This window comes from Thermoplasmata archaeon (assembly GCA_035532555.1).
In the GTDB taxonomy this organism is placed as follows: domain Archaea; phylum Thermoplasmatota; class Thermoplasmata; order Lutacidiplasmatales; family UBA184; genus Lutacidiplasma.
In genome coordinates, this window is record DATKQS010000023.1 from 1 (window position 1) to 56484 (window position 56484).

The 56484-nt window shown below is 67.7% G+C and carries 57 protein-coding genes and 1 tRNA gene; 28 read left to right on the top strand and 30 right to left on the bottom strand.

The features are described from left to right. Positions 1–225: helix-turn-helix domain-containing protein (locus tag VMV28_06320; GenBank protein HUZ80211.1), on the bottom strand; the 225-nt coding region annotated here is incomplete at its 3' end. Between the two features lie 168 nt (positions 226–393). On the opposite strand from VMV28_06320, the gene VMV28_06325 reads away from it, so the two are divergent. Together VMV28_06325 and VMV28_06330 are read left to right on the top strand one after the other, a co-directional pair. Next, entirely contained in the window at positions 394–600 is a 207-nt protein-coding gene (locus VMV28_06325; protein ID HUZ80212.1) for an antitoxin VapB family protein, read from the top strand. After that, positions 597–992 carry a PIN domain-containing protein gene (locus VMV28_06330; GenBank protein ID HUZ80213.1) on the top strand — a complete coding sequence of 132 codons (396 nt, stop codon included), beginning with the start codon at positions 597–599 and terminating at the stop codon, positions 990–992. The genes VMV28_06325 and VMV28_06330 overlap by 4 nt, the downstream gene beginning before the upstream one ends. Before the next feature lie 956 nt (positions 993–1948). Here the strand turns inward: VMV28_06330 and VMV28_06335 are convergent. Continuing rightward, positions 1949–3166, bottom strand: coding sequence for an MFS transporter (locus VMV28_06335; GenBank protein HUZ80214.1), 1218 nt, complete (start codon positions 3164–3166; stop codon positions 1949–1951). Positions 3167–3419: 253 nt separating this feature from the next. On the opposite strand from VMV28_06335, the gene VMV28_06340 reads away from it, so the two are divergent. From VMV28_06340 to VMV28_06355, 4 genes are all read left to right on the top strand, one after another. Continuing rightward, on the top strand, positions 3420–4040 hold the full coding sequence (locus tag VMV28_06340; protein HUZ80215.1) for an IS607 family transposase: 621 nt from the start codon (positions 3420–3422) through the stop codon (positions 4038–4040). After that, on the top strand, positions 4040–5224 hold the full coding sequence (locus VMV28_06345; GenBank protein HUZ80216.1) for an RNA-guided endonuclease TnpB family protein: 1185 nt from the start codon (positions 4040–4042) through the stop codon (positions 5222–5224). Before VMV28_06340 ends, VMV28_06345 begins: the two co-directional genes overlap by 1 nt. A gap of 74 nt (positions 5225–5298) precedes the next feature. After that, a complete protein-coding gene (locus tag VMV28_06350; GenBank protein HUZ80217.1) occupies positions 5299–6249 on the top strand; it encodes a branched-chain amino acid transaminase in 951 nt (316 codons plus the stop codon). 15 nt (positions 6250–6264) lie between these two features. Continuing rightward, complete coding sequence (locus VMV28_06355) at positions 6265–6609, top strand: cupin domain-containing protein (GenBank protein ID HUZ80218.1); 345 nt, start codon at positions 6265–6267, stop codon at positions 6607–6609. 9 nt (positions 6610–6618) lie between these two features. On the opposite strand, the gene VMV28_06360 is transcribed toward VMV28_06355, so the two are convergent. The 4 genes from VMV28_06360 to VMV28_06375 all read right to left on the bottom strand — a co-directional run bounded on the left by VMV28_06360 (position 6619) and on the right by VMV28_06375 (position 13328). Further along, entirely contained in the window at positions 6619–7035 is a 417-nt protein-coding gene (locus VMV28_06360) for a VOC family protein (protein ID HUZ80219.1), read from the bottom strand. Positions 7036–7136: 101 nt separating this feature from the next. Then, positions 7137–10814: a S53 family peptidase gene (locus VMV28_06365; GenBank protein ID HUZ80220.1), complete on the bottom strand. Its 3678-nt coding sequence runs from the start codon at positions 10812–10814 to the stop codon at positions 7137–7139. Between the two features lie 55 nt (positions 10815–10869). Further along, on the bottom strand, positions 10870–12018 hold the full coding sequence (locus VMV28_06370) for an acyl-CoA dehydrogenase family protein (protein ID HUZ80221.1): 1149 nt from the start codon (positions 12016–12018) through the stop codon (positions 10870–10872). After that, positions 12015–13328: a CoA transferase gene (locus tag VMV28_06375; GenBank protein HUZ80222.1), complete on the bottom strand. Its 1314-nt coding sequence runs from the start codon at positions 13326–13328 to the stop codon at positions 12015–12017. The genes VMV28_06370 and VMV28_06375 overlap by 4 nt, the downstream gene beginning before the upstream one ends. A gap of 88 nt (positions 13329–13416) precedes the next feature. Here VMV28_06375 and VMV28_06380 point away from each other — a divergent pair, with 88 nt between their 5' ends. Together VMV28_06380 and VMV28_06385 are read left to right on the top strand one after the other, a co-directional pair. Further along, positions 13417–14157, top strand: a complete 741-nt coding sequence (locus VMV28_06380) for an iron-containing redox enzyme family protein (GenBank protein HUZ80223.1) — start codon at positions 13417–13419, stop codon at positions 14155–14157. A gap of 33 nt (positions 14158–14190) precedes the next feature. Next, positions 14191–14994: a hypothetical protein gene (locus VMV28_06385; GenBank protein ID HUZ80224.1), complete on the top strand. Its 804-nt coding sequence runs from the start codon at positions 14191–14193 to the stop codon at positions 14992–14994. A gap of 22 nt (positions 14995–15016) precedes the next feature. On the opposite strand, the gene endA is transcribed toward VMV28_06385, so the two are convergent. The 7 genes from endA to VMV28_06420 are packed head-to-tail and all read right to left on the bottom strand — an operon-like array spanning position 15017 to position 22297. Further along, positions 15017–16081: a tRNA-intron lyase gene (endA, locus tag VMV28_06390; GenBank protein ID HUZ80225.1), complete on the bottom strand. Its 1065-nt coding sequence runs from the start codon at positions 16079–16081 to the stop codon at positions 15017–15019. Further along, positions 16078–16626: an orotate phosphoribosyltransferase gene (pyrE, locus tag VMV28_06395; GenBank protein ID HUZ80226.1), complete on the bottom strand. Its 549-nt coding sequence runs from the start codon at positions 16624–16626 to the stop codon at positions 16078–16080. Before pyrE ends, endA begins: the two co-directional genes overlap by 4 nt. Further along, positions 16623–17213 (bottom strand): CDP-2,3-bis-(O-geranylgeranyl)-sn-glycerol synthase, encoded by a 591-nt coding sequence (locus VMV28_06400; protein ID HUZ80227.1) that lies wholly within the window; start codon positions 17211–17213, stop codon positions 16623–16625. The genes pyrE and VMV28_06400 overlap by 4 nt, the downstream gene beginning before the upstream one ends. A 13-nt stretch (positions 17214–17226) precedes the next feature. Beyond that, positions 17227–18855, bottom strand: a complete 1629-nt coding sequence (locus tag VMV28_06405; protein HUZ80228.1) for a M20/M25/M40 family metallo-hydrolase — start codon at positions 18853–18855, stop codon at positions 17227–17229. Between the two features lie 13 nt (positions 18856–18868). Next, positions 18869–20695 (bottom strand): DUF2070 family protein, encoded by a 1827-nt coding sequence (locus tag VMV28_06410; protein HUZ80229.1) that lies wholly within the window; start codon positions 20693–20695, stop codon positions 18869–18871. Then, the gene (locus VMV28_06415) at positions 20685–21452 is read right to left on the bottom strand and encodes a geranylgeranylglyceryl/heptaprenylglyceryl phosphate synthase (GenBank protein ID HUZ80230.1); all 768 of its coding nucleotides are present in this window, start codon (positions 21450–21452) and stop codon (positions 20685–20687) included. The genes VMV28_06410 and VMV28_06415 overlap by 11 nt, the downstream gene beginning before the upstream one ends. Further along, positions 21449–22297: a geranylgeranylglycerol-phosphate geranylgeranyltransferase gene (locus VMV28_06420; protein HUZ80231.1), complete on the bottom strand. Its 849-nt coding sequence runs from the start codon at positions 22295–22297 to the stop codon at positions 21449–21451. Before VMV28_06420 ends, VMV28_06415 begins: the two co-directional genes overlap by 4 nt. Positions 22298–22593: 296 nt before the next feature. Between VMV28_06420 and VMV28_06425 the strand changes: the two genes are divergently transcribed. Together VMV28_06425 and VMV28_06430 are read left to right on the top strand one after the other, a co-directional pair. Beyond that, positions 22594–23910 (top strand): pitrilysin family protein, encoded by a 1317-nt coding sequence (locus VMV28_06425; GenBank protein ID HUZ80232.1) that lies wholly within the window; start codon positions 22594–22596, stop codon positions 23908–23910. Continuing rightward, positions 23903–25168 (top strand): pitrilysin family protein, encoded by a 1266-nt coding sequence (locus VMV28_06430; GenBank protein ID HUZ80233.1) that lies wholly within the window; start codon positions 23903–23905, stop codon positions 25166–25168. The genes VMV28_06425 and VMV28_06430 overlap by 8 nt, the downstream gene beginning before the upstream one ends. Before the next feature lie 20 nt (positions 25169–25188). On the opposite strand, the gene VMV28_06435 is transcribed toward VMV28_06430, so the two are convergent. After that, positions 25189–26094, bottom strand: coding sequence for a D-aminoacyl-tRNA deacylase (locus tag VMV28_06435; GenBank protein ID HUZ80234.1), 906 nt, complete (start codon positions 26092–26094; stop codon positions 25189–25191). Between the two features lie 161 nt (positions 26095–26255). Between VMV28_06435 and VMV28_06440 the strand changes: the two genes are divergently transcribed. Then, positions 26256–26723 (top strand): universal stress protein, encoded by a 468-nt coding sequence (locus tag VMV28_06440; protein HUZ80235.1) that lies wholly within the window; start codon positions 26256–26258, stop codon positions 26721–26723. A 210-nt stretch (positions 26724–26933) separates the two neighbouring features. On the opposite strand, the gene VMV28_06445 is transcribed toward VMV28_06440, so the two are convergent. Continuing rightward, positions 26934–28853: a heavy metal translocating P-type ATPase gene (locus VMV28_06445; GenBank protein ID HUZ80236.1), complete on the bottom strand. Its 1920-nt coding sequence runs from the start codon at positions 28851–28853 to the stop codon at positions 26934–26936. A gap of 334 nt (positions 28854–29187) precedes the next feature. Here VMV28_06445 and VMV28_06450 point away from each other — a divergent pair, with 334 nt between their 5' ends. Together VMV28_06450 and VMV28_06455 are read left to right on the top strand one after the other, a co-directional pair. Then, the gene (locus tag VMV28_06450; GenBank protein ID HUZ80237.1) at positions 29188–31254 is read left to right on the top strand and encodes an MFS transporter; all 2067 of its coding nucleotides are present in this window, start codon (positions 29188–29190) and stop codon (positions 31252–31254) included. A 249-nt stretch (positions 31255–31503) separates the two neighbouring features. After that, entirely contained in the window at positions 31504–31917 is a 414-nt protein-coding gene (locus VMV28_06455; protein ID HUZ80238.1) for a hypothetical protein, read from the top strand. A 70-nt stretch (positions 31918–31987) separates the two neighbouring features. On the opposite strand, the gene VMV28_06460 is transcribed toward VMV28_06455, so the two are convergent. The 4 genes from VMV28_06460 to VMV28_06475 all read right to left on the bottom strand — a co-directional run bounded on the left by VMV28_06460 (position 31988) and on the right by VMV28_06475 (position 36908). Then, positions 31988–33430: a tryptophanase gene (locus VMV28_06460; GenBank protein HUZ80239.1), complete on the bottom strand. Its 1443-nt coding sequence runs from the start codon at positions 33428–33430 to the stop codon at positions 31988–31990. Positions 33431–35313: 1883 nt separating this feature from the next. Further along, a tRNA-Glu gene (locus VMV28_06465) sits at positions 35314–35419 on the bottom strand. A gap of 74 nt (positions 35420–35493) precedes the next feature. Then, complete coding sequence (locus tag VMV28_06470) at positions 35494–35655, bottom strand: hypothetical protein (GenBank protein HUZ80240.1); 162 nt, start codon at positions 35653–35655, stop codon at positions 35494–35496. Next, positions 35652–36908 carry a transposase gene (locus VMV28_06475; protein ID HUZ80241.1) on the bottom strand — a complete coding sequence of 419 codons (1257 nt, stop codon included), beginning with the start codon at positions 36906–36908 and terminating at the stop codon, positions 35652–35654. The genes VMV28_06470 and VMV28_06475 overlap by 4 nt, the downstream gene beginning before the upstream one ends. A gap of 194 nt (positions 36909–37102) precedes the next feature. Here VMV28_06475 and VMV28_06480 point away from each other — a divergent pair, with 194 nt between their 5' ends. Beyond that, entirely contained in the window at positions 37103–37606 is a 504-nt protein-coding gene (locus VMV28_06480; GenBank protein HUZ80242.1) for a hypothetical protein, read from the top strand. Positions 37607–37635: 29 nt separating this feature from the next. Here the strand turns inward: VMV28_06480 and VMV28_06485 are convergent, their stop codons facing one another. Further along, a complete protein-coding gene (locus tag VMV28_06485; GenBank protein ID HUZ80243.1) occupies positions 37636–37812 on the bottom strand; it encodes a hypothetical protein in 177 nt (58 codons plus the stop codon). A 102-nt stretch (positions 37813–37914) separates the two neighbouring features. Here VMV28_06485 and VMV28_06490 point away from each other — a divergent pair, with 102 nt between their 5' ends. Further along, entirely contained in the window at positions 37915–38364 is a 450-nt protein-coding gene (locus tag VMV28_06490) for a hypothetical protein (protein HUZ80244.1), read from the top strand. Positions 38365–38371: 7 nt separating this feature from the next. Here VMV28_06490 and VMV28_06495 read toward each other — a convergent pair whose 3' ends face one another. Then, positions 38372–38758, bottom strand: coding sequence for a translation initiation factor IF-5A (locus VMV28_06495; GenBank protein HUZ80245.1), 387 nt, complete (start codon positions 38756–38758; stop codon positions 38372–38374). Between the two features lie 198 nt (positions 38759–38956). On the opposite strand from VMV28_06495, the gene VMV28_06500 reads away from it, so the two are divergent. The 6 genes from VMV28_06500 (at position 38957) to VMV28_06525 (ending at position 42974) form a co-directional block, all read left to right on the top strand. Next, positions 38957–39385 carry a nucleotidyltransferase domain-containing protein gene (locus VMV28_06500; GenBank protein ID HUZ80246.1) on the top strand — a complete coding sequence of 143 codons (429 nt, stop codon included), beginning with the start codon at positions 38957–38959 and terminating at the stop codon, positions 39383–39385. After that, a complete protein-coding gene (locus VMV28_06505; GenBank protein HUZ80247.1) occupies positions 39382–39738 on the top strand; it encodes a HepT-like ribonuclease domain-containing protein in 357 nt (118 codons plus the stop codon). The genes VMV28_06500 and VMV28_06505 overlap by 4 nt, the downstream gene beginning before the upstream one ends. Positions 39739–39854: 116 nt before the next feature. Next, a complete protein-coding gene (locus tag VMV28_06510; GenBank protein HUZ80248.1) occupies positions 39855–40004 on the top strand; it encodes a hypothetical protein in 150 nt (49 codons plus the stop codon). 615 nt (positions 40005–40619) lie between these two features. Further along, the gene (locus tag VMV28_06515; protein ID HUZ80249.1) at positions 40620–41015 is read left to right on the top strand and encodes a hypothetical protein; all 396 of its coding nucleotides are present in this window, start codon (positions 40620–40622) and stop codon (positions 41013–41015) included. A gap of 165 nt (positions 41016–41180) precedes the next feature. After that, positions 41181–41756: a cob(I)yrinic acid a,c-diamide adenosyltransferase gene (locus VMV28_06520; protein HUZ80250.1), complete on the top strand. Its 576-nt coding sequence runs from the start codon at positions 41181–41183 to the stop codon at positions 41754–41756. A gap of 21 nt (positions 41757–41777) precedes the next feature. Then, positions 41778–42974 (top strand): redox-regulated ATPase YchF, encoded by a 1197-nt coding sequence (locus VMV28_06525; protein HUZ80251.1) that lies wholly within the window; start codon positions 41778–41780, stop codon positions 42972–42974. Between the two features lie 16 nt (positions 42975–42990). Here the strand turns inward: VMV28_06525 and VMV28_06530 are convergent, their stop codons facing one another. The 7 genes from VMV28_06530 to VMV28_06560 form a co-directional block, all read right to left on the bottom strand. Next, positions 42991–43986, bottom strand: coding sequence for a hypothetical protein (locus VMV28_06530; protein HUZ80252.1), 996 nt, complete (start codon positions 43984–43986; stop codon positions 42991–42993). After that, positions 43983–44408, bottom strand: a complete 426-nt coding sequence (locus VMV28_06535) for a tRNA (cytidine(56)-2'-O)-methyltransferase (GenBank protein ID HUZ80253.1) — start codon at positions 44406–44408, stop codon at positions 43983–43985. Before VMV28_06535 ends, VMV28_06530 begins: the two co-directional genes overlap by 4 nt. 106 nt (positions 44409–44514) lie before the next feature. Beyond that, on the bottom strand, positions 44515–45039 hold the full coding sequence (locus tag VMV28_06540; protein ID HUZ80254.1) for an ArsR family transcriptional regulator: 525 nt from the start codon (positions 45037–45039) through the stop codon (positions 44515–44517). 9 nt (positions 45040–45048) lie between these two features. Further along, entirely contained in the window at positions 45049–45231 is a 183-nt protein-coding gene (locus VMV28_06545) for an RNA-protein complex protein Nop10 (protein HUZ80255.1), read from the bottom strand. Next, positions 45228–46004, bottom strand: a complete 777-nt coding sequence (locus tag VMV28_06550; GenBank protein ID HUZ80256.1) for a translation initiation factor IF-2 subunit alpha — start codon at positions 46002–46004, stop codon at positions 45228–45230. Before VMV28_06550 ends, VMV28_06545 begins: the two co-directional genes overlap by 4 nt. 11 nt (positions 46005–46015) lie before the next feature. Next, entirely contained in the window at positions 46016–46204 is a 189-nt protein-coding gene (locus tag VMV28_06555; protein HUZ80257.1) for a 30S ribosomal protein S27e, read from the bottom strand. A 2-nt stretch (positions 46205–46206) separates the two neighbouring features. After that, entirely contained in the window at positions 46207–46491 is a 285-nt protein-coding gene (locus VMV28_06560; protein ID HUZ80258.1) for a 50S ribosomal protein L44e, read from the bottom strand. A gap of 401 nt (positions 46492–46892) precedes the next feature. Between VMV28_06560 and VMV28_06565 the strand changes: the two genes are divergently transcribed. From VMV28_06565 to VMV28_06590, 6 genes are all read left to right on the top strand, one after another. Next, a complete protein-coding gene (locus VMV28_06565; GenBank protein HUZ80259.1) occupies positions 46893–47531 on the top strand; it encodes a 50S ribosomal protein L1 in 639 nt (212 codons plus the stop codon). A gap of 8 nt (positions 47532–47539) precedes the next feature. Beyond that, entirely contained in the window at positions 47540–48400 is an 861-nt protein-coding gene (rplJ, locus tag VMV28_06570; GenBank protein ID HUZ80260.1) for a 50S ribosomal protein L10, read from the top strand. Positions 48401–48436: 36 nt separating this feature from the next. Further along, a complete protein-coding gene (gene rpl12p, locus VMV28_06575; GenBank protein ID HUZ80261.1) occupies positions 48437–48751 on the top strand; it encodes a 50S ribosomal protein P1 in 315 nt (104 codons plus the stop codon). 87 nt (positions 48752–48838) lie between these two features. Continuing rightward, positions 48839–50245 carry an amidophosphoribosyltransferase gene (gene purF / locus VMV28_06580; protein ID HUZ80262.1) on the top strand — a complete coding sequence of 469 codons (1407 nt, stop codon included), beginning with the start codon at positions 48839–48841 and terminating at the stop codon, positions 50243–50245. Positions 50246–50248: 3 nt separating this feature from the next. After that, positions 50249–51163 (top strand): hypothetical protein, encoded by a 915-nt coding sequence (locus tag VMV28_06585; protein ID HUZ80263.1) that lies wholly within the window; start codon positions 50249–50251, stop codon positions 51161–51163. Further along, positions 51160–51909 (top strand): fibrillarin-like rRNA/tRNA 2'-O-methyltransferase, encoded by a 750-nt coding sequence (locus VMV28_06590; protein HUZ80264.1) that lies wholly within the window; start codon positions 51160–51162, stop codon positions 51907–51909. Before VMV28_06585 ends, VMV28_06590 begins: the two co-directional genes overlap by 4 nt. Here VMV28_06590 and VMV28_06595 read toward each other — a convergent pair. After that, entirely contained in the window at positions 51878–52996 is a 1119-nt protein-coding gene (locus tag VMV28_06595) for a GTP-binding protein (protein HUZ80265.1), read from the bottom strand. The genes VMV28_06590 and VMV28_06595 overlap by 32 nt on opposite strands. Before the next feature lie 230 nt (positions 52997–53226). Next, the gene (locus tag VMV28_06600; protein ID HUZ80266.1) at positions 53227–53682 is read right to left on the bottom strand and encodes a hypothetical protein; all 456 of its coding nucleotides are present in this window, start codon (positions 53680–53682) and stop codon (positions 53227–53229) included. Positions 53683–54336: 654 nt separating this feature from the next. Here VMV28_06600 and VMV28_06605 point away from each other — a divergent pair. Next, positions 54337–56226 (top strand): DUF87 domain-containing protein, encoded by a 1890-nt coding sequence (locus tag VMV28_06605; GenBank protein ID HUZ80267.1) that lies wholly within the window; start codon positions 54337–54339, stop codon positions 56224–56226. The last annotated feature ends 258 nt before the right edge of the window (positions 56227–56484 follow it).

Genomic DNA, 56484 nt, shown 5'->3' on the forward strand with positions numbered 1-56484 from the left:
GGGTTTGAGCATCTTGAAGCCGTGCAGGTTGAACGCGTGGATCAGCTGACGGACGTAGTCGTCGCTCATCAGGGCAATCACGGAGATCTTGGGTGGCGTGAATCCCTGAGCGGAGGCCATGATCACTTGGGCCCGTTTCACTTCGATGGCATTCTGCCCGTGCCGAACGATTCGACGCAGCTTGTTCCCCTCTTCGTCAGATATCTCTCGAACTCGGACGACCATGCCCAGGGCATGGAGCTCGACCGGAAAGTACTATCGCCTCAGATTCCGAACAACCCCGCCGGCCGCTCCACTAGGTACCCGCTCACTCCTTATCTAGGATTGCGAAGGCGCGAAGCAGCGTGCGCAGCGAACCACAACCCCTAATAATACATATGAACATGTATATTCATGCCTTCGCAAAATATCGCCGTGCAGAAGGGCGTCTACGATGCCCTGCGTAAGGAGAAACGAGGGGACGAGAGCTTCACCGGCCTGTTCCGGCGCCTGCTCTACGAGCGCGGTACCCTCGACGAGATCCTGGGCAGCTGGGGAAAGACCGCGGCGGCCTCCGATCGGGCCTCCCTCCATCGCCTGAGGGAAGGGGGCCGGCCGTGAAGGCCCTCGACACACCCGTCCTCCTCTCGATCCTCCACGGGGCTCCCGCCGCCAAGTCGCTCCTCAAGTCGCTCTCGGGGGAGGAGCTGGCCACAACGGAGGCCAATCTCCTCGAGCTCTCGGCGCTGGCCGCCCGGGCGCCGGGTGGCTCTCGAGCCCAGCGGATCCGTGGACTGGAGCGACTGAGGCGCCGCCTGACGGTGCTCCCGATCGATTCGCAGGCCCACGTCGAGGCCACCGCACGGCTGACGTCCGACCGGCCCGGCGGTTTGTTCCTCTGGGCGATGTACGGCGCGCTCCAGGCGCACGGGTGCGCTGAACTGATCACCGACACCAAAGGCAACCTGCCCGGCGGCCACTGGCGATTCAAGGTCCGACGAATTCGGTTATAGATTACTCAGAATATGTGAATACGTATCTATAGATTCTAAGCAACGCATACAGCACGATCTGCTCCCCGTGGCCCTGACGGAGATCGCATTAGAAGGCCGCAAACGGGTTTTCGGGCCCGGAGTAGGGTCAGAGGACGCCCGGAGCGCCCGGACCCTAAGTCCTAATAATTGGATGCTAAGTAATGTATGAAACGTAATCATCATGTCTAACACTGCGATATACAGGTATGACACGGTCAGAGCGCGGCCGACCGCCACCGATTCTCTGACGGAGCGGCGTATAACAGGAGTTATACGAACCCCGGGAGGGGGCCGTTCCCCCTCGAGCGGGACCCCAGTGGCGGCGAGGACCAACCCGGCCCCTAGTTCCTGTGCGGAACCTCGAACGCGCGGAGTGCGTCCGTCGAGCGCCCTGGAGAGTGCCTTGGATCTACTCCGCGCCCCTGCGACGGCCCAGGGCGGACATAGACGAAGCAGCGTCACGGAGTGTCGAGCGCTTTCCCGGGCCGAAGTGGGCCGCCTCGAGCGGCCGGCCCGTTCTGGCAGAGATCGCGAAGTGCGCTATTGAAGAACGCCACAAACGTTACCGTCGTTCTGTAATCCAGAGATACCATTACGACTTGGACCGCCCCCTCCAGCGATCGCCGGTCCGATCGAGATCGGCCGACGAACCGATTGGGGGTGGAAACGGGGGCGATCTCCGCCGAAGTCCGAAGAGGGAGATTCATATGTATATACATATGTATGGTATGCCCTGGATACCGCTCTGCGAAAGCAAGAACGTGCGCGGTTCGGTCGACGCGAGCTGGCGTGACTCGCCTCGAAGGTGCGCCCACGGAGGAGCCCAGCGCATGAGAGCCCTGGTCGTGGGTCCCCCGAATTTCGCGGAGACCCGGGAGTCGGGTGCGCGCTCCAGCGGGACCCTCTACCGCTGCGGTCGACCTCTCTCGGCGAACCTAGGTTCGATCGGGGGTGCTGCGCGGTCGCCCACCTCCCCCCACGGGAGTCGGAGTCCGGTAGGTCCCTAGGTACAGCAGGGCGACCGCGACTGCGAGGATGCCGCCGAAGAGGATACCGGCGTGGGTTAGGCCGATCGCTTCGGAGGCTTCGGCAACTCCGATGGTGGGGATCGAGAGGGCAAGGTAGGCAGCGCAGTAGAAGCCGGCCAGGATCTCGCCCCGCCGCTCCTCGGGGGTGACCCGGTCGATCAGCGTGACGCTGCCCATGAAGGTGAGGCCCACCGAGACCCCTAGCCCGGCGCTCACGAGAGCCATAAGCGTCCAGAGGGTGAGCGGGAGGATCAGAACGAGGGCGACGAGAGCTCCGAGCAGCACGGGAAACCCGACCAACAGCGCACGGCGATCATGGATCTGGGCGGTGGCCAGCTGTGTAGCCGCTGCCATCCCGAACATGAGAGCAACGAACGCTCCGGCCGCCAAGGGACTGGAAATGCCGAGATCGCTACGCAGGTACGATGGCATGAGCGCGGCAAAGAGACCGTAGATGGAGTAGCAGGCCGCGACACCGCCGGCCGCGACCCAGAACCATCGTCGAAGCGTCGGCGGTACGGAGATGCGTTGGATCTGGATCCGAAGGTTCGAGCCGAGGGCCGCGGCGGTCTCGGGGGTGACGTAGACGGCGAAGAGCCCGATCAAGCTCGCGAGGACCGGCAGGAGGTAGACGAGTTCCATGGGGTAGGGGGCGTACTCGACCAGGAAGCCGCTGAGGACGACACCGATCGCGAATCCACCGAAGTTGGCCGCCACCGCCACGCGCGCGACGTGGTGCTGATCCCGGTAGGGCTCAAGATCGCTCATCGCCGCGGTCGCTACGGAGGTCGTGACTCCCACCCCCATCCCCGAGATGACCCGAGCGAGTCCGAGCCACACCACCCCCGGGGCGAACGCGAAGCCCGCGGCGCCGACGGCGGTGAGAATCATTCCGAGGTAGAGCATTCTCCTTCGACCTACCCGCTCGGCCTGAGGGGCCACGAAGAACAGCGTCAGGAGCACCCCAGCCGTGTACGCGCCGAATACGAGTCCGAGGATCCCTGAGGAGAATCCGAATTGCTGCTCATAGATGGGGTAGAGCGGGGTCGGTACCGCGGCCGCGAACGCGGTGACCGCGAGGACGTAGGCGGTCCAACGGAACGCTCCACGGGGTCCGCGGATCATGACCGAACCTAGCCCCTCGGATCTCACGGGGGCGCTCTGTACGTCCACGACCTGACTCCGACGCCGGAAGCACAGCGCCAACGGCCATATGCGCTAAACGGCCCCGCAGCGACGGTCCGATCTCAGCGTGTACGGGCAGGACCGCAATCCAGGTAGGGCTCGGGCCGTGCCGAGTCGCCATGTGTCGCCGAATCGCGCTCGGCGCCGGGGCGGAGCGAGGGCTTTAACGGCTAACGGGGTCAAGTAGGAATATGTGCAATCTCATGCCGTTCTCGTGGACATTCTGCTTCGGCCCCGTGACGCCGCCCGCCGACTCGGGCTCACGGTACGCACGATCCAACGGATGGACCGGGACGGCCGGCTCCGTGTCATACGGACCGCGGGCGGAAGACGACGGATCCCAGAATCGGAGGTCTTCCGTCTCTCCGGCGAGCGCGAGATTCGTGCGCCTATCCTGTACGCCCGCGTCTCGTCGCGCGGCCAGAAGGAGGACCTCGAACGACAGAAGGAGCGGCTTCAACGGGCCTTCCCAGGGGCCGAGATGCACATGGACATCCGCTCCGGGCTCAAGTTTGACCGCCCTGGGTTTCTCGCGGTTCTCCAGGCCGTCCAGGAGCGTCGGGTATCTCGCGTCGTGGTCGCCTACGAGGATCGCCTCGCCCGGTTCGGCGTGGATCTGCTCCGCCATGTCTTCGCCGCCTACGGGACGACTCTTGAGGTGCTGGACCCGAAGCCCAAGGACATACCGGAGACCGAACTGGCCAACGACCTCATCGCCATCATCACCTCCTTCTCGGCTCGGCTCTACGGGCTTCGCAGCCACAAGACCAAACGCCTCCTGTCCGAGGCCCGCAAGGTGGTGAAGGACCTGTGATGGTCACCCAAGCCTACCGTTACGAGATCGACCCGAACCGACACGAAGAAGAATGCCTGCGGCGCCATGCCGGCGCCGCACGGTTCGCGTACAACTGGGCGGTAGAGCGGTTGCGGAAAGCATCGGCGGAGAACCGATCTATTCCATCGGCAATCGGTCTTCATCGTGAGTGGAACGTATGGAAACGGACGAACGCTCCCTGGTGGGAGGAGGTCTCGAAGTGCGCTCCCCAGGAGGCGTTCCGGAACGCCGCCACTGCGTATCGACGACATCGAACCGGTCTCGCACGCGAGCCGCGTTTCCATCGGCGGGGCATGCGAGACTCGTTCCGTCTGACCGGAGCGGTTCGCGTCCTTGACGGCCGCCTCCAGCTCCCGCGCATCGGGGAGGTCCGGGCGAAAGAATCGACGGCGAAGTTCCACGGCCGTATTCTTTCCGCGACGGTCCGCCGGGAAGCGAATCGGTGGTTCGTGAGCCTCGCTGTCGAGAGGGAACGCCCCGACCCCGGGACGGTTGTTGGCCCAGCGGTCGGTGTCGATCTCGGTCTCAGCTCTTTCGCAGTTATTTCCGACGGGAACCGCCTGCAATCTCCGAAGCCGCTGGCCTCCGGCCTCCGGAGGCTCCGGCATCGGAGCCGCCTTCACAGCCGGAAACAGAAGGGGTCGCGGGGCCGGGCCAAGAGCGCCCGGGCGCTCGGCCGCCTCCATTACCGCATTCGCTGTCGCCGCCGTGATTTCCTCCACAAGGCGACCACCGAGCTGACGAGAACCAAGTCGGTCGTGGTCGTCGAGGACCTCTCGGTGAAGAACCTGGTCCGGAATCGACATCTGTCCCGGGCCATCAGCGACGCCGGGTGGTCGGAGTTCCGACGGATGTTGGAATACAAGACCGTCTGGAATGGGTCCCGGGTCGTCGTGGCGCCACGGAACTATCCGTCGAGCAGGCGATGCTCCGGGTGCGGACTTGTCAAGGACGAGCTCGCGCTATCGGAGCGGATCTACTCGTGCGGGCGGTGCGGTCTCGTGATGGACCGGGATCTGAATGCGGCACGGAATCTCGTGTCGCTCGTCGCCGGGAGTTCCCCGGAGACGGTAAACGCCGGTGGAGCGGTCGTAAGACCCGTCCGCGAGGACGGGCAAGCCGCCGGGAACCCGGAATCCGTACTTGTTTCCAGGTACGGATGAACGGTGACGGCTATATTCGCGCACCGGCATCGGATGGTTGGAGTTGCCGGGCCCAGGTCCGGAGGACCCGTAGGATGAAGACCGAAGCGAAGAAAGTCTGGATGGACGGCAAGCTCGTCGACTTCGCGGACGCCAAGTCCCACGTGCTCGGCCACTCGCTCCACTACGGGGTCGCCGTGTTCGAGGGGATCCGGGCCTACGAGACGGCCCGGGGCGTGGCGATCTTCCGGCTGAAGGAGCACGTAGAGCGATTCCTAGCCTCCGCTCGCTTCTACTTCCTTCCGGTCCCGTACAGCGCCGCGGAGATCGAACGGGCGATCATCGAGACGACGGCGGCGAACGACATCGTCCCGGCGTACATCCGCCCCCTCATCTACCGCGGCGAGCCCGGCCTCGGCGTGAAGAACCTGACCGGCAAGGTCTCGCTCACGATCGGGGTGGTCCCGGCGAGCAAGTACCTCGGCGCCACCTCCGACGAGGGCGTCAAGACGAAGATCTCCCCGTTCCGCAAGCCCCGATCGGATGCCATCCCGTCGTGGGCTAAGGCGGCGGGCAACTACATCAACAGCTATCTCGCCGGCATCGACGCTCTGAAGGAGGGATACGAGGAGGCGATCCTCCTCGACGCGCTCGGCCACCTCGCCGAGGGTACGGGAGAAAACATCTTCCTGGTCCGGAACCGGAAGCTCTACACCCCCGGGCCGGAGTCGGACATCCTCATGGGTATCACGCGCGACTCCATCATCCGGATCGCCGGGGACCTCGGCTACGAGGTCGTCGAGAAGCCCCTGTCGGTCAACGAACTGTACTCGGCGGAGGAGGCGTTCTTCTCCGGCACGTACGCCGAGATCGCCCCGATCCGCTCGGTCGGGCAGTACATCATCGGCAACGGCAAGGTCGGTCCCGTGACCCGGGACGTCTCCGCGGTGTACTACCGGACCGTGAAGGGCGAGGAGAAGAAGTACGCCGACTGGCTCACGCTCGTCCCGAAGCTCTCGACACCGACCGTGCGACCTCGGGCGTAGCCCGAGAGGAGCCCGATGCCGTTCCCGCCGTCCGTGCGCTCACTGCCGAAGACCCAGCTCGCCGGCATCGACGTCTACGTCCATGATGACGGGCGTACCCAGATCCTGTTCATGGAGCTCGGGAAGGACCGGGCCGAGGTCGTCGTGCCCACCCACACCCACGACGTCGAGTGGGGGATCGTGGTCGAGGGCCGGATCGATATGACGATCGATGGTCGGACCGAGTCCCACCTCGCCGGGGCGACGCATCTCATCCCCGCCCACGTGCCCCACAGCTTCCGGTTCACGCCCGGCACCTCCAGCGTCCACTATTTTATCGAGAAGCGCGTCGCGCTGCCAGCATCGGCGCCGCGTCCCTGACGGGACGATCTACGACTTGGGAATCCCCGCGCAGTGGCCGAGGTGGACCGAGGGGTCCGGCCTCCAGACGAGCTCGATGCGAATGCCGTCCGGCCCACGCAGGTAGAGCGAGCGAGAGTCCTCGCGCTCCTTCTCGCCGATGATCACGACCCGGGATCGCTGCACCCGGCTCTTGAGGCCCGTCCATTCGCTCACGCGCAGCGCGAGGTGGTCGACGCCCCCGACGGCCTCCTTGTCCTTGGCGTCGTGCAGGCCGAGCACCTGGTCCCCGAACATGAGGTAGGTGTGGCCGTCCCCGTCGCCGAGGACATCCATGCCCATCTGCTCGACAAAAAAGCGCCGGGCCTTCTCCCGATTCTTGACCCGGATATCGATATGGTCGAAGCCCATCAACCCGAATTCGCGTAGATGGGTCTTCGGTGGCATCGATATCTCCGTCCCGGCCGAGGACGGGGTGGTATTTGGGGCCTCTGTCGGTGCCGGAGAAGCTCCGAGAACAGCCCGCCGGCTCGGATCGCGGGGCCGCCTCAGCTCGGGGGCCGCCGGCGCCGCCGTGTGAGCAGGATTGCGGCGATGATTGCGATCGCGATCACGGCCCCGACGAGCACCAGGACCTCGATGATCCACCCGGGGAAGGAGGTCGTCCCCGAACCCGGGGCCGAGAACTGGATCGGTTGACTGACGTTCGATCCCGCGACCGTCACCGATCCCGACGGCGGAGCGACGTGGTAGGTGGCGTTCGTCCCGGCGGTGAATAGGTACGTTCCGTTCGTTGCGAGGAAGCTGATGGTCGAAGTGATGGACGTGTAGTTCGCCCCGCCGGTGAAGTTCACGAACCAGCCGGTGCCGACCGCGAGTCCCGCGGCTTCGAACGATACGGTGTACCTCTCGAGGGAGAAGGTGATGTTGACCGCGACGGAATCACCGGCCACGGTGACCGATCCCGCGCCCGGGCGGGGGGCCCACTCGCTGAGCGCGGCGCGCACGCGGAACGAGTACGTCCCGTTGATGACGTGGAGCGTGATCTCGGGCTGGCCCGTGGTGACGTTCTGCCCGCTCCCGAGGACGACCGTCCACCCGATCCCAGAGGGTAAGCCGGTCTCGGAGAACACGATCGATCCCGGCAGCGCCTGGAAGGGCACGCCGATGACCTGAGGGGCCCCGTCCATGGTGACGGTCCCGCTCGCCCGTACCGGTTCCCAGTGCGGATCCCCCGAGGAGATGTTGTACTCGAACGTGCCCGACGGCAGCGGGACGCTGATGGTCGGCGTGGTGGAGGAGTAGCTTCCTCCGTGGCTGATGTTCACGAACCACAACGTACCGGAGGGCAATCCACCCGCCGTGAAGTTCGCGAGATATTGTGCCGACGGCTCGTACGACAGGACGCCTTGGATCGAGCTTCCCGCCGAGATCCCCAGGGTCCAGCCGCCCGAGGACCCGCTCGTCCACGCGAGATTCTCCGCGTTCTCTCCGGTCTGGTCGATCGACTCGTAGAACGAGCGGGTGCTGGCGGTCTCGAACGTCGAGCTGCCGTACGGAAGGATCTTGGCCACCATCGAGCCGGCCGTCGGGGCCGTGAACTGCCCGAGGCCCCCGGTCGGCCCTCCGACGAGGCCGAACTGCGGTGATAGGCCGCCGGGGATGGGGTTGCCCGGGAACGGCCCGTTCTCATGCTCGGTGCCCTGCCAGGAGTAGTTGTACCAGAGGCTCCCGATGATGTACGACGCCCCCGGCACCGGCAAGGAGAGCTCGTGCGAGCCCACGAAGTACTCGATGCTCTGGTTGTTGAAGCCAACGCCGGGATTGAGCAGCGTACGAAGATCGAACGTGGCCGGTAACGGCATCACCTGACCGACGAGCGGGAAGTTGTACTCGTAGATCACTAGCGAATAGTACAGGCCGTAGAACGGATACGCGATCCAGCCCGAGTAGTTCATCGCCCAGCCGCTGGCCGTCCAGTTGATGTAGATCACGTTCTGGATCCAGTAGATTGGCGCGCCGAGACTGTTCGCGATGAACAGGTTCTGCTGGATCGAGGCGTTGAAGACCGACTGGGTCCCGTGCGAGGTGACCGCAAGACCGTGGAGCGTGAAGTTGTTCTCGACTCCCGAGAGTCGCCCGTTCACGCCGGCGGATGCGACCGCGAGGAAGTACATCGTGTAGTTGTACGCGTCGAGGGATCCCCAGCCGGTGACGAGGTCGTAGCCCGGCCCCGCGGCATAGTAGTGGTTGGAGCCATTGACCGTGTCCGAGAGCGGTAGCGTGGGAAGCGGCGAGGTGTAGCGCGACCCGTTCAAGTATCCGGTCGTCGGAGTATGGACGAGCGGCGCGTACTCCTCGTCCGCGAGCTGGTAGAGCTTCGGCTGCAGGAAGCCGAGCCAGGACTCGTGCTGTGCGCCGAGCACATGATCGATCTCCGCGATCACCCCAGCTTCGACCGGGCAGGCGACGCTCGTCCCGGTCCCCTCGCCATAGGACATGCCGGTCAACGAGGCGTTCGTTGCGTTGTACCGGTAGCCGATGTAGGTGATCGTCAACAGCACCCTCGCCGCGATCGCAGCGATATCCGGCACCCCGCGGCCAAGGTCGTGGATCAGCGCGTTCGCCGAGCTCGACAACTGCCAGGAGGGCTCGGCGTAGAATGGGCTGATCCCGCTTGTCGTTCCCATCTGCTCGGAGGGGACGTTCCACACCACGCTCGAGTTGATCTGGAGCGTCAGCGGATTCAGGGTGATCGCCGTACCTCCGACGGCCAGTACCCCGTAGGTATCCGTCGCGAGGGAGGACGGGAAGGTGGTGTTCACGCTCGGGGGGTTGCCCACCTGCCATGGGCTGTTCGGGTAGTCGCCGGAGTCCCCCGCGGAGGCGAGGACCGTGATGCCGCGCGCCGTGGCCTCCTCCACGTACTGGTTCCACTCGGAGTGGACGGCATCGAGATCGCCCCAGGAGTTCGAGATCACCGAGACCCGCGCGAGCGCCGGGTAGCTCGCATTCGGGTTGAGGATGAGCGCGAAGGCGGCGTCGAGCTCGGGATACGTCGGGGTCGTTCCGTACACGTCGAAGACGGTGGCTCCCGGAGCGAGCGAGCCGGCCATCTCCATGTCGAGAGTGTTCTCGATGTTCGCTCCCGTCGTGTCGTAGGACGCGAGCGGCCCCGACGGCGTCGCTCCTCCCACGGGCACACCGATGGCGACCGCGTGGGGCTGACCCGGCGGTGAGGTCTGGTTGAAGTAGGCCTGGACGTCCGACGGGACGAACGCGCCCACCGGCTGGCCCGGGCTCAGCTCCCCGTACGGGGTCGAGATGGGCGTCGAGCCGTTGTAGTATCCTTGCCACAGGATCGTTGCGATCACGGCATTGGTCGGATAGCCAGCCTCGAGGAAGAGAGACTGCTCGTCGTACGCGACCTGGAGGTCGGGACCGTACTGGTACTGCAAGCCGTGGATCTCAGCCGGGGGAAGGTAGCCGGAGGGGTTGGCCGAGCGGATCGCCGGGACCGCGGGGGGAGAGTGGGTCATCGGAACCGCTCCGGGGCCAGCAGAGGTGGATGCCCTCGCGAAGGAGCTGAGACCCACGACCGCCGATACGGCCGGGGCGAGCTCCGAGGGAAGCTCGACCGCGGTGGCCGGGGCGTAGTAGGCCCGTCCGGTGAGGCTCCACTCCTTGACCGTCGTGTGGAACATCCGGTCCACCGAGGACGGGGATGCCTCGAAGGAGATCGTGACCCGGTCGCTGAAGGTGTGCATACCGCGAGCTCCGAGCGCTTCGAAGTACGCTACCGCGGCCGCGTACGTGCCCGGCGAAGGAGCGAACGCCTCGTCGAACTGGCTTGCCGTGAGGTAATGCTGGAACTCCGGAGCAGAGGGATCGCTCAGAGCCCGAAGCAGGCGGGTGAGTTCGCTCGTGTTGGAGAATCCGAGGGTGACCACGACGGGCAACTCGGCGGGGAGCGCACGACCGGTCGCCACCGCGCCCGCGAGCCGGTATCCCGCTTCGGAGTAACTGGTCGGGATGTACGTCTCGTTGACCAGGGCAGAGGGCAGCGGCACGGCCCCACCCGGTCCGCCCGCTATCACCGAGGGCCCGCGTTCCCCGACGAGCCCGGCGGCGAGCGGGCTCGCAAGGAGCACCGCGATCGCGAGCGCGGGCCCGATCCGGCGGAACGCGCGCGCCTCTCTCGAGCTCCGCGCGACGGTCCGGTGCATCGGGAGATGTACTAGCGCGCACCCTGCTTAAGGCATGCCGAAAAGGGGGTCGGGCTCAGGTCCGCTCGCGAGGGGCCCTCCAGATCCGCCGCGCCGCGACCAGGTGGAGGACCTCCGATGGACCGTGGGCGATCGGTCCGCTGCGTACATCGCGCCAGCGCTGGCCGTGGGCAAGGGTCTCGGAGTATCCCCTCCCTCCGTGGAACTGGATCGCGTGGTCGATCGTACGCAGGGCGATCTCCGTGCTCATCCACTTGGCGAGCGCCGCCTCGGCCTCCACCCGTTCACCGGCTTCGAAGCGCTCCAGGGTCCGCAGGGCGTAGAGATAGGCCGCCTCGGCTCCTGCCCAGTCCTCGACCAGCGGGAAGGAGACGGCCTCGTTGCGAGCGAGCGGGCCACCGAAGACGCTCCGCTCGTCCGCGTAGCGCGCCGTCTCCTCCCAGGAGGCCCGCGCGACCCCGAGGTAGATCGCGGCGAGGAGCGCCCGTTCGCGTGTGAGCTCCGGGCGGACGTAGTCGAAGGCTCGACCTTCCTCCCCGATCCGCATCGACACGGGCACTCGGGTCGCTTCGTAGGTGACCGTGCCGCGCCGCATCCAGCGTTCTCCGAGATCGGGGATCACGGTCCGACGGACCCCCGGGAGGTCCTGGGGGACTACGATCGCGGTGAGGCCCGGACGATCGCCCACCCTCCCGTAAACGATCGCGGCATCGGCATCCTGCGCGAAGGCCGCTTCGCTCTTCGTCCCGTGGAGAACGTACTCCTCTCCGCTTCGCTCGAGACGCAGCGCGATGGCGCCGGCGTCGGCGCCGGCGCCGGGTTCGGTCAGCTGGTTGGCGACCAGAATCTCGCCCCGCACCAGAGGGCGGAAGTACCGGTCGACCAGCTCCGGCGAACCGTGCTCGGCGATGATGCTCGAGAACTCCGGCTGCAGGGAGAGCTTGGCGAAGGCGGTCCCTCCGCGGTATGCAAGATGGAACAACGCCGCCGCGACACGGGGCAGCGGGAGGCCCCGCCCCCCGAGCGCCGGCTCGACATGGAGACCGAGGAGCCGCGCTTCTCCCAGCGCGCGGAACTCCGCCCGGGGGAACTCCGGGACCCGGTCGAGCTCGCGATATCGCTCGGCGAGGCGAAGCCGTCGGGCGACCTCGGCGATCTCGTCGGCCAAGGGCTCGGTCGGCAGCGCGGGAAGCTCGACCGTCATCGAGGCGATCTCCTCGACGCGCGCGGGAGCGACCGGGGGCGACGGGGTGGCTCGGCGCCCACGATTCCCCCTCGCACGAGTCGCTCGACACGGGACTTGGGGTAGCCGAGGCCGCGGGTCAGGATCCGGTCGTTGTCCTGGCCCAGCCACGGCGCTCCGCGCCACACCGCTCCGGGAGTGTCGCTGAACTTGGGCGCGATCCCGGATCCGCGAACAGGGCCCGCGACGGGGTCCTCCCAGTCGAGCAACATCCCCCGAGCCCGGAAGTGCGGGTCCTGCGCGATGTCGGCGATGTCGTACACTCGGGTCAGCGCGATGTCGTATCGCCGGCCGAGCGCCTCTAGCTGGGCGCGCGTCCTCGTTCGGCAGAATCTCGCGATCGCCCGGTCGACCGGTCCCCGATGCGCGGTGCGGTAGCCCGTGTCATCGTAGCGGGGGTCGGTAAACCCGATCATCCGCTTGAGGCGGAGGTAGGCGTCGGTGTTCGGAGCCGCGATGACGACCCACCCGTCCCTCGCTCGATGGACATCGTACGGATGCAGGCGCGCATGGGCCGATCCGTGCCGGCCCCGGACCACTCCGCGGGCGAAGTAATCGAGCGCGAGGTTCTCCAGGAGGGTGAAGGCGATCTCGTACTGCGCCACGTCGATCGACTGGCCCCGTCCCGTCCTCTGAGCTTGGATGTACCCCATGAGCGCGGCGCCCGCCGCAGCGAGGCCCGTCAACGTGTCGTTCAGCGCAGTTCCCGCCCGCATCGGTGGGGCGGGATCGGGCTCGCCCTGGAGCGAGAGGTAACCGCTGAAGGCTTGGGCCGTAAGATCGTACGACGGGGCGGCGATCCGCTCCGGGTCGCCGGTCCGGCCGAATCCGGAGACGTGGACGATGGTCAGACGTGGATTGACCCGGCGGACCGTGCGATCGGACAGTCCGAGCTTCTCGTAGGTGCCGGGCCGGGAGGACTCGATCCAGATGTTCGCCCGGCGGAGGAGATCGAGGAAGACCCGTCGGCCTGCCGGTCGGCGCAGATCGAGGCCGAGGGAGAGCTTGTTGCGCGAGTACTGCACCCACGACTCGGAGACCTGTTCCTCCCGGGGCCGGCCGGGAGGGAGCATGGGGACGAGCGTTCGCGTGGGGTCGGAGTACGGAGCGTGGAACGGGGGACCTTCTACGTGGACCACCTCGGCGCCGAACTCCCCCAGATGCGTCGATGCCCACGGTCCGGCGACGAACCGGGCGGAGTCCAGGACTCGAATCCCCGCCAACGGGCCGTACGCCGGGACGAGCGGACGCGACGGAGCGGTGCGGCCCATGGCTCCGGTGTCGGTACCGGTTCCATAAGAGGCGAGGTTCACCACGGAACCTTGCCGACCAAATACCCGAGGCCGACTGCCCGCGCCGATGAGCGAGGCGCCGTGGGACCGATTCGCGGGGGAGCGATTCCGAGACGAGCTCACCAAGTTCAAGATGAAGAACCACCCCTTCGCGACTCACCCGTTCTTCGCGGCGATCGAGAAAGGCGAGGCGCCGAAGCCCCTCGTCCAAGCGTGGGCGCAGCAGTTCTATCCCTGGCTCGCCAGCGTTCCGATCGCGATGGCGGAGCGATTCGCCCGGGTCGGCTGGGAGCCCAAGAACGACCGGTTCCGGCGGATGGTGCTCGACCAGCTCGTCGAAGAGGCGGGCGACCCGAAGGGCAAGGAGCCCGGCCACCCGGAGCTTTGGCTGAGGTTCTGCGAGGGCCTGGGGGTGCCCCGCGCTCAGGTCCAGGCGGCTCCGCTCCTTCCGAGCACGATGGTAGCGATCGACGACTTCCTCTACACGAATCGGGAGAACCCGTTCTACATCTCCGCCGCCGGATCGTCCGAGCCCCCCAACGTCGATCTGTGTGCGCGGCTGCTCCCGGCGTTCCGCTCGCACTACGGCGTGAAGGAAGAACACCTCGAGTACTATCGACTCCACGTCACGGCCGACGTGGAGCACAGCCAATGGGTAGGCGAGATCGTGGCCGCCTTTGCGAACACGCCGGAGGTTCGACGCCAGATGTGGGACCAGATGCTCCGCGGATTCTCCCTCCACGCCCTCCTCGTGAACGGCGTCGTCTCCGAGGCCGCCGCGAGCGGCACGGTCCGACCCGCTGCGTAGGACCGCTCCGGCGTCGAACGAGGGGGGTGGAGAGTGCCCTCCTCCGGAGCCTCTCCGGCCCTCTGGGTGCAACTGACCCAAGCGCTCGTGGCCCGGGAGCTCGTCGACACCTTCGGGCTTCCGGCTCGGCGGGCCGCCGAGCTCCTCGGGCTCGCTCCTTCCGCGATCTCCCAGTACCTATCCGGCAAGCGCCTCCGGGGCCCGCTCGCGCACGCGAGCACGCACGAAGAGGTCCGCCGCGTCGCGCGTGTCGTGGCCCAGCGGCTGGTCTCGGCGGAACACCCCAGCGACATCGCTCCCGTGCTGCTCCTCGAAGCCGCTCGCGATCTTTCCTCGGCGGGGCGGCCGCCCCTCCCGATCCCGCCGGCGATGACCGGCGGAGAGCTCCCCGCGCAGCCGGTGAACCCAGAGTTCGCACGGTTCCTGCGAGCGCGCATCACGCTCGAGCAGACCGCGGTAGCCGACTGCATGCGCCTCGCGCAGAAGTCGCGGGACGAACTGACCCGCGCGATCTTCCGGCAGATCGCCTCCGACAGCCTGCGCCACGCCGAGATCGTCGCGTCGATCGCGTCGTATCTCGACCGCGGCCTGCATCGCACCGTGGCGACCGGCATCACCCGGGCGGACATCGATCGGCTCATCGCGAAGGAACACGAGGCCGAATCGAGAACGGCTCCGGGCGTGGCGACCGAGCTCGGCGGAGTCCTCGCGATCCTGTGGGAGAGCATGGAGTCCGACGAGCGCAAGCACGAGGTGCTCCTGGCGCGTCTGCTCGAGACCGGGCTGCCTCCCCCGGGACGGCCGATCCCGACGAAGCGTGCGCATCGACGCGGGTGAGGCCTCGTCGAAGCGGAGCGCCCTACGGCCGAATGCGCTCGAGCGACAGGAAGCGGACCTCGTCGTTCGGCCGCACGGCTGCGAGCAGGTACTCCTTGCGGACCCCCTGCGCCACGCGGATCCCGCCGGAGACCTCGGGCCAGGAACTGATGTGCTTGTCCCGCACCGCGCGCAGGAGGTAGCGCGCGTGCGAATGCTCCGGGCTGCGCGGATAGGCGCGGAAGTGGGCTCCATACTTGAATCCGGTCTTGACCACGAGCCCGCGTCCCCGCAAGGCGGTGTACGCGGCAAGCCGCTCGTCGAAATGCGGATCGAGGCGCCGGGCGTGCCGGTGGAGGCGCTCTCGGGAGACCGCACGGCGGCTGGCCCCGTCGCGCAGCAGGATCTGCCCGCTGTCGGCGAGGTAGGCCCCCTCGATCAGGCTGAGCTCGAGCCGATCGCCCAGCTTGCTTCCGTAGGCGAGGGAGCGCCCCAGCTCGTCCACGGCCCGCTCGTCGTACACCACCAGGCGATCGTGGGAGAGCCACGCCTCCGCCGGCGTGCCGAGACGGCGAGCGGGAAGGGCTCCGCGAGGCGACGGCCGTCGTACGCGATAGTACGTCAGGTCCGACTCCTCGTCGACGACCCCGAGGAGAAGGGTCTTCTTCGCGCTCTGAGCGCGCTCCGCGAGCTCGAAGAGGTGCGCCAGATCGAACGGGGCGCGCTCGCTGATCGCCTCGACCCAGAACCGGGAGGGCGTCTTGTTCAAGACTCCGCCGCGCGGAAGGACGGTGAAGGCGACCGGAGGAGGGCTCGCCCGAACGACGTAGCCCCGCTGGCGGAGGTCCCGGTAGACCAGGTAGCGAACCCCGAAGACCGGATCGTGGCGCGCGGAACGACGGAACACCTCGGGCCACGGAACGGGCCGGGCGCGGGCGTCGACCCCCACGAGCCGGCCCATCTCGGCGAGGTAGACGCTGTCGTAGCGGTCGAGCCCGAGGCCCCCGTTCGAGTCCGGCGTTCCGAAGTACCCGCGTCCGTAAGTGGCGCTCGCTTCGGCCGGGTCCGCGATCCGGATCGTCCCGTCCGCCGCGACCCGGCCCGTCACGCCGGGGCTCCCCGCAGCTCCGAGAGGGTCGTCAGCGCTTCGAGGTGCACCCCAAGCTCGGCGAGGCGCTCCCGGGCTCCCTCCTCCCGGTCGACGACCACGAGCGCCCGGTCCACGAGCGCGCCGGCCGCGCGGAGGATCTCGATCGATTGAACGAGGCTCCCTCCGGTCGTCGCGGTATCCTCGATTAGGAGGACCCGCGCGCCGGGGGGAATCTCCCCTTCGAAGCGTTGGCGGGTCCCGTGCTCCTTCGCCGCCTTGCGGATGACGATCATCGGCAGGCCGACCCGCAGGGACGTTGCGACGACGAGCGGCACGGCCCCGAGTTCCATCCCGGCGAGCCCTTGCTCGCCCGGAGCGACCCGGGCCGCGAGCGCGCGGGCGATCAGGTCGAGGCGCGCGGGCTCGGTCCAGGCCTTCTTCACGTCGATGTATACGTCGGACTTGCGGCCCGAGGTGAGGGTGAATTCTCCGAAGCGGACGGCGCCGGCTTCGACCAGGACGCGCCGCACCTCTTCGGCCGGCGGGGCTTGATTCTTCGTCACCAGGGCACCTTCTTCAGACCGGCATGGTAACCGATCCAGTTGAACAGCGCATGCAGGCCGAGTGTTAGGATCACGAGCCATAAGACCGCTTCCCAGTTCGCGAACACGGCCGCGAACAGCGCTGGGGAGAACGCGAACCCGAAGGCGATCGGAACGAGCACGAACGGGAACTGGTCCAGGAAGAGCGTGCGCGCGCCGCTCGGTCGATCCATCCGCCGCTTGATGAACGAGCCGATCGCGTCGCCGGTCATCGCGCCGTAGGCGATCAGTATCGCGAGCGGGAGCGCCGCGAGCACGCTCGGGGCCAGCACGGGCACGACCGCCCAGTTCGGGGGCGCGAGCAGGATCAGCCACGCTTCGAGCACTCCGACGATGGCGCCGATCGCTCCGCCGACCAGGAATCCCGACCAGGTCTTCGACGGTCCAAAGACGCGGCGGCCGTCCCCCGGCCAGAGTCGGCCGAAGTCCATGGCGGGCCCGGCGCCCCGTGGCAGCGTCGCGGTCGCGTTCGCAACGAACGCCGGCAGGAGCACCCAGATGACGGCCCCCCCGTCGCCGAGGAAGTCGTTGAGGATGGTAGAGTCCACGGTTCCCGCCTCGCTAGCGGGCCCGCACGTAGCGGTAGATCACTTCGGAGATCGCGCCAATGAGGCGGGGCTCCGCGCTCTCCTCGGCCTCGTGGATGTGGGCCTCGCGGTCCATGCTTCCGAAGACGAGCGCCGGCATCGGTTCGCCCCCGGAGGTCCGTAGATCGCGGAAGGCGCTCGCGTCCGTGCCCCCGTACTCGCCGAAGACCCCCTCGACGCCCAGAACCTCCTTCAGCATCCGTTCCAGTCGGACCGCGGCCGGGTGCGTCGGGGCGAGGGAGTACCCCGAGCGGCAGCGGCCCGGGGGCGCGACGATCTGGGCCGTGGGGGCATGCTCCGCGGCCCACGCGCGGACCTGGCCCAGCGCGGCGTCCAGTCCCGCGGCGAGCTCCATCTCGGGAGGCAGCCGCAGATCGACCGTGAAGGAGGAGGAGGCGGGCGTGGACAGCTCGATGAGTCCGCGCTTCCCCGCGTTCTCGAGGATCTGGAGGGCCACCGGCACCGGGTTGCGGGCCCGGTGCGGGTAGCCGCCATGGCCGCTCTCTCCGATGAGCGCGAGGCCGAGGGTCCCTTCCGGGATCGGAACCGAGCTCGCTCCGGCCGGTTCGAGGCGGAACCCGGGCGGAAGCAGCGGGGAAAGCGCTGCGGCGAGGCCGGCCCGCTCTGCCACGGGTCCGTCAAAGACGAGCGTCACGGATTGAGGAATCTGGTTCGCGGCATCGCTCTCGGCGTGCGCTTGGACGAGCGTGAGACGGGTCGCATCGCGGGCGGCCGGTCCGAAGTCGACCCGAGTGACCGTCGCACGGCCCGTGATGATGGGCTCCGGGGCCTGGTGGTCCGGCCAGTCCGGCGATGTGAGGGAGGAACGCCACTCCCGCGCGAGCGCATGCAGCCCGACCAGCGCCTCCCCGTAGGCGAGCGCCTCGCGGAGCGGCGCGGGACGCTCGAACATGGCATCCAGGAACCCGACGCCCGAGGACCCCGCCGTCGCGTGCGGGCTCCCGTCCGGGATCAGCACCACATCCGCCGAGAGGATCCTCTCCGGGCTGTTCGCGGGGAGCAGCGCATCGTGCTCCTTGATCGCCTCGATGCCTCCTTCGCCGCCGGTCTCCTCATCGCAGCAGACGAGCAGACGGACGTTCGTGGGGAGATCAGGCACGTCCACGAGGCGCTTCAATGCGAGCAGCGAGGCGATGACCCCGCTGCCGAGGTCGTCGTTGGAGCCGCGTCCGTAGATCCGGCCGTCCGCACGGGCGGTCAGGGTGAACGGCGGGCTCTTCCACCGGGCCCGTTGCTCCAGCGGCACGGGAACCACATCGTAGTGGGCGAGCACGAGGGTCGTCCGGGGCGCTCCCACATCGAGATCGATGAGGACGTTCGGCCGTGGCTGACCGTGGAGATCGATCGAGAGGTCGCCCGCGACGAGGGGATCGTAGATGCGGGTGGCGAGACCAAAGTCGCGCGCCGCACGCGCGATCCGCTCGGAGGCTCGCAGGTAGTTCGGCTTCTCCCATCGACCCCGAGCCGGGTCCTCGAGGTTCGTAGGAGCAATCGATACGAGGTTGCTCAGGAGCCGCAGCCCCTCCGGATCGCCGATCGCTCGGCTCACCGACTCCGGCATCTCGCGCGCACCCTCGGCCATCGTAGCTTCCGATCTAGGGGACCGCGATCAGCACGACCAGCGAGCTCGCGAGGAGCAGCAAGAACGTGGTGAGGAGCGCGTTGCCCAGGACCGAGACGGTGTCCCCGATGGAGGTCAAAAGCCGTGCGGTGTACCCCGGACCCAGCGCCAGGACGTCCGGGACCTCCTTCGTCCCTCGCCGGAGCTCCACCGGGGCAAGGTTCGCGATGGCCTCGCGCGCGACGGCGACCGCATCCCGCGCGATCGAGGAAGCGGAATACCTCTCCCCGACCGGGTTGGTCGAACCATCGGATTCGTGCACCACGTGGTTATCGGTCGTCATGACCTCGGCTACGTCGACGACCGCCTCGAGCGCCCGGACGATCGGCTCGCGCATGCCGGTGTTCAGATTGTTCCCATCGATGAGCAGGTAGGCGGAAGTGGATCCGGCCGCCCGGACCACCAGCGTCCGCAGCCCCTGAGAGGCGATGCCCTGGTGGGGCAGGTCGTAGTCGGTCTTCGCCGCGACCCCGATCTCGATCGGCCCGGGACGAGCCGCCGCGACGGCCGCCCGGACCGCGGCTTTCGCGTCCGCCACGAGCTTCTCCGCGGTCGGCGTGCCGTACTGGACGTCCCCGCGGTCCACGATGTAGGAGTTGTGCGCGTCGATCAACGCCACGATCGGTCCGCCCTCCGAGTGGACCTCTCGAACGATCCGGTCCGCGATGGAGAGCGCGATGTCATCGGTCGGCGCGGGCGCCTGGGAGACCACGACCAGCGCGACGTCGCCCAGAAGTTGCGCGCGGGCGAAGCTGCCCGGGTAGGGAGAGACCAGAGGGCTCGCGAGGGCAACGGACGCGGGGGCCATCTCCGCGAACAGCCTCTGGCAGGCATCGCCGACCTTGGCAACCTCGGCCTCGGAGGGGAGATCGACATCGTGGTCGCACGGAGTGTGGGGGACGAACACCACGCCCGCGTCCGGCCCGAGCCGCTCGGAGAGCTTGCGAGGCAGATCGCTCGCGCCGAGCGCTCCGAAGGGGCCGGGGTGGACCGTGGGCAGGGCGATCGTCGCGCGCGCGCGCCCTCCCGCGAAGAATCCGATGAGACTGACGCGCAAGTTCATCGGGATCGCGCTCTTCAGGAAGAACTCCTCGAGCTTCTGGGTGGCCGCAGGGTCGCGACGATTGACGTGGTCGAGCAACGGGCGCATCATCGCGAGGCCCGAGCTGTCGAACTCCTTGCGCAGCGGGCGGTCCACCGCCCGCAGGAACAATAGGACGCAGACGAACCCGAGCACGAGGTAGACCACCGCGGAGAACGCGAGGGCGACCGTCGCCGGCGGGAACACGATCGACGCGAGGAGGATCGCGAGCACCGGCTGGAAGAGCGACACCGGCAGCGATCGCGACTGGCTCGGGCTGGAGAGGCCGTAGAGGCTCATGTGCCGGAACCACAGCGCCGGCCCCTGGACCACGAACACGAGCGCGATCAGGGAGATCCCGAGCGAAGGCGCAAGGAGCTGGACGCCCCGTCCGACGAGGGCGAAGGGGATCTCGAGCGCGAGGGTCATCACGACCAGGAACAGGCTGCGAGGAAGCTCGATCCGGCCGCCGAGAGCCTTGGCGAGCGGGGTCGTGCCGAAAGCGGTGAACAGCGCCGGCACGAGGAAGGCGAGCGCGACCAGTTCGAGATAGGAGGAGATCGACACGCCCGGGGCCGCCAGGATCCCGGCGAGAGCGAAGGAAAGAACGACGAGGAGCCCGATCGCGACCGGGGGACTGGGAGCCCGCAGGAACAGGTGCGACGCGCTGTGCGGCTTCGTGCCGGGCGTCTCCCCCGGTGCCGGGTTCTCAGCGGTCACGGGCGCGCCCGACCTCCGCCAGGATCTCCCGGAACTCCCGCGAAACGCCGTCGGTCTCCGTGATCGTGCCCGTGACGAGCGCCTGCGCCCCGGCCTCGAGGAGGACCCGCGCGTCGGCCCCGCAGCGGATCCCACCGCCCACGATGAGGGGTACGGACAGGACGGATCGCACGGCGCGGACCATCGTGGCCGGGACCGGTGCGGGAGCGCCGGAGCCCGCCTCGAGGTAGATCCAGCGCATCCCGAGATATTCGGCCGCCAGGGCGTAGCCCTGGGCGCCGGCGAGATCCTCCCGGGCGACGACGTCCGCTTCGCCCACCTCGCCGACCCGCATCCCGGGGGCGATCACGAGGTAGCCCATGGCGATCGGCTCGATGCCGAGAGCCTGGATGGAGAGGGCGGTCCGGGCGTGGGTGCGAATGACGAGATCGAGGTTGCGGGAGTTGAGGAGGCTCATGAAGAAGATCGCGTGCGCGGAGGAAGAGAGGGAGCCGGGGCCTTCCGGGAAGATGATGGTGGGTACATCGACCGCCGCGCGGACCGCGCGGGCGACGGCATCCATCCTCTCCCGAGAGATCCCGGTCGAGCCCCCCAGCATGATCGCGTCGGAACCGAGCCCGACCGCCTCCCGGGCGATCTCGGCCGAACGCTCCGGGTCCGAGCGATCCGGGTCGATGAGCGTCAGATGAATCGGACCGGCCGCGACGCGCTCCGCGAGACGCCGCTCGACCGGGCCCGCGGCAGGAGGAGGCGTCACCGGAACGCCACCGCCAGGAAGGCGAACAACGCGACCGTCATCGCGACCTTGCTCATCGTTTGCTCCCAGTGAAGGCGCGCGGGGAGATAGGCGATCGAGACCACGAAGACGGCATCGGCCACGAGGACCAGACCGAGGTACATAATTCCGGCGACACTCCCGAGAGGCAGGAACCAGAGGAACGGCACCGCGCTGACGGCGATCGCCACCCCGACCGTAGAGCGCGCCACGACCGAGGAGAAGGGAAGGCCGTGGGTCTGCGGGAGCGTCCGTCGGTCGACATCGCCCGCGACATCCTCCATGTCCTTGATCACCTCGCGGCTCAGCGTCGCGAAGAACGCCATTGCTGCGAACGGGGCCATCAGGAGCGGGGCGCCCGCGGCAGCGCCCCCGTACAGGAAGACCAGTCCCGTGAGCAGGGCCACGACGAGGTTCCCCACAAAGCCGCGCGCTTTGAAGCGGAACTCATAGGCGAGCAGGGCGCCGACCGCGACGGCGAGTATGACTCCGACCGCCGGAGCGGTGGGAAGGATCGGCACGACCACTACCACTCCCGCGATGAAGAGGCCGGCGGTCAGCGCCCGGGCTCGGGGAAGGGAGATCGTCCCTCGTACGAGCGGGCGATCCGGATGGTTCGTCCGATCCGTTTCGACGTCGAGCACGTCGTTGAGAACATTTCCCCCGGCGGTGACACAGGCCGTCGACACCGCGGCGAGAAGGACCGCGACCCAGAGCGACGGCGAGACACTCAACCCCAAGCCGGCGGCTGCTAGGCCGCCCACGAGGACGCCGACGAACGAAACGAGCAGGTTCCCTGCCCGGACGATCCGAAGCCAGGGGTTCACGCCCGGGTGGGCTCCGGTGGCGAGATAATCGTATCGTTCCTCGGGGCTTTCTCGGCGCGCCGCCGGCGATGCGTCGTCGAGTAGCCTTCCCGAGCGTCCAACGCGGTGTGGGAGCCCGAGCCCGCCGCACGCAGTGACCTTCTAGGTAGGTGGGTCTCCCGAGGCGGGCCGGCGATCGAAGCGGACGTCCGCGCCATCCGGCCCCGGTCCTTCCGAGGCTGGGCTTCGGCTACCGCACGGGCTGGATCCAGGGCGGCTCCGTTCGTTATAAGCGCGGACGCATCGAGACCGTCCGCATGCACACGAGCCGGGTCCCGCGACCGCGCACTCGCCGCTTCCGTCTGCGCAACGGACTCGAGGTCCTGCTCGCTCCGAACCCCGCCAGCCCGACCGCGAGTGTCTGGGTCTGGTATCGCGTCGGATCGAAGAACGAGCATCCGGGGATCACGGGCGGCGCGCATTGGCTGGAGCACATGCTCTTCCAAGGCACGCCGAAGTATGCGAAGGGGGAGATCGATCGCGCGATCCTGAACGTGGGGGGCCTCCTGAACGCCTTCACCGATCTCGACTACACGGCCTACTTCGCCACGGTGCCCCGCGAGCACCTCGACATTCTGATCGATATCGAGGCCGACCGGATGACCCGGGCGCTCCTCATGCCCAAGGAAGTCGATCGGGAACGAACCGTCGTCCTCTCCGAGCGAGAAGGCAACGAGAACTGGCCGGAGTTCCGGGTCGAAGAGGAGCTCTACGAACTTGCCTTCCGCCGGCACCCGTACCGTTGGGATGCCCTCGGATACCGAACCGACATCGAACACATGGGTGCGGAGGACCTCCGGGGCTACTACCGACGCTTCTACGGGACGAGGAACGCGGTGCTGGTGGTGTCGGGAGGTTTCGATCCGCGAACGGTCGAGCGCGAGGTCCGCCGGCAATTTTCTCCACTCCCGGCGGGCGGGGCCGATCCCACCGTACGAGAGGTGGAACCTCCCGCTCGCGGGGAGCGGCGGTCGACCCTGTCGGGTCCGGGAACGACCCCGCTCATCGCGATCGCCTACCGGTCCCCATCCATCGACGAGCGAACCGCCCCGGCCACGATGCTGATCGACGTCCTGCTGGGGGGAGAGACCCGCATCTTCTCCGCGGGCGGCCGCTCCCGCTCCGGCGAGCATCCCGGTGCGCGCCTGTATCGTGCCCTCGTCGACCCGGGCCTCGCCGTTCGAGCGACGAGCGAGTGGCGCGCGCGCGTCCACCCCGGACTGTTCACCGTTTACGCCCAAGCGTCGGCCGGCGTCGCCCTCGACCGGATTGAAGCCGCCATCGACGGCGTGCTCGACCGGCTCGCGTGCGAGGGGCCCACGACCGCCGAGCTCAGCGAAGCCCGGACGAAGGTCCTGCGCGGCGCCGCCCTCGCGTACGAAGGCGCCACGCGCGCGGGGTACCGACTCGGATACTTCGCGTCGATCATGCCCCCGGGGTTCGAGGACCGACTGTATCGAGAGATCCTGGCGACCCGGGCGTCGGAGATACGCGATACCGCCCGGGCCCTGTTCTCCAAGGATCAACGCACGGTCGTCCGCTACGAGGTCGTCGGAGGTCGGAGCGTTGACTGAGCGGCACGACCCGCTCCGGATGGAGTACGGGACGCACGACGCCGGGCTCCGGCTTCTGCGGCAGTCTCCACCGGCGGGCGCGGCGAGCGCGTCCATCACCTACGTGGGCCCGGCGGGCACCGGGTTCGATCCGGCCGGCGGCGAAGGGATCGCGCGGATGGTGGCCCGCCTCGCCACCTGCGCGGCCGGGCCGTTCGGTCGGGTCGCGCTAGCGCGCGAACTCGACCGGGCCGGCGCGACCCTGACCTCCCAGATCGCGCCGGAATCAGCCGAGATCACGATCTGGGGCCCGGCGGCCGGCTGGGAATCGCTGCTGGAGCTCCTCTCCCACGCGGTCCTCCGGCCTCGATTCGACCCGGAGGACATCGAGCGGGTCCAGCGCCAACTCCTCGAGAGCCAGCTTCGAGAGCTGACGCAGCCGGCCCACCGCGCCGAGCGCGAACTCTTCCGGGCCATCTTCCCGACGGGTCATCCCTACCGGGAGACTGGGTGGGGGAGCGCTCGCTCGGTCGGCGGGATCGATCGGGGCCGATTGGTCCGCTTCCATTCCGAGCACTACACCGCGGAAGGAGGCGTGCTCGTGGCGACGATCCCGGCCCCCTTGAAGCGGCTGGAGCGAGCCTCCGCGCGCTGGCGGGGCCACTTCGCACGGGCGCGCGCGCCAAGTTCCCTCCGACCCCGGCCCGTACTGGGCCACCGGGTGGTGCGAGAGGTCGAGATGGCGGGGCGGTCCCAAACGGAGGTCCACGTCGGCGGGCCGTCCATCGCTCGCAGCCGGGAGGAGTTCCCGGCGGCCTTCCTCGCGAACGAGGTGCTCGGCGGGCGGCCGCTCCTCTCGCGCCTGTTCCAAGACATCCGGGAGCGGGCCGGGCTCGCCTATCACGCCTCGAGCGATCTGGAAGCGATGCGGCTCGGCGGGTACTGGATCGCGCAGGCCGGCACGAACCCGAGGAGCGCGCGACGGGTCGCGGCGCTGCTGATCGGAGAGGTCGACCGGATGGGGAACGAGCTCGTCCGCGCTCGCGAGCTCGACCAGATCCGCGAGAGTGCCATCGGAGAGATGGCGCTCTCCTTGGAGACCACGCCGACGGCGCACGAGCTCGCCGTCGATCTCGCCTACCACGATCTGCCGGCCGACTACTGGCTCGGATGGCCCTCCACCTTGCGGGCCCTGCGACCTCGCTCGATCCGGGAGGCCGCCGCCCTCGCGCTCGACGGGCGACGTGCGGCCACGGTCCTTGCCGGCCCCCTCGCGTAAGCCCCTTCGGGACCCATCGTTCACGGGGGGGCATCGGGGGAAAGGCGGCTCTCGGCCCCGGAGTCCTTGAGCCGGCGGCCGACGCCCGTCCACACCGAACTCTCGGCATCCTCCGCTCGAGCGAAGAGGATCCCCTCCGCCCCGGGCGTCAGCGCGTACGCGCTCTCCGCGATCTCGCGGTCGGCCACCGCGAGCGCGTGGCGCGAGAGGATGTGCCCGAACGCCCAGCGGCGCTTCACGGCGAGATCCGTGAAGTGGGGAGCGTAGTGGCCTCCTCCGGCTCCTACGGCGACGCGGTCGCCGACCGTCGGCGCGAGATCGGAGAGCGTTCGCGCGAGGACTCGCACCGCATCCGGGGGTGGTTCCTCGTGCTCCGGGAACCCGATCTCGGCGAAGAACGCGGGCAGATCGAGCGCGGGCCCGTGGTGGGTCGCCTCGAAGGTCGCGGGAACCCCGAGCGATTTCGCTCCCTCGGCGAGCGAACGCAGTGCGGCGGTCATGAGCCGCGGTGCGGTCGGATTGAGGCGGTGCGGCTCCCCACCGACGTCGCTGGAGACGCCGGGGTTTCCGAGCGGATGGACCGTGAGCGCCGCGACGCCCCGTTCGCTCCGATGGATCGAGGGGAAGACGAGGACGGGACGTCGCGCGGCGAGCTCGGCGGGAAGAAGCCGGTCGAGATGCTCGTCGTGGATGTGCCACCCGGGCCGACGGAGGAGATACACCCCCGACCCCACGACCCGGATCGGGCTGCCCTCGACGTGCCACTCGGTAGCGGCCGGGGTTCCCCATCGCTTGGCTACGGCCGTCGCGACCGGATCGGGGTCGGAGACAATCAAGATGTACTCGAGATCCACGGCCGTGCGCAGAATCCTATAGGACTTACAACCTCCGAACGAACGGACGATCGGGCGGTCGACTTCGCTCACTACCGGAGCGGTGCGTCGGGTCCGCCGGGGACCCAGTTTAGCGGACTCCGAGTGTCGGTGGTGCAACGCCCTAGCCGCGCGGGTCCCCCGAGTGCCGAGATGCGGCGGACGACCCTCCCAGGTCAACTCGGTTCGACGGAGAATTGACCTGCGTCTGGGAGATGACCGTACCTATGCCCGCACTACGTTCGATCGCGGTCGGGATGGATGGATCCCCATCCTCGGAGAGGGCGTTCGAGTGGGCCCTCGAGCTCGCCAAGCTCGGGGGAGCGTCCCTCACAATCGTCGGGGCCATCCCCCTTCATCGCGTGTACGCGACGCAGACCGGATCCCCTGTCGAACCGTACGTGGAGGATCGACGTACGATGAGCGAGCTCCTGAGGCTACGCGCGGAGTCCGCGAGACAGGCGGGCGTGCATCCGGTCGCAAGCTTCCTCCTCGAAGGCGCGGCGGTCGACGAGCTACTGAACTTCTTGGATGAGCACCGCCCGGATCTCATGGTGCTGGGAGCCCGGGGAGTTTCGAGCGCGCGCCGAGTGCTTCTCGGAAGCGTGAGCGAAGGTGTGCTCCACCACGCCCACTGTTCGATCCTCATCGTTCGACCCCCGCATGCCGGTGCGGCACCCTAGGTCGCTCCGGCAAGCGGCTCATCCAATCCGTACGGAACGCGAAAGAGGTACCGCGCCGCTCGGTCCCTCCTGCCCCATCGGCGATTCTCGCCTTCGGCCCGGCTCGTCCGGGTTCCCGAGGGGTTTCCCGCACGCTGAGCCACCCTCGATCCACCGGTGAGATTCACGCGCCCCACCGAGAGGCCGCGGAGGGCTTTTCCCGGTGCTCCCTCACGCCCGCACTCGAAGAGCGTTCAGAATCACGGCGACGTCGATGCCCTCCTGAAGGGTCGCCCCGATCGCGGGCGCGATGAATCCGGATGCGGCAATCGCCATGAGCCCCACGCTCGCGCCCAGCCCCAGGACGATCCCCTGGCGCGCGATCCCCACCATCCTCTGGCCGAGAGTGATCCCCTCGGCGACCTTCGTGACGTCATCGACCAGGAGGACCACATCGGCCGCCTCCGCCGAGATGCCCGCGCCCCGGGCTCCCATCGCCACCCCGACGGAGGCCGCCGCGAGGGCGGCCGCATCGTTCACCCCGTCCCCCACCATGACCGTGGAGCCGTACCGATCCCGGTAGGAGCGGACCCGCTCGACCTTGGCCTGCGGGCTGAGTTCGGAGTAATACTCCGGGACGTGGGCGATCGTCGCGATCTCCTTGGCGTTCGCCGCGCTGTCACCGGTCAGCATCACCACGTGCCGCACTCCGATCTCGCCCAGTCGAGCCATCATCTCCGGCACCCCGGGCCGGATGCGGTCCGCGAAGAGGATCGCTCCCGCGAGCGCTCCATCGACCGTGACGTAACTGACCATCCGACCGCGCGTATCGGCGGGGAGTTGGGAGGAGATCCGGTCGGCCCCGGGATCGATCCCGGGCCGCGCGCGAAGTAAGGACGCCGACCCGACCAGGACCCGGTGCCCTTCGACCACGCCCTCGACCCCCGATCCGGCGATCTCCGCCACCCCGGAGGCCCGCGGAATGGCGGCCGAGGACGCCTGCATGGTGCGCACGACGGCCGCACCGAGGGGATGCGAGGAGAGCTGCTCGAGCCCGGCGGCGAGCCGGAGCAGCTCGGTCGAGTCGTGAGCCGCCCCGAAGGCGACTACCTTCTCGACCTCGGGCTGACCGGAGGTGATCGTGCCCGTCTTGTCGAAGATCACGACCTGGGCGCGACCGATCTCCTCGATCGCCCCGCCACTTTTGACGACGATACCTTCCTCGGCCGCACGATTCACGGCCCCGATGACCGCGATCGGCGTCGCGATGATGAGCGGGCACGGGGTCGCCACCACGAGCACCGCGAGGGCGGTGTCCGCGTTCATCGTGAAGTACCACCCGACCGCGGCGACGACGAGCGTCAGCGGCGTGAACCACACGGCGTAGCGGTCCGCCAGGCGCTGGATCACCGGCTTGCGTTCTTGGGCGGTTCGGACCAGTTCGACGATCTGGGCGTACTGACTTTCCTGGCTACGACGGATGGCGAGCAGTTCGAAGGGAGGACCTACGTTGACGGTCCCGCTGAGCAGCGTGTCCCCGGCCGGATGGCGCCGGGGCATCGGCTCCCCCGTGATGGTAGAATCGTCGATCAGCGCCTCCCGATCCACCACGAGCCCATCCACCGGTAGGAGATCGCCGGTGCGTACCACCAACAGGTCCCCGATGGCTACGGACTCCGCCGGGATCTCCTCGACCGCCTCTCCCCGCCGACGGTGCGCGCTCCGCGGGCTGCGCTGGAGGAGCGCGTCGAGCGAGGAGGAAGCGCGGTGGAACGCGTACGATTCGAGGGCCTCTCCGCCGGACTGCATGATGACGATCACCACCCCCGCGAACGCCTGATCGAGCGCGATGGCACCGAGGATGGCGAGCATCGCGATCACGTCGGAGGAGAACTGCCCCTTCAGAAGGCGACGGATCGTTTGGATGACCAGTGGGATTCCCCCTCCGAGGAGGGTGGCGAGCCAGGCGTATCCGCCGAGAGTGGGAGAGTGGACGAGATAGGTCAGGACACTTCCCACGACGAGGCCGGCAGCGGCGGCGAACGGGATCGGGAAACGGTAGACCTGTCTCCCCCACGATCCGATCCGCGAGCGGCCGGCGTCCGCGCTCCCTTGCGTTCGGGCCCCGAGGGGGTAGGAGGGGCCGGTCATGGCGCGCGTGGACCGGATCGAGTTCCGCGCCCGCGTCTCGCGGATCGGGTTCGAGAGGACACCTCGAACGTGCGGTCCGGACCGGCGGGACGGGTTCGCACACTTGCAATCGGTGTCTCGGCAGACCCGATCATCCCGCGAGCGAGGGGAGGCCGACCCTTAGAGGCTTCGTGCGATCGGGCGAACGCTCCCCCGCGGACCCACGCGTCCTCGCGATCTGGACCTGCTGGGAATCCCACGGCTTCCCGATCCCCACGCCGCGACGGGTCGTGGAAGGAGCACGGCCATCGACCCGCAGAGCAAGGCCTATTTGCACCGCTCATTCCTTCGCGCGGTGGCCGCCGCGTCCCCGTCCGATCCGGGTGCCGAGTCCCTCGGCGACGTCCTCGCAGCCCTCGACTCCGGTCGGGTCCAACCGTTCCACCTGCGAACGGTCGTCATCGCGGGGATGGGGTTCCTCACCGATGCCTACGATCTCTTTGTCATCGCCCTCGCGATCCCCATCATCGGCGCCGTCTACGGGACCGGCGGCTCGCTGAGCAACCTGGACGCCGGGCTCCTCGGCTCGGCCGCGCTGATGGGAGCGGTCCTCGGACCTCTCCTCTTCGGTGCGCTCGCCGATCGCTACGGCCGTCGCCGCATCTATCCCATCACCCTGTCCATCCTCGCGATCGGGGCCGTCGGAAGCGCCCTCAGCACCCCGTTCCTCGGGCTCTCCGTCGTTCAGGTCCTCATCCTCTGGCGGTTCCTTCTCGGCGTCGGCGTGGGTGGAGAGTACCCGCTCAGCGCCACGATCATGAGCGAGTACTCGAACATCCGCAGCCGAGGCCGGCTCATCGCCATGGTCTTCGCGATGCAGGGGTTCGGTCTGCTCGCGGGGGCCGGGGTCAGCCTTGCCGTCGTGTACTCCACGACCTCCCTCGATCTCGCCTGGAGGGTGATCCTCGGAGCCGGAGCGATCCCGGCGCTCCTCACCATCTACTTCCGGACCCGGCTCCCCGAGACGCCCCGCTTTAGCCTCTCCCAAGGCGACGTGAGCGGCGCGGCCCGAACCGTCGGGACCGTCACGGGGAACACCATCGCGCCCGTCTCCCGCCCGCGGGCCACGCGCGTGCCGCTGGCGACGTTCTTCCGGTCGTACGGGCTCTTGATCTTAGGAACGTCGGCCGCCTGGTTCCTCTTAGACACGGCCTACTATTCGACGAGCATCTTCAATCCGGTGATCCTCGCCCACATCGGTTTCGCCGACGCTCAGGGACTGGGCGTTCTAGCCTATGTCCGGCTTCTCGCGCTCGGCAACGTTCTCATCGCCCTCGTGGCGGCCGTACCCGGCTACTGGGTGGCGGTGGCCCTGATCGATCGCGCGGGCCGACGCCCGCTCCAACTCATCGGCTTCGCCGTGATGGCGCTCGCCTTCCTGGTGCTGGCCTTCGCCTTCGGACCGCTCGTTACCGTCCTCCCGGCGTTCCTGGCCGTCTATGGGCTGACGTTCTTCTTCGCGAACCTCGGACCGAACACGACGACGTTCGTCTACCCCAGCGAGGTCTTCCCCACCTCCTTCCGCACTACCGGCCACGGGATCGCGGCGGCCTCGGGGAAGGCCGGCGCAGTCGTGGCCGTCTTTCTGTTCCCGACCCTCATCGCGGCGTACGGTCTCCCCTGGTTCTTGGGATTGCTCGCCGTCGCCTCGATCCTCGGGTTCATCGTCACGATCACCCTCCTTCCCGAGACGTCCCGCCGCTCGCTCGAGGATGCGTCCGGGGAGGACGAGCTCGCCGTGCTCGTCCGTCGATTCTCCACGTACTTGCGCTCGCTCTGCCTGACGATCGACCAGGGTGCCGAGGCGCTCCAGGAGCTCCTCGCGGATCCGGGCACTGATCGGGAGGCCAAGGTGGCGAATCTCCGTGCGATCGAGCACGCCGCGGACGAGGAGGTGCACCGGATTTACGTGGAACTGAACAACCGTCGGCTCTCCGCGGATGTCCGGACGGACATCGGCCGCCTGGCCAGCACGCTGGACGACATCATGGACGGGATCGAGAGCGTCGGCAACCGTGTTCTCACCTACCGGCTCTCGGCGCCGAACCCGGAGCTCGCCCGCTTTGCCGTGATCGTGGTGGAGTCCGTGAACCACGTCGGCGAAGGGATCCTCGCCCTCGACGATCTCTACCGCGGCCGGACCGAGCGGCTCCTGCGGGTGATCGTGGAGGTCAACCGCCTCGAGAACGAGGCCGACGATCTGCTTCGGGTCCTCTTGGAGAAGCTGTTCCAAGGCTCCGATCCCCTCGAGATCCTGAAGTGGAAGGACTTCTACGAGCGGCTCGAGCTGATCACCGACCGGTGCGAGGACGTCACGGATGTCTTCCAGGACCTCGCGGTCCGGTACTCGCCGGGTCCCTAGCGGACCCCCGGGCGCCCGCGCGACGGTTCCCTCCATGCCGTCTCCTCCTCCCATGCCCGCCCGGTCCCGGTCTCCGGGCGTCAGAGGGCGCGAAGAAGTGATCCGCCCACGTACCGTTCGTCGATTCGCTCGGAGGGCAACGCTCTCCCAGACACCCGCCGCTCGGAGTGCGGTGTCCCGAATTGCGGACGAGGGGTCCGCCTCGGTCCGGCGGCAGGTATATCGGTCCTAAGGTCGTACCTTCACTGGATGTCCGACGAGGAAGCAGGACCGACCCATCCGGTCTCCCTCGCGGAGACCCTCCTTGATGCCGCTGCCGAGTACAAGGAAGGGACCGCCGTCCACGACCATGAGAAGGTCCAGCTGAGCGCTGAAAGGATGTGGCTCGCCGTCGCCCAAGCGGCGGATCAGCATCTCGCGGACCAAGGGCAGCCCGTGTCGGAGTACATTCCCCAGCGCTTGGCGCGCCTTCGAGTTCTCGGTGAAGGAAGCTTGGCCGGGCGGGTCGCGACGGCGGGGGCCAACCTGCACGCATTGTGTTTTCTCAATGGGGAATGCGAGGGGGTTGATCTCGATCTCGAGGAGGCTTGCGAACTCGTGCAGGACCTCACCGGCGAGCGGGGTTACTGCGATTCCGTCCGGCGGATACTCCGGAACGAATGAACCCGGAGGCCCTCGGCCAAGGGGCCCCTCTCCAGCAATGGATGGGTCAGCAGCCGTGAGAAACTTCCGGTCACTGGGTCTGCTTCCGACGCGGGGCGGCTCTTCCCGCGCGTGGCGCTCGGGAGGATGCACCCCTCTTGGGTGCAAACCGTGCCGTGAAGTGCGGCAACCGCTCGGGCCGGTAGACCATGGTCAAACCTCGCACGTCCGCCCGTCGCTCATAGACGCGCGCGACGACGTCCGCGACGAAGGCGAGGTGACTCGCCGAATAGACCCGGCGAGGGATGGCGAGGCGCACGAGTTCGAGCGGAGGGCTCTTCGATCCCTTATCGGGGCCGAACATGATCGACCCCACTTCGACGGTGCGCAGCCCACCTTCCCGGTACAGCTCAACGGCGAGCGCCTGCCCTGGAAGGTCCTCGTCCGAAAGGTGGGGGAGGAAGCGCCGAACGTCCAGGTAAATCCCGTGACCCCCGACGGGATGAAAAAATGGCACGGCACGTGCATCGAGCAATCCCGCTACGTAACGGACCTGCTCGACCCGATGGGTAAGGTAGTCTAGGTCCATCGCCTCTTCCAGCCCGACCGACATCGCCTCGAGGTCGCGTCGGGCGAGCCCGCCGTAGGTAGGGAATCCCTCGTAGAGGATGAGGAGCTCTTTCATGCGCCCGGCGAGCGAGCGATCGCGGGTCGCGACAAACCCTCCGATGTTCACCAGTCCATCCTTCTTCGCGCTCATCGTCGCGCCGTCGCACAGGTCGAAGAAGGCGCGACCGATCTCGGCGATGGACTTCGCTCGCATTCCTCTCTCGCGCTCGCGAACGAAGTAGGCGTTCTCCGCCCAGCGGCACATGTCGACGTAGAGAGGGACGCCGTGCGCGCGGGCCGTGCGTGCCACCTCCCGGAAGTTCGCGAGGGAGACGGGCTGGCCGCCGCCGGTGTTGTTCGTGATGGTCACCATGACGAGCGGAACGTTCTCGCGGCCCTCGCGGCGCAGGAGCGCGTCGAGCGCCGGGACGTCGACGTTTCCCTTGAACGGGAAATCGCTCTGCGGATCGTAGGCGTCGCGGACGGCGATGTTCACGGGGCGGCCCCCGTTCCGCAGAACATGGGCCCGTGTCGTGTCGAAGTGCATGTTGTTCGGCACGACGTTGCCCGGTCGGCAGAGGGTCGAGAACAAGAGATTCTCGGCCGCGCGGCCCTGATGCGTGGGGAGGATGTGGCGAAAGCCGGTGATCGATCGAACCGTGGATTCGAACCGCGCGAAGTTTCGACTGCCCGCGTACGACTCGTCGCCGATCATAAGGGCGGCCCACTGACGGTCGCTCATCGCCCCGGTCCCCGAGTCGGTCAGAAGGTCGATCCGCACCTCGTCGGAATGCAGGTTAAACAGGTTGAACCCCGCTCGCACGAGCGCCCGCTCCCGGTCCTCGCGCGAAGGGTTCGGGATCCGCTCGGCGACCTTCACCTTGTACGGCTCAAACGGAAGAGTCGGCTCCGTGGGATCGTTCAACGGCACCCGCACCAGGGGGCCCTATTTATCCCGCCCCGGCTGCTCCATGCTCTGGGAGAGACGGCTCTCCTTGATCCCTGCGGGGAGGAACATCGCCTACCAACCAACCCTGACGACCCCACGTGCACCGTGGCACGCCTTCGCTTAGTTTGGGATGGCTAAGGGAACGGAGGTGAGGGCCATCGCCGACCGGCCGATCAGAGGCCCCGGGAACGGGTGCCGGTGCGGAGATCTCTCGGCCGGGAACCTATCGGTGGACGAAGAGAGCATCGAGAACGCTACGGGCCGCGACATCTCCATCCTCCGCCGTCGCGCGGAGAGACATGGTGACGCAACCGCAACGTAGGCAATCGACGCCCGGCCCGTAACTGCAGGGGTGTTTCACCCGGAGGCGATGGTCCAGAGCTACGGCCTCCCCGTTTCGGTACGGGCAACGTGCGGCCAGCCGCATCGACTCCCCGGGGCGAAGCAGTTCCAGGCTCGGTGCGGTATTCAGGAGGAAACCGTCGTACTCCTTCCGCAAACGAAGAAGCAGATCTACCGCTGTGTTCCGCTCGGCATCGGTCAAGACCCATCCCCCCGTCTCCCCGGTACGAGGCGAGTAGAATCCGAAGAGAACGCCCGCCGCATCCGCGCGGTGGAGGCGGGCAATGAGCTCCCCGATGGAGCCCATGTTGGCCGATGTGAGCGTACAGTGGAACAGGTGTCCACGCCCGCCGTCGGTGGTGTTCATCACACGTTGGAACGACCCTGGGCCGCGGATGGCATCGTTGGCCGTGGCGGTTCCATCCAGAGAAACCACCACCCCGCACCGGATTCCCTGAGGAAGGGGGACCGATCCGCTGGTGAAGGCCCCGTTCCGCCGGAAGAGTCGGGTCCCCTCGCGCACTAGGTCGGGGCGAAGGAAGGGCTCTCCACCGAGCCAGAGCATACACTCGGCCCCGGTCGTCGCTTTCCAAGTTGCAAGGCCGGCGAGAAAGTCCTCATCGGAGAGGTCTTCGCCTGAGGGGGAGGTGCGGTAGTAGTAACAGTGACGGCATCGAAGCGGGCACCGGCGTGTGGTGTCCACACTCGCGAAACGCACCGGACGGGTCCGCGACTCCTCCGTCTCCGGTCCCCCGGCGCCGCGGGTCGCGAAGGCTTCCATCACCCCGGTTCCCCGCTCCGTTGGACCCGGGCCTGCTCTTCCCTCGCCGTTTGGTATCGCGGAAGCCGCGTGAGTGGTCATCGCTCCCTTTCTCCGTCGTTGTGTCGGTGTATACGTCGTGATATGGATGGGAGCCGTGACACCGCCGGGCCTCACCCGAGCGCAGTATATTTCTATAGTGGCCAGCCTCCGCGCGCTCGCGGGGCCTATGGGCTATAATGAAGGGCCTCGAACGAACGTTGGAGGAGCATACCTCCCTCAGGGCCCCGCGGATCTCCGGAAGGTGGGTGTCCATGCGCACTCGCCGGCTCCACGGCACGCCTTGATCGCCTCACCTCTGAGCGACGCACCAAGCTCGAGCGAAAGGTCTTCGATCGATGGACGGGATCGTGCACTGCGCCGGTTGGTCCGCGAGGATGGGACTGGAAGTGGAGAAAGGTCGAGAGCCTCTCGTACTGAATCGATCCTGCATGGCGGAACCGAAGGTACGCCACCGAAGCCTCGTGATCTCTCTTCCGCCTGGCGTTCACCCGGTTGGAGATGAGGAGTATCGCGTGCCAAGCGCTCGCGCCAAACGAGGCTTCGGTCCGAGTTCTCCAACGCCTCAGCTTCGTCGAGGAAGGTCGCGAACGCCAGTCCGTCTGCGTGCGCGGTCGGCGCATGGAAACGGACCTGTTCGGGTTGCTACGGGGTGAGTCGAATCCTCATGGCCAGCTCGCCTAGCCTAACCGTTGGGTGGTGCTCCCGGCGGGAGTTTCCCCGCCCGGCGGCTGGCCGAGCGGATTTGAACCCGCGTCAGGGGCTCGAGAGGCCCCTATCCTTGACCACTAGACTACGGGAGCGCCCGAGCCCGAGGTATCGGACCGCCTCCTTGAGCCTTTCGACCGAACGGCCCGGCTCCGATACGATAGGAAGTTCAGTCTTGCTCGGGAGAAATCGGAACCGACCCGGTTGCGTACCACGCGACTCCCGTGAACCGGGGAATGAAGCCCATCGATCGGTAGAGTCGCTCGGCGCGTGCGTTCCCATCGGTGACATCCTCCCCCGAACGAGTTCGGGGGCTTCCTCCGGGACTCATCGTGCTACCTCCGAATCCCGTGGGGGTTCCTGTCTCTTCGACCGAACTCGCCGCCCCTTGCGGTGCGGTGGAGGTACGATCTCCACAGGCGTGGATTCCCCGGTGCCCCCGGGTACTTGGGCGAGTGCGCGAGCCAAGATGTTCTTAGCCGCGTTCAGGTCTCGATCGAGACGAAGCCCGCACGGACACGAGTACGTGCGGTCCTGGAGAGGGAGGGGAGGGTCGGCGAGACGGCCGCATTTCGAGCAGGTCTGGGTCGTCCCCTTCGCGGGGACCTCGGCATACCGACCCGACCTACGGGCCTCCTTATACTTCGACATCTGCCGGAGCATCCCCCATCCGGCGTCGGAGATCGACTTCGACAGGTGGCCGTTCCCAAGCATCGACGGGACCGAAAGGTCCTCGAAGGCGATCAGGTCGTGGTGCTTCACCCACCCCGTCGTGGTCTTGTGGGCAAAGTCTCTCCGCTGGTCGCGGACCTTCGCGTGACACCGGACAACCCGGAGCTTCGCTTTCTCCCGGTTGTGGGAACCCTTCTTGCGGCGCGAGACGACCCGCTGGGCACGACCAAGGCGTTTCTCCGACCGGCGGAGGAACCTCGGCGGCATGGCCATCTCTCCTGTCGATAGTGTGGCAAGGTGGGAGAGGCCCAGATCCACGCCCACCGGGCTCGTGGTGGGAGCATCCGACGGAGGGGCGGGGTCGGCCACCTCTACCGTGAGTACGGCGAACCATCGGTCTCCCTCGCGCTTCACGGTGCAGGTCTTAACTCGGCCCTCGGGAGGTTCTCGGGAGACCTTCACCGGCAGGTCCCCCAGCATGGCGAGATGCAGACGTCGGGTGCCGTTCCTCCCCGACACGAGAGCGGCGGAGCCGTTGGCGTCGGGGTAGGTGAGGGAGATGACCTCCCGCTTGAATCGCGGGAAACCGGGATGGCCGCCCTCTTTCACGCGCCGGAAGAAGTGCTTGAACCCGTCGTCGAGGCGGGCGAGGGTCTCTTGGGCGACATGGCCGTAGACACGCCCGACCCCTTCCTGGTCGTAGGCTCGCCACCGCGCGAGGTCCCGGCATTGGCGGACGTAGGAGAGGGACTTCTTCTCCTTCCGCCACGCGTCGCACCGTTGTTCGATGGCGTGGTTCCACAGGAAGCGCAGTTCATCGAACTGACGGAGGAGTTCCCTCTCCTGATTCGGGAACGGGTAGAGGCGATACTTGCAGGGGAGATACATCTTCGGAGGTAGCACTTCCCCCACATTCCCGAAGCGCATAAGGGGCCCGCTGACCCCCCTACAAGTAGGGGGGCTTGCGCTCGCCCTTCATTCGTCACGTTGAGCCGAAGCGCGGGAGCGGACCGGCTCCGTACCGATGCAAGGCTGGCCGCGATCAGCGCACCAGCGATTCCCTGACCTCGCTGGGCCGGGTCCACCATGACGCCCGCGAGGAGCGGATGGCCTTCCATCGCCACGAGCAACGTGGCCCCGACGATCCGTCCATCGCGCACCGCGACGAACGAGTCCTCCGGCAGGAAGGGGCCCCAGTCCCCTCCGAGGAGCTTCGCCATCCCACGCTCCGAATCGCGACCGGGATCCGGGTCCTCCATGAACAGATACCGATCGAATCGCCCCGAGTACGCGAGTCGGTGGAGCACCGCCAGCTCCGCCGCATCCTCGAGGTGCACCCGCCGAGCGCTGAGGCCGGTCTTCCGGGAAGCGGAAGGAAGAGGCGCTCCATCCGGGAACTCCATCTCGGTCCGCGAGAAGCGGCGGAACCCGAGCGGCTCCATCATCCCCGCCTGCTGCGCTGGTTCGAGCCCGAGGAGATCTCCCGTGGAGAACGCGACGGGGCCGTCCCTTGGGGACTTGTCGATGATCCGCCGGAGAAACTCGCGATACGCCGCCGGGGTTCGCCGGCCCGAACGGAGATAGAGCAGGCTGACCCGGCGGGCGGGTAGGGGGATCCGGCTCCACGTCGCGATCCCGATCAACTCGGGACCATCGACGGCGAGCACGCCACGCTCTCTCCGCTGTCGAGCGCTTGGCGCATTCGTACCGTCCATTCCTCCTCCGCGAACCGGCCACCCGCGATCTCCGCGAGGGCCTCTTGGCACAGCTGCCAGCCTTCGCCGGGTCGCTGGGAGAGCGGGATCGTCTCGAGCATCGGGGCCGTCGGACCTCCTGCGTCGAATAAAATAAACGGCTAACGGGGTTGCCGCGCGCTCTCCGAAGGCCCTAAGTGCGCTCTCGAGCTTGGTTCAGGAAGATGACTCCGCCGGTCAAGGCCCGCAGCGGCCACATCCTCCTCGACCCCAGACGCAGCTACAAGGACCTCATCCGAGTTTTCCCCGAGATCTACAAGAAGGTCGTTGAAGCGAACCGTCCGTTCGCGAAGGAAGGAGAGACGATCCTGCCGGACGTGCTCCTCGAGGAGAACCTGCGGGACCTGCGCGCCGATCGCAAGCCCGCGGGGTACAACCGCATCGACGCCTTCGGGCTCCGGTTGATCTTCCCCCTGGCCGACGAGCGCCGGGTGGAGTTCTACTTCACCAAAGCGCTACGGGGGCAGGACATCGTCCAAGTCACCGAGCAGGTCTCGGCCATGCTCCGCCGCCGCGGTATCAAGCACACGGTCGAGTACGACCGACTGCCTCTCGGACCGCCGCGCGGCCCTCCGGGGATCATCCTCGCCGGGGCCCAGTTGAGTTCTCGCTGAATCCGCGCTACGAGCGCGTGATCTTGCGGCGGCCCAACGCCTCGAGGTACTGAATTTCCGACCCTGGCTGGAGCTGCCCCTTCGTCTCCGCATCGAGGGCCATCGAGAACGTCGCGTAGGTTTCCATGTCCATGAGCTGGACCTCGGTGTCCGTCAGCGAGAGGACCTGGGCCTGGTGCTTGCCGATCATCGGGATCTGGACCTTGTGCTTCACGGGATGGACGACGCTGCGCTTCGCTCCGTCGAAGATGCCGACGGCGTCGATCCGAGACTTCGCTTCCCCGTGCTTTCCCGGCTTAGAAGTCTGGATGCTCAGGATGCGGCACGGCTCGTCGTCGATGATCATGTACCGGCCTTCCTTGAGCTCGCGAACCTCGGCCTGCGTCCACGCCATGAATGGATCCCTGCGGGCGAGCAGGACGAAGGCGGGATAAATCTTGCCCCGGCGGCCGCGGACCGCGGGCGGAAGTGATACGAAGCGCCCGATGGGCTTCACGCCGGTCGAGAACGGCCGCCCCGGGTCGTCTGCTCTAGGCCGCGCTCGGTTTCTAGGTATGTTTATCATGGCCCGCTTTCTTACTTAGAAAGGGCGATGACGCGGCGTAGTTTGGCGCATTGCTACCGGTGCGGGTACGTTTGGCTGCCGCGCCGGCCTCGGATCCGGATCTGCGCTCGCTGTAAGTCGCCATACTATTGGCTCCCGAAGGTCCGGGTCCCTCGGTACGGCTCAGGCCTTGGGATCGATGATATCATCGGTGAGCGGCGGAAGCAGGTGCTCCGACTCGCCCGGAGCTACGGGGCCGAGAACGTTCGGGTCTTCGGTTCCGTCGCTCGTAGAGAAGCGACGCCGAACAGCGATGTCGACATTGTGGTCGATCCGATTCGATCCGATCGGTATCGACCGATCGATCTCGCACTAGCCCTGCAAAAAACTCTCGGAAGGCCGGTCGATCTGGTGTCGGAACGGTCGCTGCACTGGCTCATCCAGCCGAGAGTCGTTGCGGAGGCCATTCCATTGTGATAGATGCTGCCGATAGGAGCGAGGTCTATCTGGTTCTTGCTGTCGAGCATCTACGCAACGCCCTCCAGTACGCCGAGCGCGGCCGACGGGTCTTCTTCGACGAGGGAACCCCAGACACGTACCTGCTCGTAGAGGGCGAACTGCGCAAGGCCTTCGAGTCGTTGAACCGGCTCGGGCGGCCGTTTTGGAAGGCGAACCCGATGGTCCCCCGCGACCGGATCGGAGAGATCCGACAACTGCTGACCCACGATTATGTGGACGTCGATCCCGCGCTCGTCTGGGGCGTCGTCACGAAGGAAGCTCGGCCCCTGCTTCGTCGGCTCGCGAGGGCCAAGGCTCCGAGGTCAGCGTAGAGACCCGACCTGGATCGGCTCGAGGGCCGGACCACAAGCGATGGGTCCTCGGCTCTCGAGAGGGCAAGATAATTAGGGAGGACCCGCTTGGGTCAGTCGGAGCGTCGGTTATGGTCGTGGATACGTCGTTGTCCCTGGCCCTGCTGGTAATCGCGGCCATTGTCGTGATCATCGTGGTGGTCATCAAGTTCTTCTGGCTCCTGCTTCTCGTGGGTGGGTTGCTCGTCGTTAGCTATCTATTCTACACCGGAACCTTGCACTTCTGACGGCAGGCCCGCCGGGGCCCGGAGGCGATGCCCACGGCGCCGCTTCTTCCGTCCCGATCGGGCGCCCCTGGTCCGGGCCCCTGTCACTGCCCGCCCGAACGAGTCGAGGAGCGGGATCGGATGCGGTGACGGCCCCAATGCCAAGACGCCTTCCGCCGCCGCGCCGCGATGAGAACGATAAAACCTAGCCAGAGCGCGGCCACCATGGCATCTCGCTCCGCCCGCTTCATCGCGCCCCGATGACCTCCCAATCGCTCTCTGCTTATCCGTCTTCGCGCGTACGTTCACGTGGGTCACCCCGCCCGAGCGACCCTCGGCGGGGTGCCGTGCGTTCTCCGAGCACTCGCTCTCAGAGTGCCGCCCGCGCACCGATCCGGGATGGAGAGGCCGGCCGGACGTGCAGGTATCGCGGGCTCCATGATTTGGGGGTAGCTGGACGAGGGATTCCCGCGGGCACCGATAAAGTGCCCGCCGCCGTGGTCGCTCGCCCGGGACGGAGCCACTACTTCCTCGTGGTGGGCTCGGGCGAACGTACCTGTTCTCCGAGGCTGCCTCCCCCGATGTTAAACAAAAGTCAGACAATATTTAAATAGTTGTTTAATATCGTTAAACGCTGTGCGAACTGACCGGCCCCCGACGAAAGCGTCCCGATTTCTCGGCGTGCGCCTGACCGAGGAAGAGGAGACGCTGCTCGAAAACTTCCGCCGATCGCGTGAGTTTGCGAACCGCTCCGAAGCGGTCCGTGCGCTCGTGCGCGAGTCGGTGGAGCGTCGAGAATTTGCCTTCGAACTACCTGCCACCCTGCAGGCCGAGGTCGAGGCGCTCGTCGAAGATGGAGTTCTGAAGAGTCCCGAGAGCGCGATCGACACGCTCGTGACCCTCGGCATTGCAGAACTCGGGCGAACCCACGAACGCGTCGTCCAACTCCGCGCGCACGCGCGGAACGAGGCGACACGCCGTGAGAGCCGGCGGCGGGCAGATCGCGAGGGTCGGGGCCTCCTCGGGCGCTAGGTCTCGAAAACAGGGTGTTGCAACCATGGAACCGTTGGGAATCGCCTGGAGCGAACGAAGTGGATTCATCTGCCGACTGTGCCGTCAGGACGCCAAGCATAATGAGGTTCTCCGAATCTCATACTGCCCGGTACACGGGCTCAGCTCCCCGCTCGACGAGCTGCCCTGGCGACCGGAGGCACGAGCGATACGCGGCTCTACACTCGCACCGGGGATCGCGGCGAGACCGGTCTCGTCGGCGGGACGCGCATAGCGAAGGACTCCTTCCGGATCGGGGCCTACGGCACCTTCGACGAGCTCGCCGCGTGCCTCGGCGTAGTCGAGACCTCACTTCCGGACGCACTGTCCGAAGTTCGGGCGCTCCTCCGACGTCTCGAGCACGAACTCTTCCTCGCGGAGAGCGAGCTCGCTACGCCCTCGGGCAAAGCTCCCCCCGCGGGCCGCATCGAAGCACGCCACGTTCGCCGGCTCGAAGCGGACATCGATCGGTACTCCGACGCGGTCCGATCGCTGCGCACATTCGTGCTCCCGACGGGATCGCCGGCGGCGGCCTACCTGCACTGGGCCCGGGCTCTCGCGCGCCGTGCGGAACGGGAGCTCTGGCGGCTGCACCGAACCGAACCTCAATCCGAGGAGCTGCTCCAATGGTCGAACCGCCTCGGCGACCTGTTCTTTGCACTCGCGCTGAGCGCGAACCGAGCGCTCGGCGTCTCCGAGGTCCCGCCCGACTACTCGGCGTAGGGACGGCGGTAGGAGAATCCGATGGAGGTCGGGGTCGTCGGCCAACCGAACGTCGGCAAGTCGACGTTCTTCAACGCGCTCACGCTGCTCGACGTCCCGATGGCTCCGTTCCCGTTCACGACCATCGCGCCCAACCGGGGGATCGCGGCGGTCCGGTCCCCGTGTCCGCATACCGAGAAGGGTACACCGTGCACCCCCGGCAACGCGAAGTGCGTCGACGGGACCCGGTGGATCCCCGTCAACATGGTCGACGTGCCCGGGCTGGTACCCGGGGCGCACGAGGGGCGAGGTCTCGGCCACCGGTTCCTAGACGAGCTCCGCGCCGCGGACGGGTTCCTGCAGGTGGTCGACCTTTCGGGCTCGACGGACGCCGAGGGTGTGATCGACAACAGCGGACATCACAACCCCGCCGAGGAGGTCGAGTGGCTCCAGGAGGAGCTGGTCGCCTGGTGCGGGGAGATCCTTTCGAGGGAGTTCGGACGGCAGGCGCGCCACATCGAGATGGAGGGCCTCAAGACGGAGGAGTTCCTTGCCCAGCGCCTCGCAGGGCTCTCGATCACTCCGGCCGCGATCTCCGCCGCCCTGCGCGTGGTCCCAATCGACCGTGAGCACCCGTCCAAGTGGACGGCCGCGGACCGCACCGAGCTCGCGCGGGAGCTGCTCCGTGTCGCGAAGCCTCGAGAGGTCGTAGCGAACAAGTGCGACCGGGCCCTGCCGGCCCAGCGCGATCGGTTGGCGGAGGAGATTCGACCCGTTCCCGTGATCGCGACCTCGGCCGATCAGGAGCTGACGCTGCGACGCGCCGCTCGAGCGGGCCTCGTCCGGTACCGCCCCGGAGATCCCTCGTTCACCCTCACCGACCCGGACCGCCTCTCCCCGGCGCAGCGCAGGGCGCTGGACGGGATTGCGGAGACGATGAAGCGTTGGGGATCGACCGGAGTCCAATCCGCGCTCGAGTCGATGATCTTCGAGCGGCTCCACCGGATCGTGGTCTATCCGGTCGAGGACGAGACCCACTGGACGGACTCGCGGGGCCGGGTCCTCCCGGACGCGTTCCTGCTTCCGGCGGGCACCACGGCCCGGGCGATGGCCTACCGAGTGCACACCGATCTCGGGGAGAACTTCATCCGCGCGATCGACGCGCGGACCCATCGGGCCCTGGCCGCGGAACATCCGATGGAGCCGAACAGCGTCGTGCGGATCGTCGCCCGCAAGTAAGCGACGCGGAGCCGCCTCACCCGGAGGTGGACGTGGGATCCGCCGGCTCGATCAGTTCGGCTCCCCGGGGCGCTGGACGAACCACGAAGGCGAGGCCTCCCGCCCGAGCGAGCCGGCGGAGGAGTTCCACCTCGCGTCCCGCCTTCGGAAGGATCACGACCGACCCGCCCGCGCCGGCTCCCGTCAGCTTCGAGCCGTCCGCGAGGGGAGCCGCCGCCTCGAGCAGGGCCTCGATCCGAGGATGCGAGACCCCGACCTGTCGTAGCAGTTCCTGATTCTGGGTCATGAGCGAGGCGACCCCCGTCCGGTCCTCCGCTCCGAGCGCGTGGATCCCGTCCGTCGCCACGCGCACGAACTCCGCGAGAAGTTCCGGGCCCCCCGGCTCGTCGAGCCGTCGATTCACGGCGCGTACGGCCTCGGCGGTCGAGCGAGGCACGCCGGTGTAGGCGACGACCCAGGTCCAGCCCGGGTCCGGCGCACGGCGGGCCGTCCATTCCGTATCCTCCTGGGTCAGGCTCCACAGGGTCGCGCCCGTTCCTCCGTTCATGGTCACGTAGCCGCCCGCAACGGAGGCGGAGGTGTCTCCGGGGCTTCCGACCCCTTGGGCCGCTCGCTCTACGGCGAAGCTGCGCCGGGCGAGCTCGGCCCGGGAGAGCCCCCCCGAAGCCGCTCCGAGAGCCGCGACCGTAGCCGCCACGAACGCGGCCGACGAGCCGAGGCCCGCCGCCCGCGGGATCCGGGAGACCGCTCGCACCCCGATGGGACGCGAGTTCTTCCAGCAGTGCTCCACGGCAGCCCGAAAGTACGGATTGTGTTCCATCCCCATGGGGTCCGCATTCAAGGTGAACGTCGGGGCCTCCCGCACGAGGATCTGCGTGGAGAGATCGATCGCCAGCAAGAGCTCCGGAGCACCCCGCACCACCGCGTGCTCTCCGAACAGGATGCACTTTCCCGGGGCGCGAGCCGAGAGCGGGAGGGCCCGGGCGGGAACATCGGAGGAGCCCGTCGTCATGCTCGGGCCTTCCCGGCGGGGAGTACCTTCTTGCCGCGCGCGCTCGGGACGATGCGCTGCTTCGCTCCGCGAAAGCTCCGGGGAGGGGGAGCTCCGAGCAGGCGATCGAGCGCGATCGCGAGCGCCGCGACCTCGCTGTGGGGCTGGTGCCCCACCGCTACGTTGTACGATGCCAGCCGGTAGAGCTGGGGAGGAACCTTGGCCCCGCCCACCACGATCAGAACTCGGCCATGGCGACGGATCCGAGGGGCGGCTCGATCGATCGGTATCCCGTACATCGTGAGGTGAACGACTGCGCCGTCCCACGCGCGAACGAACTCCCGCCAATGCTCGACGCCGTCGATGGCGAACGCGCCTCCCCATCGTTCGGATACCCCAGCGAGTCGAGCCGCGAGCTCCGGGTCGGGGGGATGGAGGTACATCCGACAAGCTCCGAACGCGCGAGCGGTCAAGGCGACATGGGTCGTGAGGCGGGGATCGCGGCCGGCTCGATGGCCGACGCGCAGGACCGAAACGTCCGGGCGGGGCCTACGCTTCGGGCGTCGGCTGGAACCGCTCGATGCGGTGGCCACGGTACTCCAACTTGACGGAGCGCTTGACGATCGCCTTGAGGCGGATCGGGCTCATGCTCAGCTCCTCCGCGATGTCCGAAAAGAAGCGGCCCTGCTCGCCGACGGCCTGGTAGAGACGATCCTCGACCTTCGCGTACTCCTTCGGGCTCATGGACGCGATCGAGAGGATCTCGCTGATCTCGGCGAGCGGCGTCGTGGTGTTGATGTTCACGGTCGAGTAATAAAAGTGGTAGCTCTTGTCCGGCTGTCGCCGGCCCTCGCGGGCCACCCAGCGCGTGTCGATCAGTTTCAGCTTCTCGAAGAACATAAGCGCCTGGGAGCCTTCCTTGCCGAACTCGGTCGCAATGTCCTGGGCCGTCAGCCAGCTCTCGCCGAGCCGTTGGACGAGCTTGAGCTTCAGCGGCGAGTCCACCGCACGCAGGATCGGTACGAGATCGGAAATGTCGTTCACGACTTTGATGCGGTGCATCGCTCCGGACATGGTGTCTCCCTACGCGCGGTGCGCGTCCTTCTCGGCGGATACGGTCAGCATGCGGCGATATTTCCCCCAGCGGTCCCCCGGGCTGAACCGAGCCGGGTGCGGGGTGCGCGTGGGCGCGTGGCACGAAGGGCAGGTCTCGTGAAAGGTGTAGCGCTGGCAGTCCCGGCAGACCAGCAGGATCGATTCGGTCATGCGCGGGTGAACGTCCCCTGGCCCCCGGCCTTCGTGATCGATGCGATCGCGGCCTCGGTCGCTCGCTTCATCGTTTCCTCGGCCTGCTTGTACTGCCCAGCGGAGACTCGGATTCGGTAGCGTGGAGCGCCCACGTACTGGATCGTGATGGACTCCGGGTCGGTCTTCTCGGCGAGCATGAGCGCGGTCCTCACATGCTCGACCCCGTCCGCGGAAAGGTCCCGAACCTCGAGGGTTCCCGAGATCTCCACATGCGGCGGTAGAATGTTGTCGCGCGCAACCTTGAGGAACGCGGCGACCCAGGGGGCTTTCTCGTTGTCCTTCTGGAACTGCTTCGGATCGGCCGAGGCGAGCTCGAAGGCCGCGTAGAGCGATCCGTACCGCTCGACGAGCGAGCTCGCGAAGAGCGCATGCGTCGCGTCGGGCTCGATCTTGAGTCCTGAGGCTACCTGATCGATCAGGCGCATCGCGCGCTGCTCGTTCTTCCACTGCTGGACCTTCTCACGGCGCTGGTGGTCGTTGATCCGCTTGAGCGAGAGATCGACCTGGCCCTTCGCCGCATCGACCCGGAGGACCCGCGCGACGATCTTCTGGCCCTCGCGAATGTGATCCCGGATGTACTTGACCCAGCCCGGCGCGACCTCGGAGAGATGGATGAACGCCTCCCGGTTCGCGAACTCGTCCAGCGCCACGACGGCTCCGAAGTTCCGGATCTCCTTGACGGTCGCGATGACGATGTCCCCTTCTTCGGGGAACTCGGGGCGAAGCGGCATCGGCCGCGGACCTACGCCGGGCCTGCGGGTCGAACGAGTTCGCCCCGCAGCTGGGCCCGGCCACCGGTCGGCGTAGCGAGCAACGCCCCACAGACCAGACAGTTGATGATCGTCGCGGGGCGGCTGAAGATCGTTTGCTCCCCGGTGCAGTCCGGGCACTTCACGACCCAGAACGGTGCCGGTGGGTGATCGGTCGGCATGTCTAGGAATGCTCCACGAGTTCTAGGCTGCCCGCCCGCCAGCTGGGGGGCTGAACGATGTACTTGCACTTCTTGCATCGATATTTCAGGTTCACCCGGCGGACGGCCTTGGCACGACCCTCGGGCTTCGGACGCGGGAAGCCTCCGTATCCGCTCGTCGCACGCCGGAATCGGCGCTGGCCCCACTTCATTTCGGAGGCGGGGCGCTTCCTTCCCTTCTCGACCTCGTGCTCCGTGTGCACTTTGCACCGCGGACAGTACGTCGAGACGACTTTCGGGTAGTGCATATAGGGCGGCGCCGAGGCTTGATAGCTATATAGGCGTAGCTCCGCTCCTCGGCGGAGGAGTTGGGGTTCTCCCGTCCACGAGGGCTGGCAACCGTCCGGGAAGCTCCGTTTCTCTAGGGCCCTGGACGAACTTGGGCAAACGGTCGAGCTCACTTCCAGCCGGCTCGACCCTCTCCAAGGAGGTCGTCGCTAGGCAGCGGCACGTGACTTTGGCTCCCATCGGACCATCCGCCGAGTTTCTGCGAACAGTATCGCCCCGGCCACCGGTTGCTCCGGGGAGATGGATGGGCTCGGGCCTCCGACCGGACCGAGCACGTACCGGTTTTCTATCGACGATTCGAGGGGGCCGCAACAAGGCTTTATGTAGGGGTGCCTGCTCCGCCGCCGCACCGGATTCACCGATGGCAGATCGTAACTCGCTCGAGGTCGTCACAGAGGCGCTCCAGAAGGGGCCGGAACGCAAGTTCCCCGAGTCCGTGGAGCTCTCCATCAACCTCAAGGACCTGGACCTCGCGATCCCGAAGAATCGTCTGGAGGACGACGTGCCTCTCCCCAGCGGGCGGGGCAAGCCGGTCAAGGTGGCCCTCTTCGGTACCCCCGAAATGTGCCAGAAGGTCCGCGGGGTCGCCGACAAGATCATTCCGTCCACCGAACTCGAGGATTTCATGAAGGACGCGAAGGGAGCGAAGCGCACGGTCGATGACATCGACTTCTTCCTCGCCGAGGCCCCGCTGATGCCGACGATCGGTAAACGACTCGGAGTGGTACTCGGCCCGCGCGGCAAGATGCCCCGCCCCGTTCCTCCGGGGAGCGATCCCACGAACCTGATCAAGGCGCTCCAACGATCGGTCCGAGTCCGCTCGAAGGGCAACCGCACCTTCCACGCTGCCGTTGGAGCCCGCGGAATGCCGCCGGAGGAGATCGCGCAGAACGTCGATGCGCTCCTGAGCCGCGTGGTCGGCAAGCTCGAGCGCGGTCGGACGAACATCGAATCGGTCTACGTCAAGACCACCATGGGGCCGGCCGTCCGGCTCTGGTAGGAAGGAAGATGCCCGGCAGGAAGACCCTCCGTCCCGAGAAGATCGCACGCGTCGAGGCGATGCGCGCCACCGTCGCCAGCGGCAAGGTCACGGCGCTGGTCGGGCTCCGTGGAGTTCCCGCATCCGCCCTCCAGTCCATGCGCCAGGAGTTGCGCAACCGAGGTCACCCGATCCTGGTGGCTCCGAACAGCACCATCCGGCACGCGATCGAACGCGCGATCGAGACCCGCCCATCGCTCCAACCTCTCATCGCTCAGGTCGACGACCAGACCGCGGTCCTCTCTGCCGAAGGGAACCCCTTCGCGCTCTTCGCGGAGTTCGCGGCCACTCGCTCTCCGACCCCGGCCCGCGGCGGCGAATCCGCTCCAGCCGACATCGTCGTTCCCGCCGGGACCACGAGCTTCAAGCCCGGTCCGATCGTCGGCGAGCTCCAACACGCCGGCTTCCCCGCTGCGATCGAGAAGGGCAAGGTCGTCCTGAAGAAGAACACGGTCATCGTCAAGCAGGGAGCTACGATCTCGCGCGAGGTCGCGGGCCTCCTGACCCGCATGGACATCTTTCCGCTCGAGGTCGGACTCGATCTTCGCGCCCTCGTCGATGGGGACACGTTCTACCCGCACGACGCCCTCGCGATCGATCTCGAGGCTCTGCGGGCCTCCTTCGCCCGGTCCGCTCGTGCGGCGCTCGGCCTCGCGGTCGCGATCGCCTACCCGACCAAGACGTCGACCCCGATCCTCCTCGCGCGCGCCCATCGCAGCGCCCTCGGCCTCGCCGTGGCGGGTGGGTACATCACGAAGGAGACCATCCCCGCGCTGTTCGCCCGCGCCATGCGCGAGGCGGCGGCGATCCAACACCTGACAGGCAAGTAGGGAATCCCCGAAACCAATCGAACGGAGAGTGTGAACATGGAGTATGTGTATGGTGCGCTGCTGCTCAACGCCGCCGGAAAGCCGATCGACGAAAAGGGCCTGACGGAAGTCCTCGGCGCGGCGGGCGTCTCGCCCGACGCGGCCCGGGTCAAGGCGCTGCTCGCCTCCCTCGAGGGAGTCAATGTCACCGAGGTTCTCGCCAAGGCCGAGACGTTCGCGGCTCCGGCCGCGGCCCCCGCCGCCCCGGAGAAGAAGGACGGCAAGGGCGAGAAGAAGGAAGAGGAAAAGAAGGAAGAGAAGGGCGTCTCTGAGGAAGAGGCGGCCGAGGGTCTCTCCGCCCTCTTCGGCTGAACTGGGGAATGCGAAAGCGCACGGCTTAAGACCCGGGTTCGGGTCGCTCCGGGCGGAGACTCCCACGGGAGGGCTCCGCCTCGAGTCATGCCGGCGCACGAATTCTGCGGCGTCGTCGGAGTATCCCTCCAGGGCAAACCGGCGGCACCCCTGCTGTTCCGGGGCCTTCGGGCCCTCCAGCATCGGGGGCAGGAGTCCGCCGGGATCGCCACGACCTCCCACGGGGTGCTCCATCTGCGCAAGGGGATGGGGCTCGTCCACGAGATCTTCACGGAGGAGCTCGTCGATGCGCTCCGAGGGACGACGGGCATCGGCCACACCCGCTACTCGACGACCGGCACGAGCGACCTCGAGAACGCCCAGCCTCTGGTCGTGAAGCTACGCGGCGAGGACGCCGCGATCGCGCACAACGGCGACCTCGTTAACTTCGAGCGCATCCGGCGTCGGGTCCAGGCGCAAGGCGTGGAGCTGATGGGCTCGGCGGACAGCGAGACCATGGCGCAGATGATCGCCATCGAGTACGGCCGCACGCGCGATCTCGAGCCCGCAATCCGTCGCGCCTGTGCCGAGCTCGTGGGCGGGTACGCGGTGGTCCTGATCGTCGGGAACCGCATCGCGGCGTTCCGCGATCCGCTCGGGATCCGTCCCCTCGTCCTCGGCTCCCTCGAAGGGGGGGTGGCGGTCGCGAGCGAGTCGGTCGCCATCGAGCTGATGGGCGGCCGGACGATCCGCGATGTCGAGCCCGGCGAGGTCCTCATCCTCGAGCACGGGGAGATCGCGCACACCTCCAAGATCGCCGGGACGGGCGAGCGCGCCCACTGCATGTTCGAGTGGGTCTACTTCTCCCGACCGGATTCGGTCGCCGAGGGTCGGTCCGTCTACGATGTCCGCCACCGGATCGGCCAGCAGCTCGCGCGCGAGGCGCCGATCGATGCCGATATCGTGGTGCCGGTCCCCGACTCCGCGCGTCCGCAGGCGCTTGGGTTTTCGGAAGCGACCGGGATCCCGTACGCCGAGGCGCTGATCAAGAACCGGTTCGTCGAACGGACGTTCATCCTTCCCGACCAGAAGCGCCGCGAGCAGGAGGTCCGCGTCAAGCTCCACCCGGTCCCGGGGCTCCTCAAGGGCCGGCGGGTCGTCCTCCTGGACGACTCGATCGTGCGCGGAACCACGCTTCGCGAGATCATCGGCATGGTCCGTTCGGCCGGTGCTTCCCGGGTCGACGTGCGGATCGGATGCCCGCCAATCCGCGCACCGTGCTACTTCGGCGTCGACATGAAGGTGCGCAAGGATCTCGTGGCGGCGGATCGTACCGAGGAAGAGGTCAGCGCGGTGATCGGGGCGGACAGCGTCCACTACCTTTCCATCCCCGGGCTCGTCGAGGCACTGAACATCAAGGCGGAGAACCTGTGCCTCGGTTGCCTCACCGGGCGCTACCCGGTCGAGGTCCCGCAGGAACGTCACCGCTACCAGAAGTCGCTCGCGGAGTTCTAGGGTGTGGCCGGCGCGCTCCTTCTATCCCGGGGCCGGTTCGTCTTTCTCCTCCGGCCGGCTCCCGCCCGCCTCGTGGCGGCTCCGATCGCGGAGGACCTGACCGTAGCGGCCCGCCGTCTGACGGGCGGGGCCCCGACGGAGCTCCCGCGGACGATCGTCGATGCGATTCGGTCCCTCGGTCCCGCACCGCTCGCTGTAGATCCTCCGATGCTCGGCGGTCCGGCGGGCGAACTCGGTGCCGTGATCGCGGGACTCTCGCCGGCGGAGGTGCGTCGCGCGCGGGAGGCGCTGCCGCCCCTCGAACCCCTCGAGGAGCGTCTCTTGATCCTCGCGGTCGGGCGGGCCGCCCTGGACGAGGCGATGCGCTCTCCAGAGGAGATGCTGGTGTCGCTGACGCGGGAAGAGGAACGTCTGGAACGTGCGCTTCGAAGGGAGGGAAACGCGGCGGAGCAGTTCGTGTCCGTCTCCGATTCGCCCCTCGCGGCGTACGCCGAAGCGTGGGACGGGTTCCGAAGGACGTTCGCGCGTCACCACTCCGAGCTCGAAGGACGGGTCCGATCTCTGGCTCGGGAGATCGCACCCAACCTCTCGGCGGTGGTCGGCGCCAAGGTCGCCGCGCGCCTCATCGCCCTCGCCGGCGGCCTCGAGCCGCTCGCGCGCGGGGACTCGGCGCGTCTCCAGCTGCTCGGATCGCGCCGACGGCCCTCCCGCGATCGCGGGCCCCGGTTCGGAGTGATCCGCATCGCCGATCGCATGTCGGACGTCCCGGACGATCGGAGGGGCGCCTACGCGCGCAGCTTGGCGGCCCTCGCCGTGGCCGCCGCCCGTGCGGACGCGTACACGCGCGCCGATCTCACCGCGAAGCTTCTCGTGCGGCGAGATCGACGGGTCGAAGCCCTACGTCGGAGGCGTTCGTGAGACGCCCGACCCCGCTCCAACCCTCGGAGCGGAACCCTCGCCTCGTGGAGCAGCGCTCCGAGGATCGAACGGTCTGGTTCACCGAGACGGTCGGTCACGAACCTCCCGTCGCGCGGGAACGCTGGTTCACCCGAGGCGGCCGAACGTATCGATCGTGGGACCCGAGCCGGAGCAAGCTCGCGGGGGCGCTCGTCCATGACTGGCGCGGCGACATTCCCGAGCCCGGCGAGCGATGGCTCTACCTGGGCGCCGCCACCGGCACCACCGTCTCGCACGTCGCGGACCTCGTGGGGCCGGAGGGACGGGTCTACTCGATCGAGGCCTCCGTGCGGCCGTTCGGCCGCCTGCTCGCATTCGCGGAGCGGTGGCCCAACGTCCTCCCGATCCTCGCGGATGCGAGGGCGCCCGAGCGCTACTCCGGATTCGTCCCGCTCGTGGACGGGGTCTACACGGATCTGGCGCAGGCCGACCAGATCGAGATCGCACTCGCCAACGCGCGTCGATACCTGCGGGGATCGGGGAAGTTCCTCCTCGCGCTGAAGACGTCCAGCATGGGGCGAGAATCGAGCGCGGTGGAGCACCTTGCCATCGCCACCGAGACGCTCGGCCGATCGTTCGATCTCGACCGTTCCGTACACCTGGCGCCGCACCACCGCGCCCACTACTTCCTCGGGGGTCGCCCCCGTCGCAGCCTCTTCGACCCGGCGAACGGTGCTAGGTCGCCACCTGGCTCCCGCGCGCGATGATCACCGTGACGACATCCTCGTCTCGAAGGATGTGGGCGCGGCCGACGGTCTGACCCGGGAATCGGGCGCTCGGGCCCCAGATCTGGGCCGCCCGGAATGTGCGCTGAAGATCGCCGGGGAGCCGACGCAATAGATCGCTGATCGTGCTGCCGGTGCGCAGGATCACGGGATCCTCCCGGTCGGGAGGCCGGCCGGGGGGCTTGACGTAGATCCGGACGAACCGCAGGGCCCGGCCCATCTTCTCGACCAAGTTGTCCAATCCGACCCGGTTCTTCGCCGAGATGAAGATCGGGTCGAACGGGGCGAGATCCGCCCGCAGCCGCTTGCGCTCCTCCTCGCTGAGCGTCTCGGCCTTGTTCACCCCCAGGATCGCGTCGATGTACACCCGGTTCCCTGCGAGCACGTCGATCAGCTGGTCGGCGGTCGCGTCCTCTCGGAACACGATGTGGCCGTTGTGCATTCCGAATTCTCGCGCGATCTCGGCCGCGAGGCCGCCCGCGAGGTGCGTCAGTTTCACGGTGCTGGCGATCGTGAGCCCCCCACGGTCGTGAGTGGTGACCACGATCTTCGGCGGTCGGGTGTTGAGTCGCACCCCGCTCGACTCGAGCTCCGTGATCAACGCGCGCAGGTTGGTGTGTTCCGGATCGACGAGAAACAGAACGAGGTCCGTGGAGCGAACCACCGACAAGACCTCGCGGCCGCGCCCGCGTCCCGTGGAAGCCCCGGGAACGAGCCCGGGCATATCGAGGATCTGGATCGACGCGCCAGACCAGCGCAGCATGCCGGGGATGATCGACACCGTGGTGAAATCGTAGGCTGCGGCGACACTTTCCGCCGAAGTGAGGGAGGTGAGCAGGGTGGATTTGCCGACCGACGGATACCCGACCAGTCCCACCGTGGCATGTCCGCTCTTGCGGACGGAGTAGCCGGGCCCGGCACCCTTGCCCTTCGCACGGGCCTCCCGTTCGAGGCGCAAGACGGCGATCTTCGCTCGCAGCCGCCCGATGTGGCGCTGGGTCGCCTTGTTGTACTGGGTCTTGCGGATCTCGTCCTCGACCTCGGTGATCTGCTCCTCGATCGATGACATCGCCCCGGGCCCGTTCCCTTCGGCCGGGGGGACTCGACACCGTACTTGAGTCCTCCGACGGGCGCTTTCTATGAGGAATCTCAGCCGTGGGGGAATCGGGCGAGCTCATGGGCTACCGAGGCGGGCGACTCACTTTCGGCCGGCCCGTCGCTCTGCCTTCCGATCCTCGCCTTCCACGCCGTTCCCCGGAACTTCGAGCTCGCTGAATCGCCCGCTCGAACTCCCTTCGGTTAGGCATGCTTCGACGGTCGAAGGCCCATCTCGGTGAGAGCCTCGTCCTTGCGAGGGTTTCGCTTGTAGAGTGACGGGTGGCGAGGGGTCCAACCGGGGTCCTTCGAAAATCGGGGCCGAGGAGTGGCTCGAAGTCGATCCGGGAACATCCGGTCTGCTCGCTCGCGCCGGTCCACCCGGTCGAACCAATCTTTCCACCACACCGCACGAATCCTCTTCCGCAGCAAGGAACCGAGGTCCGGATCGAGCAGGACCCATCCGGATGGTCCACTACGTCCGATCAGGCCCGACTTCTCCAACCTCCGAAGTTCGTCGTACGCCTTCGACACCGGCACGCCGCCGACCAGGGAGACCCGGTACCCGGTCACGGGGCGAAATGCGTTCGCGAGCACGGCCAGAACGCGGAGCCTTCGCTCGCTGCCGCAGAGCGCGACCAGGCGGCGATCGACCTTCATCAAATTTCGAACGGACATCGATTGTATTAATGCGCCCCCAACGGGGAGGTATTCCTATCGCGCGTGGCTCGATGTGAGCGAAGTACGCTCGGAAGTGGGCCGGGCCGCTTACCTGAAGCCGTGCAGGTTTCATCGTTCGAGAGCCCCGTAACGGACACCGAGCGCCCCGGTGTGGGTGCGGCGGTGCAGCAGGCGACGGGTGGACCTCGTTGGCGATATCGACCGCGAAACGTTCTCGGACGCCCGGAGGAACTCGATCGCTTCCGCTCTCGCCTCTCCGAGGGATTGCGGATAGGGCACGGACTGGGCGCGTCCTTCCGCATCGAGTTCGACTCGGGGATCGGAGGAGGCATCGCCGTCTCCTCGGAGGGACCCGTCGCGGGCCGGTGGTTCGGGCGCGTCTTGGCCGGAGCGTACGACCACCATCGATGGGCTCTGTCGGAGTCGGGGACGCGACCCTACCCGGTGTTGCTCCGCATCGGCGCCCCGATCCTCTCCTGGCCTCACCCGCTCCGGTCCGGCTTCGAACCTTCGAGCTGGGGAGACTCGATCGCTCTCGGAATGGGAGCGCTACCGCCGGGACTGAGGCTGGTATGGTCTCTGGCAGCCGCCGCATCTCCACGAGCCCCTATCCCACTCGCGGCCGGAAGACCGATGGCGGTAGCTCCCGCAGCAGGCGTTCTCGTGCGGGCTCCCGGGCCGATCACCGAGACCGAACGGCGATGGCGAGATCGTTGGGAGGAGCAGCAGCAGGCGTTGCGCTGGGTGGCCACCGTATCCATCCGGAGTGGGCCCGTCGTGCCCGCGCGGGCGGCCATCGATCGCGTCACCGAGGTCATCCAGTCGGTGACTCGCTCCCCTGGGGGTAACGGGATCCGCTTTCGCCCGGCGTCCCGGTGGTGGGCCGCTCGCCCCCGGCCCTTCGTCTTGACCGAGCCGGAACTCCTCGGGCTGCTCCCATCCCCGGAGTGCGTGGTAGGGGAGGCTCCCCGAACACCGGCTCGCTTCCGGCGAGAGTTGGTGGTGGGTCGAGCGGATATAGGGACCCTGCTGGAGCTTCGACTCGATCCGCAGGAAGGTCGCCACCTCGCGATGCTCGGCGAGACCGGGATGGGAAAGAGCACGCTCTTGACGGCCCTGGCCCGACAGGTCGGGGCGAGGCATGGGGTCGTCCTCCTCGATCCGGTCGGTGATACCGGCCGGGCCCTGTTGAGCTCGCTCGATCCCGAGACGCGAAAGCGGACGGTCTGGGTCTCACCGGCGGAGTCACCGATCGGGCTCAACGCTCTCGCCGGGGGAGAGAACGGCAACGAGGCCCCCGGTCCGCGGCAAGTGGCGGATCTGGTCCAGGCGCTACGACGCGTGCGATCGGGCCGGTACGCAGAGAGCGCATACTGGGGACCCCGGATCGAGGACGTGGTCACGCGCGCTCTCCTCGCGGCGGGCACGATCCCCGGAGGAACGCTCGCGGATGCGCTCCAGCTCCTGGAAGCTCCCGAGCGGCATCGGTCCCCCGTCGCGGGCGAGGCGGGAGCGGCGTGGCGCGACCTCCGTCTGCAGGCGCGAGAGCGGCCGGAGGAGACGGACGGTGCTCGGCGCCTTCTGTACGAGGTCGCCGGGAACTCGGTGCTGACCCGGCTCCTGTGCGAGCGGCGGCCGCGATGGTCCTCCGCGGAACTCCTGATCGATGGGCGAATCACCGTCGTCACGGGGGACGCCGCGACGATCGGGGAGGGATCAGCGCGCCAGCTCCTGTCCATGTACCTCGCGCTGTTGTGGTCGGGGATCCTCGCTCGTTCCCGCCCGACGAAGACGTTCGTGATCCTCGATGAGGCTCAGTGGTTCGGTAACGAAGCCCTCTCCGAGATGCTCAACATCGGGCGACGGTTCAACATCCATCTCGTCCTGGCCACTCAGGCTCTGGGGTCGCTCAACGAGAACGTGCGTCAAGCGATCGCGACGAACGTCGCCGACTTCATCCTGTTCCGAGGATCGCCGGACGATGCTCGAGAGTTCGGGAGGATCGCACGTAGTGTTTCCCCCGAGGAGCTGATGTCGCTCGGTCGCGGGGAGGCGATCCTCCTTCGAGGAAAGGCCGGCCGCTTCGATCGACTTCGCACGCCGATCGGCTTCCCCACGGGAGTCGACCCCGAGGTCTTGCGGGGGATCGCACGGTCGTCGATGGCGCGCTTCGGCCCACGGATCGAGAGATGGACCGAAGCGACTATGGAGGAGCGCCCGCGAGCCCCGCCCCGACAGGTATCGCGGCCGCACGGCATCGATGCCGCGGCGCGGACGCTCCTCGAGCAGATCGCGGGGAAGCCCGACGGCGCGCTCGTGCGCGTGCACCTGAGCACGTTGCGGGAGGGGAGCGACGATGACGCGCTACGCGCCCTCGGCGCCGCCTTGGGCCGCGAGGGGATCCTCCATCTCCATAGCCGGGACGAAGCAGGGCCGTACTGGGAGCTGCGTCCCGGAGCCGTCCGCGCCAGGCTCCTTCCTGCAATGCGGATGCGTTCGGCAGGTGCCGTGAGGCCCGCTTGAGGGCGAATAGAACAGCCCCCGGACAGTGCCGGCCCCACCCGCGACTGACCGCCCGAACGATGGACGGGCTCCGAACGTGGAGCGGCACTCCGGACGCCGGAGCCCGACCGGACCTTCGATCCCCGGCCCGCACGGTGCGGTTTCCTAAGAGCCTATCCGGAAACCTTACGCCGTGATTTCTTGGAGAGCCGGGCGATCTCCGCATCCGCCGCTGCCACTTCTTCGGCCGCGCATTTTGGGCACAAATAGAGGACCGCG

Excerpts from the sequence above, each read along its gene's own strand:
- VMV28_06425 (HUZ80232.1), top strand. The coding sequence starts at position 22,594 with ATGCACACGAGCCGGGTCCCGCGACCGCGCACTCGCCGCTTCCGTCTG.
- VMV28_06490 (HUZ80244.1), top strand. The coding sequence starts at position 37,915 with ATGACTCCGCCGGTCAAGGCCCGCAGCGGCCACATCCTCCTCGACCCC.
- VMV28_06370 (HUZ80221.1), bottom strand. The coding sequence starts at position 12,018 with ATGACGGTCGAGCTTCCCGCGCTGCCGACCGAGCCCTTGGCCGACGAG.
- VMV28_06355 (HUZ80218.1), top strand. The coding sequence starts at position 6,265 with ATGCCGTTCCCGCCGTCCGTGCGCTCACTGCCGAAGACCCAGCTCGCC.
- VMV28_06605 (HUZ80267.1), top strand. The coding sequence starts at position 54,337 with ATGGCGGTAGCTCCCGCAGCAGGCGTTCTCGTGCGGGCTCCCGGGCCG.
- VMV28_06540 (HUZ80254.1), bottom strand. The coding sequence starts at position 45,039 with ATGTCCGGAGCGATGCACCGCATCAAAGTCGTGAACGACATTTCCGAT.
- VMV28_06525 (HUZ80251.1), top strand. The coding sequence starts at position 41,778 with ATGGAGGTCGGGGTCGTCGGCCAACCGAACGTCGGCAAGTCGACGTTC.
- VMV28_06360 (HUZ80219.1), bottom strand. The coding sequence starts at position 7,035 with ATGCCACCGAAGACCCATCTACGCGAATTCGGGTTGATGGGCTTCGAC.
- VMV28_06405 (HUZ80228.1), bottom strand. The coding sequence starts at position 18,855 with ATGGCCGAGGGTGCGCGCGAGATGCCGGAGTCGGTGAGCCGAGCGATC.
- VMV28_06375 (HUZ80222.1), bottom strand. The coding sequence starts at position 13,328 with ATGGGCCGCACCGCTCCGTCGCGTCCGCTCGTCCCGGCGTACGGCCCG.
- VMV28_06530 (HUZ80252.1), bottom strand. The coding sequence starts at position 43,986 with ATGACGACGGGCTCCTCCGATGTTCCCGCCCGGGCCCTCCCGCTCTCG.
- rpl12p (HUZ80261.1), top strand. The coding sequence starts at position 48,437 with ATGGAGTATGTGTATGGTGCGCTGCTGCTCAACGCCGCCGGAAAGCCG.
- VMV28_06455 (HUZ80238.1), top strand. The coding sequence starts at position 31,504 with ATGTCCGACGAGGAAGCAGGACCGACCCATCCGGTCTCCCTCGCGGAG.
- VMV28_06600 (HUZ80266.1), bottom strand. The coding sequence starts at position 53,682 with ATGAAGGTCGATCGCCGCCTGGTCGCGCTCTGCGGCAGCGAGCGAAGG.
- VMV28_06350 (HUZ80217.1), top strand. The coding sequence starts at position 5,299 with ATGAAGACCGAAGCGAAGAAAGTCTGGATGGACGGCAAGCTCGTCGAC.
- VMV28_06550 (HUZ80256.1), bottom strand. The coding sequence starts at position 46,004 with ATGCCGCTTCGCCCCGAGTTCCCCGAAGAAGGGGACATCGTCATCGCG.
- VMV28_06480 (HUZ80242.1), top strand. The coding sequence starts at position 37,103 with ATGGCCTTCCATCGCCACGAGCAACGTGGCCCCGACGATCCGTCCATC.
- purF (HUZ80262.1), top strand. The coding sequence starts at position 48,839 with ATGCCGGCGCACGAATTCTGCGGCGTCGTCGGAGTATCCCTCCAGGGC.
- VMV28_06485 (HUZ80243.1), bottom strand. The coding sequence starts at position 37,812 with ATGCTCGAGACGATCCCGCTCTCCCAGCGACCCGGCGAAGGCTGGCAG.
- VMV28_06440 (HUZ80235.1), top strand. The coding sequence starts at position 26,256 with ATGACCGTACCTATGCCCGCACTACGTTCGATCGCGGTCGGGATGGAT.
- VMV28_06380 (HUZ80223.1), top strand. The coding sequence starts at position 13,417 with ATGAGCGAGGCGCCGTGGGACCGATTCGCGGGGGAGCGATTCCGAGAC.
- VMV28_06345 (HUZ80216.1), top strand. The coding sequence starts at position 4,040 with ATGGTCACCCAAGCCTACCGTTACGAGATCGACCCGAACCGACACGAA.
- VMV28_06595 (HUZ80265.1), bottom strand. The coding sequence starts at position 52,996 with ATGTCATCGATCGAGGAGCAGATCACCGAGGTCGAGGACGAGATCCGC.
- VMV28_06500 (HUZ80246.1), top strand. The coding sequence starts at position 38,957 with ATGACGCGGCGTAGTTTGGCGCATTGCTACCGGTGCGGGTACGTTTGG.
- VMV28_06535 (HUZ80253.1), bottom strand. The coding sequence starts at position 44,408 with ATGTACCTCCATCCCCCCGACCCGGAGCTCGCGGCTCGACTCGCTGGG.
- VMV28_06445 (HUZ80236.1), bottom strand. The coding sequence starts at position 28,853 with ATGACCGGCCCCTCCTACCCCCTCGGGGCCCGAACGCAAGGGAGCGCG.
- VMV28_06470 (HUZ80240.1), bottom strand. The coding sequence starts at position 35,655 with ATGAGTCCCGGAGGAAGCCCCCGAACTCGTTCGGGGGAGGATGTCACC.
- VMV28_06325 (HUZ80212.1), top strand. The coding sequence starts at position 394 with ATGCCTTCGCAAAATATCGCCGTGCAGAAGGGCGTCTACGATGCCCTG.
- VMV28_06560 (HUZ80258.1), bottom strand. The coding sequence starts at position 46,491 with ATGCACTACCCGAAAGTCGTCTCGACGTACTGTCCGCGGTGCAAAGTG.
- VMV28_06335 (HUZ80214.1), bottom strand. The coding sequence starts at position 3,166 with ATGATCCGCGGACCCCGTGGAGCGTTCCGTTGGACCGCCTACGTCCTC.
- VMV28_06555 (HUZ80257.1), bottom strand. The coding sequence starts at position 46,204 with ATGCCGACCGATCACCCACCGGCACCGTTCTGGGTCGTGAAGTGCCCG.
- VMV28_06495 (HUZ80245.1), bottom strand. The coding sequence starts at position 38,758 with ATGGCGTGGACGCAGGCCGAGGTTCGCGAGCTCAAGGAAGGCCGGTAC.
- VMV28_06545 (HUZ80255.1), bottom strand. The coding sequence starts at position 45,231 with ATGACCGAATCGATCCTGCTGGTCTGCCGGGACTGCCAGCGCTACACC.
- rplJ (HUZ80260.1), top strand. The coding sequence starts at position 47,540 with ATGCCCGGCAGGAAGACCCTCCGTCCCGAGAAGATCGCACGCGTCGAG.
- VMV28_06365 (HUZ80220.1), bottom strand. The coding sequence starts at position 10,814 with ATGCACCGGACCGTCGCGCGGAGCTCGAGAGAGGCGCGCGCGTTCCGC.
- VMV28_06565 (HUZ80259.1), top strand. The coding sequence starts at position 46,893 with ATGGCAGATCGTAACTCGCTCGAGGTCGTCACAGAGGCGCTCCAGAAG.